61 protein-coding genes and 2 pseudogenes (1 of these 63 running past the window's edge) are annotated in these 54731 nt (G+C 68.6%); 30 read left to right on the plus strand and 33 right to left on the minus strand.

Translation table 11 applies throughout. The features are described from left to right. Positions 1 to 1179, minus strand: the 5' portion of a protein-coding gene (locus tag JYK18_RS26605) for a hypothetical protein (RefSeq protein WP_206806211.1). 228 nt of this gene lie to the left of the window's left edge; 1179 of the gene's 1407 nt are visible here — the first part of the coding sequence; the start codon lies at positions 1177 to 1179; its stop codon lies off the left edge, out of view. A 148-nt stretch (positions 1180 to 1327) separates the two neighbouring features. On the opposite strand from JYK18_RS26605, the gene JYK18_RS26610 reads away from it, so the two are divergent. The 4 genes from JYK18_RS26610 (at position 1328) to JYK18_RS26625 (ending at position 3223) form a co-directional block, all read left to right on the plus strand. Next, complete coding sequence (locus JYK18_RS26610; RefSeq protein ID WP_206806212.1) at positions 1328 to 2221, plus strand: oxidoreductase; 894 nt, start codon at positions 1328 to 1330, stop codon at positions 2219 to 2221. Between the two features lie 112 nt (positions 2222 to 2333). After that, positions 2334 to 2636, plus strand: coding sequence for a hypothetical protein (locus JYK18_RS26615; protein WP_206806213.1), 303 nt, complete (start codon positions 2334 to 2336; stop codon positions 2634 to 2636). 81 nt (positions 2637 to 2717) lie between these two features. Next, positions 2718 to 2918, plus strand: coding sequence for a hypothetical protein (locus JYK18_RS26620; protein WP_206806214.1), 201 nt, complete (start codon positions 2718 to 2720; stop codon positions 2916 to 2918). Continuing rightward, positions 2915 to 3223, plus strand: a complete 309-nt coding sequence (locus JYK18_RS26625) for a hypothetical protein (protein WP_206806215.1) — start codon at positions 2915 to 2917, stop codon at positions 3221 to 3223. Before JYK18_RS26620 ends, JYK18_RS26625 begins: the two co-directional genes overlap by 4 nt. Before the next feature lie 213 nt (positions 3224 to 3436). On the opposite strand, the gene JYK18_RS26630 is transcribed toward JYK18_RS26625, so the two are convergent. Beyond that, positions 3437 to 3631 carry a DUF2795 domain-containing protein gene (locus JYK18_RS26630; protein ID WP_206806216.1) on the minus strand — a complete coding sequence of 65 codons (195 nt, stop codon included), beginning with the start codon at positions 3629 to 3631 and terminating at the stop codon, positions 3437 to 3439. A 182-nt stretch (positions 3632 to 3813) separates the two neighbouring features. On the opposite strand from JYK18_RS26630, the gene JYK18_RS26635 reads away from it, so the two are divergent. Next, positions 3814 to 3996: an RHS repeat protein gene (locus tag JYK18_RS26635; protein ID WP_206806217.1), complete on the plus strand. Its 183-nt coding sequence runs from the start codon at positions 3814 to 3816 to the stop codon at positions 3994 to 3996. 864 nt (positions 3997 to 4860) lie between these two features. On the opposite strand, the gene JYK18_RS26640 is transcribed toward JYK18_RS26635, so the two are convergent. Genes JYK18_RS26640 through JYK18_RS26650 form a run of 3 tightly spaced genes read right to left on the minus strand, consistent with a single transcriptional unit; the run spans position 4861 to position 7113 of the window. After that, positions 4861 to 5685, minus strand: a complete 825-nt coding sequence (locus tag JYK18_RS26640) for a class I SAM-dependent methyltransferase (RefSeq protein ID WP_206806218.1) — start codon at positions 5683 to 5685, stop codon at positions 4861 to 4863. 7 nt (positions 5686 to 5692) lie between these two features. Beyond that, complete coding sequence (locus JYK18_RS26645; RefSeq protein WP_206806219.1) at positions 5693 to 6139, minus strand: GbsR/MarR family transcriptional regulator; 447 nt, start codon at positions 6137 to 6139, stop codon at positions 5693 to 5695. Positions 6140 to 6162: 23 nt separating this feature from the next. After that, entirely contained in the window at positions 6163 to 7113 is a 951-nt protein-coding gene (locus JYK18_RS26650; protein ID WP_307796075.1) for an alpha/beta fold hydrolase, read from the minus strand. A 233-nt stretch (positions 7114 to 7346) separates the two neighbouring features. Between JYK18_RS26650 and JYK18_RS48065 the strand changes: the two genes are divergently transcribed. After that, entirely contained in the window at positions 7347 to 8528 is a 1182-nt protein-coding gene (locus JYK18_RS48065) for an endonuclease/exonuclease/phosphatase family protein (protein WP_307796076.1), read from the plus strand. A gap of 348 nt (positions 8529 to 8876) precedes the next feature. On the opposite strand, the gene JYK18_RS26660 is transcribed toward JYK18_RS48065, so the two are convergent. From JYK18_RS26660 to JYK18_RS26670, 3 genes are all read right to left on the minus strand, one after another. Continuing rightward, positions 8877 to 9029: a hypothetical protein gene (locus tag JYK18_RS26660; protein WP_206806220.1), complete on the minus strand. Its 153-nt coding sequence runs from the start codon at positions 9027 to 9029 to the stop codon at positions 8877 to 8879. Between the two features lie 21 nt (positions 9030 to 9050). Beyond that, the gene (locus tag JYK18_RS26665) at positions 9051 to 11477 is read right to left on the minus strand and encodes an arabinosyltransferase domain-containing protein (RefSeq protein WP_206806221.1); all 2427 of its coding nucleotides are present in this window, start codon (positions 11475 to 11477) and stop codon (positions 9051 to 9053) included. 276 nt (positions 11478 to 11753) lie between these two features. Beyond that, positions 11754 to 11891, minus strand: coding sequence for a hypothetical protein (locus JYK18_RS26670; RefSeq protein ID WP_206806222.1), 138 nt, complete (start codon positions 11889 to 11891; stop codon positions 11754 to 11756). 434 nt (positions 11892 to 12325) lie between these two features. On the opposite strand from JYK18_RS26670, the gene JYK18_RS26675 reads away from it, so the two are divergent. The 6 genes from JYK18_RS26675 to JYK18_RS26700 all read left to right on the plus strand — a co-directional run bounded on the left by JYK18_RS26675 (position 12326) and on the right by JYK18_RS26700 (position 19895). Continuing rightward, on the plus strand, positions 12326 to 12631 hold the full coding sequence (locus tag JYK18_RS26675) for a hypothetical protein (protein ID WP_206806223.1): 306 nt from the start codon (positions 12326 to 12328) through the stop codon (positions 12629 to 12631). A 72-nt stretch (positions 12632 to 12703) separates the two neighbouring features. Further along, positions 12704 to 13159: a hypothetical protein gene (locus JYK18_RS26680; protein ID WP_206806224.1), complete on the plus strand. Its 456-nt coding sequence runs from the start codon at positions 12704 to 12706 to the stop codon at positions 13157 to 13159. A gap of 781 nt (positions 13160 to 13940) precedes the next feature. Then, complete coding sequence (locus JYK18_RS26685) at positions 13941 to 14438, plus strand: hypothetical protein (RefSeq protein WP_206806225.1); 498 nt, start codon at positions 13941 to 13943, stop codon at positions 14436 to 14438. Further along, a complete protein-coding gene (locus tag JYK18_RS26690) occupies positions 14435 to 16768 on the plus strand; it encodes a hypothetical protein (protein WP_206806226.1) in 2334 nt (777 codons plus the stop codon). The genes JYK18_RS26685 and JYK18_RS26690 overlap by 4 nt, the downstream gene beginning before the upstream one ends. 224 nt (positions 16769 to 16992) lie before the next feature. Beyond that, positions 16993 to 17580 carry a hypothetical protein gene (locus JYK18_RS26695; protein WP_206806227.1) on the plus strand — a complete coding sequence of 196 codons (588 nt, stop codon included), beginning with the start codon at positions 16993 to 16995 and terminating at the stop codon, positions 17578 to 17580. A 461-nt stretch (positions 17581 to 18041) separates the two neighbouring features. Beyond that, positions 18042 to 19895, plus strand: a complete 1854-nt coding sequence (locus JYK18_RS26700) for a recombinase family protein (protein WP_242582113.1) — start codon at positions 18042 to 18044, stop codon at positions 19893 to 19895. 177 nt (positions 19896 to 20072) lie between these two features. Here the strand turns inward: JYK18_RS26700 and JYK18_RS26705 are convergent, their stop codons facing one another. The 7 genes from JYK18_RS26705 to JYK18_RS26735 all read right to left on the minus strand — a co-directional run bounded on the left by JYK18_RS26705 (position 20073) and on the right by JYK18_RS26735 (position 24877). After that, complete coding sequence (locus JYK18_RS26705; RefSeq protein ID WP_206806229.1) at positions 20073 to 20405, minus strand: hypothetical protein; 333 nt, start codon at positions 20403 to 20405, stop codon at positions 20073 to 20075. Between the two features lie 40 nt (positions 20406 to 20445). After that, positions 20446 to 21624 (minus strand): alcohol dehydrogenase catalytic domain-containing protein, encoded by a 1179-nt coding sequence (locus JYK18_RS26710; protein ID WP_206806230.1) that lies wholly within the window; start codon positions 21622 to 21624, stop codon positions 20446 to 20448. 38 nt (positions 21625 to 21662) lie between these two features. Beyond that, positions 21663 to 22133, minus strand: a complete 471-nt coding sequence (locus JYK18_RS26715; RefSeq protein WP_206806231.1) for a hypothetical protein — start codon at positions 22131 to 22133, stop codon at positions 21663 to 21665. Between the two features lie 7 nt (positions 22134 to 22140). Continuing rightward, a complete protein-coding gene (locus tag JYK18_RS26720; protein ID WP_242582116.1) occupies positions 22141 to 22266 on the minus strand; it encodes a DUF2795 domain-containing protein in 126 nt (41 codons plus the stop codon). Between the two features lie 425 nt (positions 22267 to 22691). After that, positions 22692 to 23663, minus strand: coding sequence for an SDR family NAD(P)-dependent oxidoreductase (locus tag JYK18_RS26725; protein WP_206806232.1), 972 nt, complete (start codon positions 23661 to 23663; stop codon positions 22692 to 22694). A gap of 206 nt (positions 23664 to 23869) precedes the next feature. Next, on the minus strand, positions 23870 to 24055 hold the full coding sequence (locus JYK18_RS26730) for a hypothetical protein (RefSeq protein ID WP_206806233.1): 186 nt from the start codon (positions 24053 to 24055) through the stop codon (positions 23870 to 23872). A gap of 261 nt (positions 24056 to 24316) precedes the next feature. After that, positions 24317 to 24877: a DUF4232 domain-containing protein gene (locus JYK18_RS26735; protein WP_206806234.1), complete on the minus strand. Its 561-nt coding sequence runs from the start codon at positions 24875 to 24877 to the stop codon at positions 24317 to 24319. 247 nt (positions 24878 to 25124) lie between these two features. Between JYK18_RS26735 and JYK18_RS26740 the strand changes: the two genes are divergently transcribed. Next, the gene (locus JYK18_RS26740; protein WP_206806235.1) at positions 25125 to 25586 is read left to right on the plus strand and encodes an ATP-binding protein; all 462 of its coding nucleotides are present in this window, start codon (positions 25125 to 25127) and stop codon (positions 25584 to 25586) included. Between the two features lie 51 nt (positions 25587 to 25637). Here JYK18_RS26740 and JYK18_RS26745 read toward each other — a convergent pair whose 3' ends face one another. From JYK18_RS26745 to JYK18_RS26765, 5 genes are read right to left on the minus strand one after another with little or no spacing between them, the layout of a single operon-like run. Further along, complete coding sequence (locus JYK18_RS26745; RefSeq protein WP_206806236.1) at positions 25638 to 26051, minus strand: hypothetical protein; 414 nt, start codon at positions 26049 to 26051, stop codon at positions 25638 to 25640. Positions 26052 to 26091: 40 nt separating this feature from the next. Beyond that, positions 26092 to 27399 carry a molybdopterin-dependent oxidoreductase gene (locus tag JYK18_RS26750; protein WP_206806237.1) on the minus strand — a complete coding sequence of 436 codons (1308 nt, stop codon included), beginning with the start codon at positions 27397 to 27399 and terminating at the stop codon, positions 26092 to 26094. A gap of 3 nt (positions 27400 to 27402) precedes the next feature. Beyond that, the gene (locus JYK18_RS26755) at positions 27403 to 28029 is read right to left on the minus strand and encodes a class I SAM-dependent methyltransferase (protein ID WP_206806238.1); all 627 of its coding nucleotides are present in this window, start codon (positions 28027 to 28029) and stop codon (positions 27403 to 27405) included. Next, a complete protein-coding gene (locus JYK18_RS26760; protein WP_206806239.1) occupies positions 28020 to 28691 on the minus strand; it encodes a DUF2064 domain-containing protein in 672 nt (223 codons plus the stop codon). The genes JYK18_RS26755 and JYK18_RS26760 overlap by 10 nt, the downstream gene beginning before the upstream one ends. Further along, a complete protein-coding gene (locus tag JYK18_RS26765; protein WP_206808138.1) occupies positions 28688 to 29344 on the minus strand; it encodes a glycosyltransferase family 2 protein in 657 nt (218 codons plus the stop codon). The genes JYK18_RS26760 and JYK18_RS26765 overlap by 4 nt, the downstream gene beginning before the upstream one ends. A 130-nt stretch (positions 29345 to 29474) precedes the next feature. Here JYK18_RS26765 and JYK18_RS26770 point away from each other — a divergent pair, with 130 nt between their 5' ends. Then, positions 29475 to 30809 carry a hypothetical protein gene (locus JYK18_RS26770; protein ID WP_242582121.1) on the plus strand — a complete coding sequence of 445 codons (1335 nt, stop codon included), beginning with the start codon at positions 29475 to 29477 and terminating at the stop codon, positions 30807 to 30809. Here the strand turns inward: JYK18_RS26770 and JYK18_RS26775 are convergent. The 4 genes and pseudogenes from JYK18_RS26775 to JYK18_RS26790 all read right to left on the minus strand — a co-directional run bounded on the left by JYK18_RS26775 (position 30789) and on the right by JYK18_RS26790 (position 33451). Continuing rightward, complete coding sequence (locus JYK18_RS26775) at positions 30789 to 31856, minus strand: NAD(P)-dependent oxidoreductase (protein ID WP_206806240.1); 1068 nt, start codon at positions 31854 to 31856, stop codon at positions 30789 to 30791. The genes JYK18_RS26770 and JYK18_RS26775 overlap by 21 nt on opposite strands. 114 nt (positions 31857 to 31970) lie before the next feature. Continuing rightward, on the minus strand, positions 31971 to 32327 hold the full coding sequence (locus JYK18_RS26780; RefSeq protein WP_206806241.1) for a hypothetical protein: 357 nt from the start codon (positions 32325 to 32327) through the stop codon (positions 31971 to 31973). A gap of 179 nt (positions 32328 to 32506) precedes the next feature. Then, a pseudogene (locus JYK18_RS26785) lies at positions 32507 to 33136 on the minus strand (zinc-binding dehydrogenase); the annotation flags it as partial. A 24-nt stretch (positions 33137 to 33160) separates the two neighbouring features. Further along, positions 33161 to 33451: a CsbD family protein gene (locus JYK18_RS26790; protein WP_374195065.1), complete on the minus strand. Its 291-nt coding sequence runs from the start codon at positions 33449 to 33451 to the stop codon at positions 33161 to 33163. Positions 33452 to 33572: 121 nt separating this feature from the next. On the opposite strand from JYK18_RS26790, the gene JYK18_RS26795 reads away from it, so the two are divergent. The 7 genes and pseudogenes from JYK18_RS26795 to JYK18_RS26825 form a co-directional block, all read left to right on the plus strand. Continuing rightward, the gene (locus tag JYK18_RS26795; RefSeq protein ID WP_206806243.1) at positions 33573 to 34037 is read left to right on the plus strand and encodes an Asp23/Gls24 family envelope stress response protein; all 465 of its coding nucleotides are present in this window, start codon (positions 33573 to 33575) and stop codon (positions 34035 to 34037) included. Further along, a complete protein-coding gene (locus JYK18_RS26800; RefSeq protein WP_206806244.1) occupies positions 34034 to 34351 on the plus strand; it encodes a hypothetical protein in 318 nt (105 codons plus the stop codon). Before JYK18_RS26795 ends, JYK18_RS26800 begins: the two co-directional genes overlap by 4 nt. Beyond that, positions 34348 to 34524 (plus strand): hypothetical protein, encoded by a 177-nt coding sequence (locus JYK18_RS26805; protein ID WP_206806245.1) that lies wholly within the window; start codon positions 34348 to 34350, stop codon positions 34522 to 34524. Before JYK18_RS26800 ends, JYK18_RS26805 begins: the two co-directional genes overlap by 4 nt. A 6-nt stretch (positions 34525 to 34530) precedes the next feature. Then, positions 34531 to 34911 (plus strand): Asp23/Gls24 family envelope stress response protein, encoded by a 381-nt coding sequence (locus JYK18_RS26810; protein ID WP_206806246.1) that lies wholly within the window; start codon positions 34531 to 34533, stop codon positions 34909 to 34911. Beyond that, complete coding sequence (locus tag JYK18_RS26815; RefSeq protein ID WP_206806247.1) at positions 34908 to 35435, plus strand: DUF6286 domain-containing protein; 528 nt, start codon at positions 34908 to 34910, stop codon at positions 35433 to 35435. The genes JYK18_RS26810 and JYK18_RS26815 overlap by 4 nt, the downstream gene beginning before the upstream one ends. After that, positions 35432 to 36004 (plus strand): alkaline shock response membrane anchor protein AmaP, encoded by a 573-nt coding sequence (locus tag JYK18_RS26820; RefSeq protein ID WP_206806248.1) that lies wholly within the window; start codon positions 35432 to 35434, stop codon positions 36002 to 36004. The genes JYK18_RS26815 and JYK18_RS26820 overlap by 4 nt, the downstream gene beginning before the upstream one ends. A 12-nt stretch (positions 36005 to 36016) precedes the next feature. Next, positions 36017 to 36286 (plus strand): annotated as a pseudogene (locus tag JYK18_RS26825) (response regulator transcription factor); the annotation flags it as partial. 87 nt (positions 36287 to 36373) lie between these two features. On the opposite strand, the gene JYK18_RS26830 reads toward JYK18_RS26825, so the two are convergent. Both JYK18_RS26830 and JYK18_RS26835 read right to left on the minus strand, forming a co-directional pair. Continuing rightward, positions 36374 to 36724 carry a hypothetical protein gene (locus tag JYK18_RS26830; RefSeq protein ID WP_206806249.1) on the minus strand — a complete coding sequence of 117 codons (351 nt, stop codon included), beginning with the start codon at positions 36722 to 36724 and terminating at the stop codon, positions 36374 to 36376. A 484-nt stretch (positions 36725 to 37208) separates the two neighbouring features. Further along, entirely contained in the window at positions 37209 to 37811 is a 603-nt protein-coding gene (locus tag JYK18_RS26835) for a TIGR03086 family metal-binding protein (protein WP_206806250.1), read from the minus strand. Between the two features lie 118 nt (positions 37812 to 37929). On the opposite strand from JYK18_RS26835, the gene JYK18_RS26840 reads away from it, so the two are divergent. After that, complete coding sequence (locus JYK18_RS26840; protein ID WP_206806251.1) at positions 37930 to 38931, plus strand: RNA polymerase subunit sigma-70; 1002 nt, start codon at positions 37930 to 37932, stop codon at positions 38929 to 38931. Between the two features lie 108 nt (positions 38932 to 39039). Here the strand turns inward: JYK18_RS26840 and JYK18_RS26845 are convergent, their stop codons facing one another. The 6 genes from JYK18_RS26845 to JYK18_RS26870 all read right to left on the minus strand — a co-directional run bounded on the left by JYK18_RS26845 (position 39040) and on the right by JYK18_RS26870 (position 44560). Then, positions 39040 to 40671, minus strand: a complete 1632-nt coding sequence (locus tag JYK18_RS26845; RefSeq protein ID WP_206806252.1) for a hypothetical protein — start codon at positions 40669 to 40671, stop codon at positions 39040 to 39042. Between the two features lie 52 nt (positions 40672 to 40723). Further along, entirely contained in the window at positions 40724 to 41500 is a 777-nt protein-coding gene (locus JYK18_RS26850) for a hypothetical protein (protein WP_206806253.1), read from the minus strand. Between the two features lie 247 nt (positions 41501 to 41747). Further along, positions 41748 to 42221, minus strand: coding sequence for a ferritin-like domain-containing protein (locus JYK18_RS26855; protein WP_206806254.1), 474 nt, complete (start codon positions 42219 to 42221; stop codon positions 41748 to 41750). Positions 42222 to 42353: 132 nt separating this feature from the next. Beyond that, on the minus strand, positions 42354 to 43031 hold the full coding sequence (locus JYK18_RS26860) for a ferritin-like domain-containing protein (RefSeq protein WP_206806255.1): 678 nt from the start codon (positions 43029 to 43031) through the stop codon (positions 42354 to 42356). Between the two features lie 333 nt (positions 43032 to 43364). Further along, positions 43365 to 44018, minus strand: a complete 654-nt coding sequence (locus JYK18_RS26865; protein WP_307796078.1) for a zf-HC2 domain-containing protein — start codon at positions 44016 to 44018, stop codon at positions 43365 to 43367. Continuing rightward, the gene (locus JYK18_RS26870) at positions 44015 to 44560 is read right to left on the minus strand and encodes a sigma-70 family RNA polymerase sigma factor (protein ID WP_206806256.1); all 546 of its coding nucleotides are present in this window, start codon (positions 44558 to 44560) and stop codon (positions 44015 to 44017) included. Before JYK18_RS26870 ends, JYK18_RS26865 begins: the two co-directional genes overlap by 4 nt. A 150-nt stretch (positions 44561 to 44710) precedes the next feature. Here JYK18_RS26870 and JYK18_RS26875 point away from each other — a divergent pair, with 150 nt between their 5' ends. From JYK18_RS26875 to JYK18_RS26905, 7 genes are all read left to right on the plus strand, one after another. After that, positions 44711 to 45550 carry a DUF4394 domain-containing protein gene (locus JYK18_RS26875; protein ID WP_206806257.1) on the plus strand — a complete coding sequence of 280 codons (840 nt, stop codon included), beginning with the start codon at positions 44711 to 44713 and terminating at the stop codon, positions 45548 to 45550. A gap of 110 nt (positions 45551 to 45660) precedes the next feature. Then, positions 45661 to 46251, plus strand: a complete 591-nt coding sequence (sigK, locus tag JYK18_RS26880; RefSeq protein WP_374195066.1) for an ECF RNA polymerase sigma factor SigK — start codon at positions 45661 to 45663, stop codon at positions 46249 to 46251. Further along, positions 46248 to 46976 (plus strand): anti-sigma factor domain-containing protein, encoded by a 729-nt coding sequence (locus tag JYK18_RS26885; protein ID WP_206806258.1) that lies wholly within the window; start codon positions 46248 to 46250, stop codon positions 46974 to 46976. Before sigK ends, JYK18_RS26885 begins: the two co-directional genes overlap by 4 nt. A 57-nt stretch (positions 46977 to 47033) precedes the next feature. After that, positions 47034 to 48599: a molybdopterin-dependent oxidoreductase gene (locus JYK18_RS26890; RefSeq protein WP_206806259.1), complete on the plus strand. Its 1566-nt coding sequence runs from the start codon at positions 47034 to 47036 to the stop codon at positions 48597 to 48599. Between the two features lie 102 nt (positions 48600 to 48701). Next, positions 48702 to 49382, plus strand: a complete 681-nt coding sequence (locus JYK18_RS26895) for a fasciclin domain-containing protein (RefSeq protein ID WP_206806260.1) — start codon at positions 48702 to 48704, stop codon at positions 49380 to 49382. Between the two features lie 268 nt (positions 49383 to 49650). Continuing rightward, positions 49651 to 50649 carry a ferritin-like domain-containing protein gene (locus tag JYK18_RS26900; RefSeq protein WP_206806261.1) on the plus strand — a complete coding sequence of 333 codons (999 nt, stop codon included), beginning with the start codon at positions 49651 to 49653 and terminating at the stop codon, positions 50647 to 50649. Positions 50650 to 50669: 20 nt separating this feature from the next. Beyond that, positions 50670 to 51374 carry an ANTAR domain-containing protein gene (locus tag JYK18_RS26905; RefSeq protein WP_206806262.1) on the plus strand — a complete coding sequence of 235 codons (705 nt, stop codon included), beginning with the start codon at positions 50670 to 50672 and terminating at the stop codon, positions 51372 to 51374. On the opposite strand, the gene JYK18_RS26910 is transcribed toward JYK18_RS26905, so the two are convergent. After that, positions 51371 to 52045, minus strand: a complete 675-nt coding sequence (locus JYK18_RS26910; protein WP_206806263.1) for an IniB N-terminal domain-containing protein — start codon at positions 52043 to 52045, stop codon at positions 51371 to 51373. The two genes, JYK18_RS26905 and JYK18_RS26910, sit on opposite strands and share 4 nt — an antisense overlap. 240 nt (positions 52046 to 52285) lie before the next feature. Here JYK18_RS26910 and JYK18_RS26915 point away from each other — a divergent pair, with 240 nt between their 5' ends. Next, entirely contained in the window at positions 52286 to 54673 is a 2388-nt protein-coding gene (locus tag JYK18_RS26915; RefSeq protein WP_206806264.1) for a helix-turn-helix transcriptional regulator, read from the plus strand. Positions 54674 to 54731: the final 58 nt, after the last annotated feature.

The following is a 54731-nucleotide window of genomic DNA, read 5'->3' on the forward strand; positions in this document are numbered from 1 at the left end:
GTCCGCGCTCGCCAGGGTGTCGACGGCCGTCTGGTACACGGTGCAGTTCCCGGTCAGGTCGGCGACCTTCGGGTCCAGCCAGCGGGTCACGCCGTCGTTGAGGTGCTGGGGAACGATCTCCCGGCGGGTGGGCGGCATGTCCTTGATCGACTCGTCGCGCTCGGGCGGGTCCGTCAGGTGGCCGTCGCGGATCGCGGCGATCCTGGTTTCCATGCTTTCGCGAATGCCGTCGATGTCCTGGGCGAAGCGCTGCATCCGCGTCCGCACCGCGTCGTCGGCGGCCATCACGAAATCGGCCCAGCGGCCGGGATCCTGGACCTCCTGCGTGTCCGCGGGGACCGACCGCTTGCCGTACTCGGTCAAGCCCGCCACCGCCGCGGCCAGCGTCAGGGACACCGCCTGCCCCCAGCCGGGGACGAGCTTTCCCGCGACGGCGCCCGCGCTCGCGATGGCCACGACCTTCCAGACGAAGCCGGAAACGGAGGAACCGTCCGGGGCTTCGTGCTTCTTCTGGAAGCTGTCGACCAAGTGCTTGACGGCCTCGTCCAGCCCCCGGCGGAATTCGAGGTAGGACGCCCGGTAGGCGACCAGGCCTTCGGCCAGTGCCAGGAAAACGTTCTCGTTGCCGACCGCGAACCTGGCCCAGGACTTCTCCCAGTCGTGGGCCTTGTCGTTGCCCGGTTCGATCCAGCCCTTGCGCATCTCCATGAAGTCGGTGATCAGCGGGAGCAACATCTCGTACTCGGTGTCGCTGGTCCGGCCCGCCTGGCTGTCGATGGACGTCGCACCACTGCCCGAAACGAGGTAGCCATTGGTGAAACCGTTGTACGCCGGCTCGATAACGCCGGGTGAACTGTCGGCGAGCACGAGGGGCGCGTTGTAGAGCGCCCGCGGGTCGATGCCGTCGAGAACCGAGGTGAGGGTCCAGGTTTCGAACGGGTGTGGTTCCGTCGTCTTGTCGGTGGTGCGCTTGTTCACCTCTTGTTCGCGGGAACCGCTGCGGGTGTCCTCGATCTGCCAGCGGCCGGGGCCCTGGTGTTCGTGCGGGTTGAGCAGGTATTCGTACCAGGCGCAGTATTCCGCCATGGTCAGCTTCAGTTGGTCGTTGCCGCTCTCGTCCTTCGTCCTGGCGGCGGGCGGGGCGTCGTGCTTCGGCGGGTATCCCGGCGGGGGAGCCATGGTCGTCAGCCTTTCGGGGGTCGCGGTGTCCTTGCCCGCCCCACTCTCAGCCGGGCGAGGTGCCGGCTCCAGGTCATCCACCGGACATCGCTGGCCGTAGGTCGTCACCAGCGGAAAGGCCGCGCAGTGGCCGCCTAGACTGACGATCATGACGAAGCGCCGGTGGACCGCCGAGGACCTGCCCGACCTGACCGGCCGCACGGTCGTGGTGACCGGCGCCGCCAGCGGCGTCGGCCGCGGCACGGCAACCGCTTTCGCCGCGGCGGGCGCGCGCACCGTGCTCGCCGTGCGGAATGTCCCCTCCGGCGAACAAGCGGCGGCGGGAATGTCCGGCACCACCGAGGTGCGGGAACTGGACCTGGCGAACCTCGCGTCGGTACGCGCGTTCGCCGAGACCTGGCAGGGCGAGCTCGACATCCTGGTCAACAACGCCGGGGTGGCGATGACCCCGTTCAGCCGCACGGCGGACGGGTTCGAGCTGCAGTTCGGCACCAACCACCTCGGGCACTTCGCGTTGACCAATCTGTTGCTGCCGTGGATCACCGACCGGGTGGTGACCGTGGCTTCGGGCGCGCACAAGGTGGGCGTGCTCGATTTCGATGACCTGGACTTCGCGCGATCGGGCTACTCGCCGACGAAGGCGTACGGCCGGTCGAAGCTGGCGAACCTGTTGTTCACCTTGGAGCTGGAGCGCCGCTGCCGCGAGGCGGGGTCACCGGTGCGCGCGCTGGCCTCGCACCCCGGCTACTCGGCGACCAACTTGGGCACCAAGGGCCGTAACCCGTACCTGGTCAAGGTCGCCCACCTGGCCGGCCGATGCCTGGCCCAGACCGAGGCAGAAGGCGCTCACCCTTCGCTGTACGCGGCGACCCAGGACCTGCCGGGCGCGAGCTACGTCGGCCCGGACGGACGCTTCGAACTGCACGGATCGCCGGCTCTGGTCGGGCGCTCCGCCGCTGCCAGCAACCCAGCCCTCGCACGGCGCCTATGGGACACCTCGGAACGCCTCACCGGTGTGACCTGCCCACTCACCACGCCTTGAGCCCGGCAGGTTGGGCCATCCGTGTGACATATCGAGGTCAATCGTCACAGTGTCCTCGGAGAACGCTACCGTGAATTGCGCTGTTCAAATCTGGCGGGAGCGTGGAGGAATGATGCGTAGATTCATCGCCTGCGTTGTGTCGGCCGCTTTCTTGACGGTCGGATTCGCGGGTACCGCATCCGCGGGACACACCACCGGCCCGGCGCCGGAGGCCGAGTACGGGCAATCCGCCCTCCTCAACGGATGGGCGACCTACTACGAGAACTACTTCTACACCTACGAAACCTGCCGTGCGCGCGGTCTCAGGGTCACTGGGAACTACAGCGGGAACGGCGAGATCCCCGGCACCACCAACTTCATGTGCTACGTGGAACTGGGCGACCAGAAATTCTCGATGGACTTGTACTGGTCCTGAAGACCCGCGTCCTGTCCGCCGAAGGGCACCCCTGGGCGGCGCCTGTTTGGCGGGTCCATGCTCGTCCGGCAAACTGGCCGGGTGGAAGACCGGACCGCGATCGACGAACACATCCTCGCCGCGAGGATCATCCCGGCACTCCAAGGCATCCGGGCCGAGTTGGGCTGCGGCCTCCGGGAGTCCCTCGAAGAGTTCCAGCGACGCTACGACCGGCTACGCACCGAACGGCCTGGCGACTTCACACTTCCATCCGAAGAATACGGGCGGAATTTCTACTCATGAACACCCCATTGGTTCAAGCAGGCTCCCGCCCAAGCAGATTCTGGCGGCGGAAGTTTCCCCGCTCGCCCGAGTTCTACCGCGACCGCGGGCTCGTCATCCGGAACAACGTTGCGCTGCTGCGCGCGGCCGCCGGCAAGACTCCGAACGACGAGGGCCTCCTCGCGCTCATCGGGGAGTTGTCCACGAAGAGCACGGAGTCGCGCGAAATGCGAGACCGCGTCGGACCGAAGCGATACCGGCACCCGCTCGTCGGCGAGCTCGACTTCACCTACGAGAGCTTCGCCATGCCCGCTTACCCGGCCTGACCATGCTGGTCTACACCGTCGAACCGCATTTGCCGACCGCCGGGGCGCTGCAACTGCTCGGAAGCTGGACCGCCCCCGGCCGCCGACCGCGAAGATTCATGCCTCAGATCACTGAACGATGTCGGGCACGGGTGGCCGTCACCGAGACGTCGGCCGGTCGAGCCCTGCCCGAGCGAGTTCTGTGCCGCGTGGGGTTCTGTTGACCGAGCAAAGTCAGCCCTGCGCGGCGATCTCGTGGCTCACGCCACTGGGCCCGTCGTATTCGCGGTCCGGGAGGTTGCCGAGCAGTTCCAGGGTGCTGTCGTCGGCGCCGTTCGACCGCGCTGCGGCCACCAGGTCGTCGCGGCTGGCCGGGTAATCCACCCCGGACAGGTGCTTCTGGATCTCGATGGGGTTCGCCTTGCTCACGGTTCCTCCTGTGGCTTCGACGGAGATGCCTTGCACGCTCGGCGGTACCCGTTGGCAACACCGGCAAACGCACCACCACAAGACTCGAGGTTGACTGCTCCGGAGTTGTCCGGGGGACCGTGGTGGCCCAGCCGCCGGTCGCGTGCTGGATCAGGTCGGTGAGGAGGTCGGCCAGTTCCTCCATGGTCGGTTGGTGCGGTCCCGGCACCAACCTGGAGATCACCAACCAGCTCAAGGCCATCACCGCCCTGTCCGGCCGCCGCGTCGAGTTCGTCTACAGCGATCGCGGACTGCTGCAGGAGATGACCGATGGGGCGGGCACCTCGGCGAAGAAGATCATGCCTACGACCCTGGCTCGGGTGTAGAGCCGCGTGGTGGGTTGCCCGGTGGTGGAGTCGAGCGTGGGCTGGCGCTGCTGATCAATGATCGATTCGTTCGCCCGGTAGAACTCCCCGACCCGTCGTAGCGATCCCTTACTGAAGGTGGAGACGCCGAATCCCTTCGTGAAGTAGGTGTCGAACGCCGGGACGCAGCCGAAGACACCGAGCATCACCTTGGTGACCAAGGTGTCGGATGCTTCGATCGGACGGAGCGCACGACGAACATCCAGCGCAGTTCGGTGAACCAGGTCAATGCCGATCTATCCCGCAGCATTCCCCAACTGGCGAGATAGAACCCGAGCTGGAGGCAACTAGCCTCCATGCCGGTAGGCTCACCCCAGGCCGCGACCTCTGTCCGATGCAGCTGGAAGTGGTTGAAGCAGTAGTCGAACGACGTGTACCGCGCACTCGGGTCGCGATCGCGAAGGTACCTGCCGACAGTTGCTCGATGTCTACTTCGAATGCGCGCCGCGTCATCACTCTCCTGTCGCGCGTGGCGATCTGATTCGGCTGTATGGGCCCGAGACCGCCATCGAAACGGCGGTATAGGCCTTCGATCCGTGTGATCCGCGGCCACAGGTTCACGAAAATGCCCCGCGAATCCGCGGAAGTGTTCGAGGTTGCGACCTTTATGCGGGTGTCCACCCCCGAGCCAGCTCGGTCGGCAACACGAGCAGTTCGGCCGGCAGGAGCGCCTGCCACAACGTGGGCTGCTCGTTTACTGGGCTGAGCACGATGGTCTCGATCCCTTCCAGCCCAAGGGGTCGAGGCCATCCTCTCGTTTACTGCCCCCGGCCAGCGGGATCGCCACGCCGCGACTTTTCAGGTCGAAGTAGCAAGGCGTGCTGTTCAGAACCGGTAGTGGAGTATGCGTGTGCCTTGGCGGGACATGGCGGTGCTGCGGGCCATGAGGCGGGTGAGGGCACGCACGGGTTGCGGGAACGCGGCCACTTCCGGGGTGCGAGTGAGCAGTTTCTCGGCGACGAGGGTGAGGCCGGCGTTCCAGTGTTCCGGCTCGTGAGGGTCATCGAAACCCTGAGCGGCGTCGAGACCGAGGGCCTTGATCGAGGGGTGGTACTTCATTGCCCAGGCGGCGAAGCGGGTGTAGCCGTTGAGCGCGAGTTCGCCGGTCGGGAGCCGGGTGGTCAGTTGGCGGATCATGGTCTGGAACGAGTCGCCGGGTAGGAAGGGCAGTATGCCTTCGGCCACGATCATGGCGGGTCGGTCGTCGGGCAGGGTCTGTGACCAGTCGGGCTCGGTGACATCTGTGGCGACTAGGTGTGACCGGTCCGGGAGGTACTGCCGGCGCAGGTCCGTGACCTCGGGAAAATCGACGTCGTACCAGTCGACGCCGACGGGTGGGCTGCAGCGGGCCAACCGGGTATCGAGGCCGCAGCCCAGGTCGACGACGACCGCGTCGGGGTGCGTGGCGATGAACTGGCGGATGACGTCGTCGAGTTTCCTGGCGCGGAGGGCGGTGCTGGCGACGAGGCTCGGCTTGAGTTTGAGCTTGGCGAAGTCGTAGCCGGTGTCCTCGGCGATCCGGTTCGCGACCGCTGCGGCAAGGGTGTCGCCGAGGATCGGGGTCGGTGCCTTGCTGTCCAGTGCTCGTGCGTACAGGGTGAGCAGCAGCGTCTCCTGGACCGGGGAGAGGTCGAGTTGTTTGGATGGCATGGGTTTCCTAGTGTTTCAGGGGGTTACGGACGGCGATGTCCCGCAACCAGGTCAGGGATTCCTGGGCCGCCTTGATGCGTCCGGCACCTTCGCGGCCCGTAAGGGCGAAGCCCTCCTCGGCGATGTCGCCGAAGGCGCTGAGGCTGTCGAGTTTGCGTTGGACGACCTTGTGCCAGGCGTCGTCCTCGATGCGGTAGTAGGCGGTGCGGTCGCCGGGGCGGCGGACCTTGCGCACCAGCCCGATGGTGGTGAGCAGACGCATGTTGGAGGTCAGCGACGCCCGGCTGGCCTGGATCGTGTCGGCGATCTCGCCGGCGGACTGCTCGGGTGGGTCGCAGATCATCAGCCAGCCGAGGACGCGACCGGTGATCGGTGGGAGCCCCCACTCCTCCACGCAGAAGGTGGCCACCCGTTCCACCCACCGCATGAGCTGGTCCTGCTGCTCGTCGCCCATGGCGCCTCCCTGTTGTCCGCTGGTCACCGTTTCATAGCGGCGACCGACTCGCGGGTGGGCGTCGGGGTGGTGGTGGCCAGCCGGGTCCGGCGCAGGTACCGGTCGAACCACTCAACGGCCAGGCCCATCGCTTCCTCCAGCCCAGGGCCGGTGTAGAGGCCGAGGACGTCGTAGGGCAGGACCTCCAGTCGCTTGGGCTCCCCGGCCCTGGCGAAGGCGGCCTGTGCTTCGTCGAGCATGTGGTACGGGTCGTGGCCACCGTTGGCGATCATCAACAGCGGGGTCGGCGCGAGCCGGTCGATGAGATTCTCCGGGGCGAAAGTGAGCAGATGCTCGGTGGAGTCGAGAGTCTTCTCGTTGCGGTATGTGGGATACAGCTCGGTGGACAGATCCTGGGCGCCCTTGGCGTTGTCGTGGTCCAGGTTCAGGTGCGGCACGCGGGCGCTCTGGCCGGTCTCGTAGCGGCGTTGCCAGTCCTCACCGAGCTGGTCGCGCAGTAAGTGCAGCCCGTTCCGGCCGAGCAGCCGTTCCAGGTAGCGCCATCCGTTCCACACGCTCGGGCTCTGCACGACGACACACTTGGCGCGCCGGTCGAGCACGGCGGCCTGGACAGCGACGGAGCCGCCGATGCTGACGCCCCACAGACCGATGCGCTCTGGTTGGACCTCCGGTCGCGTCTGGAGGTAGGAGATCGCGCTGCGGAAGTCCTCCACCTGCCGCTCCGGGTAGTCCAACCCGCGCGGCTCGCCCTCGCTCGACCCGACGGTGCGGTAGTCGATGGCCAGCACGACGAAACCCGCCGCCACGAAGTAAGGAGCGAAGTAGGCCAGCGCCTCCTTCACCATCACGCCACTGTGTCCGAGTACCAGCGCGGGCGCGGGCGAGTCCTCGGACACTTCGTCCGGCACGTAGAGATCGCCCGCGCAGCGGGTGCCCAGGCTGGTGAATGTTACGGGTTCTGGCTGCACAGTCACGACCATCCTTCGGGACAATAGTTGCTATACGTTTCAGTCATGACTGAAATATATAGCAACTTCTCATCCTTGGCCAGATGCCACCGGCCGGACAGCGAAGACGAGTGGCCCGGACGGCTCCCGACCTCACCCTCCAGGTAGGTGACGGATGCCGACTGGCTCCATCTCGCCCCAGGTCTTCAACCGCACCTCGGGCGTAGCACAGCGAACTGTTCCGGCAGGAAGTCGACGGGGTGCGGCATGCTGACCGCCGATTCGGCTCGGCTGAACGGCTGGAGTGGCTGCGAGGACAGATCTCTGAACTCGACGACCTGATCAGGCACACGCTGCTCCAACGCCACCGGGCGCCCCTCGCCGGCGTGCTCACCGAGGCATCCACGCTGGCCGGGTGGACCTCGCTCGACATCGGCTCGCTCAAGCAGGCGTGGGCGCATTACGAGCAGGCCAAATCCGCGGCGCGGGAAGCCGAGTCGGCCGCGCTGCTGGCGCACGCCACGGCTGAACAGGCGTTCGTGCTCATCGACGCGGGCAACGTCGAGGACGCGGTGGAGCTGTTCGCCGAGGCTCGCGACATCGGCAAGCGAGCACCCCGGCTGCTCCGCGCTTGGCTCGCCGCAGCTCAAGGCGAAGGACACGCCATCTCTGGCGATGGGGACAACGCGCTGCGATCCTTCGACGAGGCCGACGAGCTACGGCCGTCCGAGCTGGTCCACCCGGAGTTGCCGTTCTTGTTCCTCGGTGGCACTCACCTGGACCGCTGGCGGGGGAACGCACTGGTCCACCTCGGCGCGGAGGAGGCGATCAGCCACCTGGAAGCCGTCATCGAGGGCGTGCCCAGCGAGTTCGTCCGCGCCCGCGCGTCGGCCTGCGTCGACCTCGCGCTTGCCTACAGCGCAGCGGGTGACCGGGAGGGCGCCGAGACCTACGCGCGGCAGGGTCTTGGCGGCTGCCGCAATCGTCCGGCGTCGTCGGTAGATTCGTCCCGACATGTTGAGGGCGCGTCGTCATCGGCCCCTGGCGTGCCGTCATGCCGCGAACTCGACGGGTGGCGAACAGGGCGGTCGCGGGCCGATGCGCTGGCCTATTCCGCCGAGGAGATCACAATGCGATCAACTGAGATCGTATTGCGGTTACTCGGCGGCGACTTCAACGTGGAGCCCGAGGATCCGCGGCTCGCGCCCCTGCGGAGGGAACTCCATGACGCGCTCGCGCCCGCACGCCCCTTGCCGACCTGGCCCGCGGAGGCACCGGAACAGCAACTCGACCACGTGTGGATCAGCGCCGGGTTGTCCGCCGAGCGACCCGCCTCGGTGAACTCGACGGTTTCTGACCACCTGCCGGTGGAGGTCACCGTCCGCCGGTCGGGCCTCGACGCTCGCGACGATTTGAGGAGCGCGACTCCGCTGCCTGACTGATCCGCGAGGCGGTGCCGACGCCGTTCGGCCGCGGTCAGTGCGCGGGTGAGCCGTGTGCCCGCTTCGGCGAGCAGGGGTTTGGTGTCCACACAGGACACCCGGAACCCTGCCGGTCCATGGTGATCAGGTGTTCACCGCCGGCACCGACGAACTTGATCCCGTCGACCGGGTACACGTCGGACCCCAGTGGGCGGTCGGCCGGCCACAGCCACGGTTGCTCCGGTCCGCGCGTCCAGGAACACCGGCCGCTTGATCGGTTGCTCGGCAACGGCCAGGTGGGCCCCCGTCGGGCCCGCGACGAGCCGGGAACCCGGACGGCGGAGAGGACGCGGCCGTCGGCGAGCTCGGTCACGCGAATCTCGCCTTCCCGTCACGGGTGAAGTGGACGTTCGCGCACGTCACCACCCGCTGCTGGTCCTGGGTGATCCGCGCGGTCCAGACGCGCGGGCCCAGGTCACAACCGAGCGCGGTCAGCCACCGGCCGCCGACAGCATCGAGCACGTGATCTTGGAACGGTCCCGCTCACGGGGGCGGCTCTTGGCCGGTGTAGTGGGTGTCGGCGTAGCTGGGGTGCCGGGTCCAGCCTGGCCGGTCGGTGTGCTCGACGCGGATGTCGATGGCGCCGACCGGGTAGTGGTAGTCGACGTGCAGCAGCGGACTCGTGTGTTCTGCCTCTGGTGTGGAGTCCGGTCGTGAGGTGATTTCGGTGTAGGTGGCGACCTCGCCGATAGGGGCGAAGGGACCGGCGTACGGGGTGTAGGAGCGGGAGAGGTCGCCGTGGCCGCGGTGTCGTCCGGGGGCTGGGACGATGCTCGTCGGCGGTTCGAGTAGTCCGTTGGCTTGGGCGGGGAATCGGGCGCAGGGGTACCACAGCGAGATGGGCCAGTCCACGAGTGTGGGGCCGGGGCGGTTGGCCAGGTGCTCGGCCAGGGTGTCGCCGGAGTCCAGCCGGACGGTGTCGGCGATACCGCAGCCTGTCGTGGTCGCGATCGGTGCCCAGGAAGTGCGCTGGAGCTGGATGGCTGTCGCTGTGCCCAGCAGCGCGACGACGATCACGGGCATGGCGAGCACAGCCAGCCGGGCGAGGGTGATCGCGGTGTGCCCGGCCAGTCTGGCCGGTAACGCCACCGCGTCACGGGTCGCGCGTACCGCGGGTGCCAGAGCGGCGAGGACACCGATGAGAACGAGGATCGCCGGGGGGACCGTCAGCCTCACGTCGAGCATCGGCATGGCGATCCGGTGGTATCCCCACCACGAATTCGGGCCGTGGAAGGAAACGCTGACCGCGAGAACGATCAGGAACAGCGAGCCGCCGCGGACGATCCAGCCCGCCGAGTTCTGGGTGAACGCGGTGGGCAGCAGCGCCAGGCCGCAGGCGAGAACCAGGGTCACCGGCAGCACGAGCACGTTGAAATGGGAACCGATCTTGGTGGGGGTGAACACGAGCAACGCCAGCCCGCCCAGCAACCAGGCGAACGGCCACGCGAGCACGCCGGTGAAGACCCCGCCATCCCGGTCGCGCAGGCGCAGTGCGACGACGATGGTGAACACCGCGGCAGCGAGCAGAATCGGTAGCCGGCGGAAGGGGTGCTGTTCGAAGAAGAACTCCGGGGCGTTGTGCGAGCCGAGCAGCATCTGGTAGCGCTCGAACTCGTGGAACCAGGAAAGGCTGGCCCCGTACCAGTATCGCGTGGCTGCCGAGTCGAGGAATCCGCCGAGGCCCGTCTCGGCGAAGATCAGTGGCGAGCAGCTGGCGGCAACCGCGACCACCGCCGCGACGAGGAGCCAGCGCCGTCGCGGTGTGCGGCGTAGCGCACCGAGCAGGCCGATGACCAGCGGGACGGCGGCGAGGATGCCGGTCGAGGTGATGGCCAGGGCGATCCCGGTGGCCAGGGCGCTGATCAGGAGCCAGGCGTCGGCCCGGGTGACCGTGGCGCGCACCGCGGCGTAGGCGGACACCGCGAAGCACAGGGCCACGAATGGTTCCGGGCGCAAGGCCGCCCCGCCGGGCATCCACGCGACGGCGAACGCGGCCGCGAGCAGCCAGCGCGGCAGGCGCACCGGGAGCAACCGTACGATGCCCAGCGCCAGCAGCCAGATCCCGATCCCGGCGGTGATGGCCGGGAGCCGGAGCGCGAACGGTGACCAGGACAGCGAGAACAGCGGCGCGAAAACGTGCTGCAGCAGGCTCGCCGGCACTTCGGAGGCGTTGAGGAAGAGGTAGTAGTCACCGACGAAGCCCGATGGGCCGAGATTGCGGTGCATGCCGAGGAACCAGCCGTCGTCCACCGATTGCGCGCCGAGCACACCCCAGCCGGCGACGCCGAGCGTCACCGCCGCGGTCCACAGCAGATCGCGACGGACCGGGGCCCGCGCCGGTCGGCTCCCCGTGGCACCCAGGAGCCGGAATCCCAGTACCAGGCAGCACAACACGCCGATAACGCATCCGGCGAGGAGGGCGTACTTGAGTGGCGTGGGCGAGGTCTGGAACCGGGCATCGGCCCGCGCGGACGCCGAAACCGGCACGTGCGCGGGCAGGTCGGTGACGAACGCGGCGATCTGTGGCACCGGGGCCGCCAGATCGAGCACCACGTTACCGTCCACGCTCACCCATAACCGGCCTTCCCCGGCCTGCAAGAGGTAAGTGCAGTCCGTGCCCGGCGGCTGACCGAGCGCGTGGTCACGGCCCCCCGTGGTCACTACCAACTGCTGATCGCGACCGGTGAGCAGGAGCCCGAATTCACGCAGCCGATCGGAATCGGGCGGGAAGGTCGAGAAAAGCACTCCTTGATGCGCGAGGGCGGCACACGAAAGCGAAACATCGAGTGACAGCGGACGATATGGCTGGAAGATCGCGACCGTGGACGCCGCGCTTTCCCCCGGCCTGGGCCAGGAGACGTGTACGTCGTCACCGCGCACCGGAGCGAACGGAATCGCCAGCGCCAGCAAACAGGTCAGCAGGGCGGCAGCACAAAGCCGCCGCGTAAGAATCGCGGGCATGAAAGTGCATCACCTATCGAAAATCGGCAGGCTCAACCACGGTCCGCATTCAGGCGAACCGTGCTCCAGCGTGCTCTCGGGATGATCCGGCCCCGGCAGGAACGGAGCCAGTCCGGCCAGCTCCCATGACCTCGACGCCGGCGAGGACAGCGGAGCGGTGGCAGTTACTGTGTGGCGCCGCGCCGGCCGACGATCTGGTAGGTGATGGCGGACTCGGTCACCACCTCACCCCGCCTTCGACAGGAGCACGCCGCCGAGCTTCGGATCGATCGGGTTGTCCCTCAGCGCGAGCGTGCCGATCGCCCGCGTGGTCACCGGACCGGCCAGCACGTTGCCGGTGATGTCGTCGGCACCGAGCGCCATCAGCCGCCCTTAGGGCTGACGTCCTCGAAGCCCCTGACGGCCCAGGCAGCCAGGAACGTCTCCGCGACCAAGCCGTCCGCCGTGGCGGCGTCGAGCCTGCGTGCCGGGTGGGCGTGCAGGCGAGGCATGGCTGTCGAACAGAGCCGGCAGCAACCGGTCCGCGTCTGGACCGCACAGATCTGGCCGCTCGAGATCGCCCACGAGCACCACCCCGGTTATCTTCACACCTGGTATTGCCCGCAACCGTCCCAGCCGTTCGCACCCGCCGGGACACTCGGCGCCCCGTACCCCCGGAACCGACAACTACCCCGGATGGCGCAAGTCATGTGGACCATGGTCTCGGACCTGCGCGATGGCGCGCCTACTACCTCTGCCGGCCCGGCACAAACCGAGGCCGACCGGACAAGCTCGTCGGACACGAGAAGGCCCTGTACTTGCGTGAGGACGCCATCCTCGACGCGGTCGAGCGGGAGGCTGAGCGAGAGCGGCTGCAGCGGAAGCTGGCGGAGATCTCGCGCAAATATCCGGGGCGACTCCACAGTCATCTGCTGTGCGTCACCCGGTCCCGAGCGGGGACGGATCCGATCGATGCCGTGCACCGGGTGACGCTTTCGTGCCCCGGGCCGGACTGGTGTCATCGCGGAGGCTGCGTCGAGACGATCGAGCCGGAACTCAACGCCCTGTTGTCGTGGCTGAGCGAAGCCGGCCAGACGTCGGGCGCCATGACCGGCCAGGGGTGAAGTTGCTGAGGCGTACTTGCAGTTGTAGGGGGCGACGGGGTTCGCTGAGTACGCGGCTCGGTCCTCGATGTCGTGGGCTCGACGATGGCCGGCGCGGGCTGGGTCGAGTTGGAGCGATCGACGTGGGACGGCGGTTTGGAGGATCTGCTCCTGCGTCGGGCCGAGCGCTGCGCGCGGGTGGAATACGACCCGGTTACCCGGCGGGTGCGGCTGGGAGACGGGAAGCCCTGGCTGGAATCCAGCCTGGATCTGCTCGCCGAGGACGGGGTGCTCACCGGAACCGAAAGGGTGGAGGAAATCGATACCGGTGACGAGGCGGTAGAGCGTTGGAGTATTGATCTCCTGGCCGCGGCCCAGGATCTTTTGCGCGGCGCGATCGAATCGGTGCCTCAGCAAGGCGAAGCCACAATACTCGGTCTCCATCCGCACGCGGACGGAGACCTGCGTGGTCCTGAGTCAATGAGGCTCGCGACCGAACAGGTCTCTGTCCTGCTGGGGAGGATGGGTTTGCTCGGCTCTGCGAGCTGACTCGACGTTCGGCGCCGGCGCACAGCTGTCGCAGGCCCGGGCGCGGCATCGCACGCAGAGCGGCTGAGTTGGTGAACGAGTACAGCCCTATGGAGGCTGCGGTTGTGGCAACCGTGTCGTCGAGGCGAGGCCGGTGATCGCCGTCCCCAGGGGCAGGACGCTCGGTGGCGGTCAGGCCCGGATGACGCCGTCAGACAGAGGTGAAGTGCCGCGATACTCCGATGCGAGGGTGCGGGTCGCAACGACGGGGATGCGGCCGCAGCCGGATGACTGGTATCCGACAGCGGCTCGTGCTGTCTGGCCGAACTTGCTGGCGCGGTCCCTGCTCGGCCACCGGACCTGCGAGGAAGTCATCGACTTAATCGACTTCTGGGCGGCTGAACCGGCACCGTTTGTCCTCCCTGTCGTCCGCGCCGAGCAGCTCGCCGCACCTGGCGCGGTCGACCGAGCTGCAGTCAGAGGCGAACTTGCCTGAGCTGCTCGTTTGAAGTGGTGCCGGTAGTTCGAACAGGCTGGCAGCCTGTGGCGTTGGCTTTTTTCCTGGATGACCCCGAATCTGGGCGGTCGTGAACCTGCACGTGCATGCCTGCGATTATTCATCTCCATGTCCACTTTTTGTCAAAGATGGCCGGGTTCGGCTCGACGAGCAACTTAAGGAAGAATTAGGGTCAAATGCATCTTGTTGGGTGGTGAACGTCTGCAATGCTTGTCCTTCGCATGATCCGGCGTCAGGCTGTTCGGGCTGACCGTGCTGGTCGACGAGGGGATGGAGAGGGGCGGTATGACGGACGCAGTGTCTTTGGCGACCATGACCGGGCCGATGATGGCGGCCGCGTTCAAGTTTCTTTTCGATCGGGCGAGCACATTTCTGGATCGACGTAACGCGGTCAAGGACAAAGCGGAGGACGAGGCTGAAGAGCTCGGCGGAACTGCGGTTGAGCGCGAGTCGGTGGAGAACCTGAGGCGTGCGATGAATGCGCTAGAGGTCTACGACGAGCATGGCCTGCCGTTGCGGTCCGACGACGCGAAGCTAGTCGGGCATTTGGAGACTGTGCTGGGCGAACTGCAGCGCATCGAGGGGCGGCCCATCGACATCGCCGCTGTGGCCCGGGCTGGTGTGGCGGTGGAGGTGGAAAGCGACGACGTTGAGGGAACGGTGACAGGGCTGGTCGCCGATGAGATCGGCGAAACCGGGCGTGCCGATGTGCGAGTCCGCACGAGGACGGTCAAGGCTGGCGGTGAGGTGACCGGAATGCGGATCGAGCGGAGGCTGGGATGAGCGTATTCCGCGACGATCGCCGGGGCCGGCCGGAGCCACAGCCGGCGCGGCCGGATGGCCATCGCTCGGACGTCGTGGCATGGCGCGGGCTTGCTGGTTCCGAACCAGGCGGCGCGGAACCGGCGGCGACGGTCAGTGAGGCATCCGATGAAGCAGTTGCGGCTGCTCTGTCGGAGGTGGATGCGGTGTCATCGACCGCGGCGGCAGCGACTGCGGACGCACTGGCCACTGCAGGCAGGGCAGTGGCGATCGCGAACTCCAACGCGGGCGAAAACACTGCGATCAAAATTGTCAACCATCTGCAGGAGAGTCTTGAGCGGTTCGACGCGGACGAGGACTACCTGACCGCCGTGCTGGAGCTCTTCGCGCCTCCGGCTGGCTTCGGCAACCGTGTCGTTGAGTGGATGGACTCACATCTGATGGTCGTCGCCCTGGATCAGGATCGCGGCCGGTTCATTACAGCGCACGCGTTGTTGGCCACCATCCATAAGGAGCGCGGGGTCAAGGTCGGTGCCCTGAGCTTCGGTGGCGGGTCGACGTTCCCGGTCAGGCAGCTGCCACCACACCGTGACCGGGCTTACGTGGTCGAGGTTCCCGCCGAGGAGGCTGAGTTCAAGCTGCACTCGACGTTCGGCAGCAGCCTGCGTGCACTGCAGGAGCGGCTGCGCAGCCAATCCTGCTGGATGGTGATGGTAATGAGCGTCGAGCAGTGGAACCGCGCCGAAGCGCAGGTTCCAGACGTTGTCACCGTCCGGGACGGTCAGGTCGACCCGCGGGAGATCGCCCGCCGAGCCTTACGGGTGCGAGACAGCCAGATCCCGGTCGAGCAATGGCTTGCCGACCGGCAGGTAGCGGGCTTGATCACCGGCCAGATCCCGGCAGAAGTACAGGAGATCGTCGAGCTCATCGTCGCCGCGCAGCAGATGCCAGAGTCGGCGTTGGAGGACGATGGCGTACGGAAAGTGGACCGCGGCGCGGAGGGTGGGTTGGTGCGCGGCGACGACTCGCTGTTCAGTAAGCGCGTCGAGGTGGTCGTCGAAGCCCGCCTGAACTGGCACGAGCGGCTGCTTGCGTGGCATCGCGCGCAGGGGCGGACCGGCATCGAACGCAACTTTCTGATCTCAGCGGCTGTCCAGAAGGGCGCACCTGTTGCCTACGTGTACACAGGAGCCACCGATCTGGGCCAAACGCTGGGGGAGAAGCACAGACGAAGGGCGCCGACCGGGCAGGACGTGCCTGGCGTGATCGACTTGGTCGATGCGGTGGAGGCGAGCCTCGCCAAAGATGGAACGGTGGTGTTCGATCGCGTTGGCTGGGACGACGCGGCGTTGCAGTACTTCTGGGTCGATAGGCCATTATCGCGCAAGTTGTTTCTCGACTGGTTGGCCGAGCGAGCTGTGCAGTCACACAAGCACGAGGCCCTCGAATCTCTCACTGAGGTACAGCGACGCGCGCTGGCGGCCCGTATCTCCCAGCTGGCGGTCGACTGGGCGGTCCGGCAGGGACGGGCCCAGCCGCTCACGCGGATCGCGGAAGAGTGGTACGACCAAGGGGTGGTGTGGTCGGAGTTCGTCGATGTCCTTGATCACGCGGCGGTGCAGCCCAGCACGGCTCGCAGTATTCACCCGATGCTGCTGACCTGGGCGAACGCGTCACCGGGCAACAAGCAGCCCAGCAAACTGGCCGTGGCAGAGGTCTGCTCCCGGCAGTTCGGCAGGAAGTACACGGGCAAGGCCCTCATCCGGCTGAAGCATGCGGCGAACTCTGACGATGTGCGCGTTGTCGGCGCCGTGAAGGAGGCCGTGCAGACGCTATGGGACGACGAGACTGTTCGGTTCGCCTTGTTCACGGCTGTCATCGGATGGTGTGGCGACGACAAGACCGCTGCCGCCGGCCGGCAGTCGTTCCGCACGCTCGCACTTATGAGTTCTCCGGCCAACTCGCGGCAGCCGTCGTTGTTGATCGAACCTGCCGAGCGAGAGGAGCCTGCGCCCGCGGTCAACGACCTCGCCCGCGGTTGGCGCAGCTTGCTGGCGCCGGGCAACAGTGACGACCACCTTGAAGAGGTGCTGCCGTTCTGGCTCGAGGCAGCGGTCGCGTTCCCGGAATATCGCGGTCGGATCGCCGACATCTTGTGCCGGGCGGTGCGGGGTCCGGAGATCGCCGGCGAGGAGTCGCCGCGGAACCGCTTGACCGGATTGGTGCGCCAGTGGAGCAAACTTCCTTCGGCTGAGGCGGAGCAGCGCGAGCAGCTCTACACGATCATCACCGGGAAGGTGGACGACGACTTCATGGCTTCTCACGGCGCGACTTCGGGCAGCTCGGCATGACGCGATGGCGGAATCGAGACCGTGAGCCGTATGAGAGGTGGGAGCACCAGGAATATCTCCCGAGTCGGGATCGCGGACTCTATTTCGATGTCCAGATTCGGTTCTTTGGTGTCGCAATAACCAACGCAGCGCAGAACGGTGAGGTTGGCACGGCTGGCGCCGACCATGTCCGAGCGGCGTTCGAGGATGTCACGAACCAGTCTTCGCTGGTGCGGTGGCAAGCGGTGCGGCAACTGCTGGCGAACCGGCTTATGGAGCGGATTCCCTTCTCGGTGCCGGGTGCAGAGTTCCGGGAGGGGACCGTAGTTGTCCGGGTGCGCCCGGAGGACTTGGAAGCGGCGATGCGAGTGCAACATGCCCGCCACGAACTCGAACTCGACGAACTGGCGCACCGGCAGATCAAAGCGCGTATGCGGTTCCTTCGAGAGGAGTGTCTGCGGGATCCAGCTGCGGCCGAGCTGTTCACATTGCTGCCGCCGTCGCCGCGGCTTACCGGATCCTCACCTGCTGGAGACCCGGACCGGCTGGTGGAGCTGGTGCGAAAATGGGAGCCTGACAGTGGTTGGGTGCGGGCGGCGAAGTCGCTCATCGATTTCGGCGACAAGTTGACACCGCCACAGCTGGTCATGTTGGGCAACGTCGTTCGCGACATCATGGCGCGATTCAGCGAGGCTGAACGAGGACAGCAGTTTGCTGATGCGCTGCTGACCGACTCGCATGAGCGGCAGGCGCCCAAGAACGGATGGACCCATCCAGCCGATGAACCATCGGCCGAGTCGAATGGGGTCGCTCGTGGAGCTGATGGCCGCTGAACATCGTTGTGTTGCACCAGATGCCGGCGCGTGCCGTGACGCTTCAATTGGTACCGTGATGATCATACCGGTCGATAACGGCCCGTGGACTCGACACTGTCCGGAGTGTCGCCCTGGCTGGGATGCGGCCACGATTCAAACTGAACTGGGAAGTCAGGAGGGCAGGATCGCTGGAATCGGTAGGCTGGTGGGCTCCGCATCAGCCCAGCGTCCGACGCCAAGGCCTGATGTTCAGCCGGTAGTACCTCGACGAGTTTGTACCGCGATTCTGTTCGCAAGCGCCGCGCCGACTAATTAGTGCGGAGGAGAGGTCTTTGGCCTTCTCCAGTTGAGTCAGTGCCCCATCATGGCTTCGGTGCCAGTCAAGGCCGTTTTCGTCTGTGAAGTAAATGTTTAGATGGCTTGTCATAGAATTTCAGCTGTCCGACTTCGCGGTATCCCCGCTGGGGCTGCCCACGGCGTTGCTGCGCGACGAGGTGCGTGTCGCGTTCATCGGGCGGACATCCACCGAGGAACAGCAAGATCCTCGTCAGTCGCTGATCCGTCAGCTCGGCAATTGCAAGACAGCGATCCCCGAATCATGGGTAGTGGTCGCGCATTTCTATGACGTCGAATCCGGCCGCATGGAATTGGGGTCTCGTGGCAAGAAGGGGAACTACGAGAAGTTCGATATTCCGATCGCACGCGATGGCGGTATCTCGGATTTGCTGACCGAAGCGGCGAGCGTTAACCGCCGTTTCGATGTGGTGATCTGTGAGAGTATCGCGCGAATTGCGCGCCGGGCGTTTGAGGGCATCTCGATCGAGCGGGCGCTGGAGCAAGTCGACGTTTCGTTGTTCGCGGCGAACGAGCCGATCGCTATCACGGGAAGTCGGGCTCAGCGGGTGCTGCAGCGCCGGATCAACCAGGGTGTGGCCGAGTACGAGGTGCTCAACACGCTCGAGCAGTCCTGGGGCGGGCTGTGTACGCACGTGCGGGAGGGCTGGAACATCGGCAAGCCGTGCTACGGCTACCGGGCCAAGACCTATCGGCACCCCAACCCAGCCAAGGCGGCCAAGGGGCTGACCAAGTCCCGGCTCGAGCCCGACGGGGTGCGTGGCGAGACCGTCACCCAGATCGCGATGTGGCGGTTCCACGAGGGCCTGGGCTACGACACGATTGCCGAGCGCCTCAACGTCGACCCGGTCAAGTATCCGCCGCCCGAGCCGCCCAACAAGACGCGGGCGCGCGGAGCGTGGGGCAAGACCAGCGTCTACGAGATCTTGCGTAACCCGAAGTACACCGGCTACCAGGTCTACAACCGCCGGGCGCGGCGCTCGCGCAGCGGCAGCAAGATCAACGATCCGATCAAGTGGGTCTGGTCGAACGAGCCCGTGCACGAGCCGTTGATCGCCAAGCCGATGTACGACGAGTTGAACGCGCGCCGCGCGGCCAAGCGCGGCTCGCGCGACGGGAACGCCCAGAGCGCCCACCCAGCGGCCCGGCGGACCAACGTGCTCCGGGGCATGGTCTTCTGCAGTTGCGGCCGTCGCATGTTCGGCGACGCCGCTCACCGGTACGTGTATTACAAGTGCTGGCCGCGGAACAACAACCGCGGCAGGCCGGACAAGTACGAAGGCCACCCGAAGACCGTCTACCTCCGCGAAGACGCCCTGCTCGCCGCGATCACCCGGTTCTTCGCCGACCGCGTCTTCGGCGAGCAGCGGCGCGCCATCCTCGCCGCGGACCTGGCCGGGGCCGACGACACAGCCCATCGCGAACACGAGGCGAAGCGCGCCCGGCTGGAGCGAGCCCTGGCCGAGGTCGACCGCCAGCAGCAGTCCCTGCTCGTTCAGGCTCGCCAGGGCGACCCGGCTGACCCCTTCACCCAGGCGTTGCGCGGCAGCTACAACGACCTGGCGAAGGACAAGAAGACCAAGCTGGCCGAGCTCGCCGCGCTCGACGCCGAAGCCGGCGACGGAACCGCTCCGCCGAGGCCGGACGAGCAAGCCCTGCTCGACGCCTTGCCCTACCTCGCGCTCAACCTGGCCGCCGCACCCCACGCGCTGCTGCGCGACCTCTTCGAAGCCACCAGCCTGAGCCTCCGCCTCCAAGGCGGGGGAGACACCGTCGCCATCGAGATGCGGCTACCGGCCGATGACCTGCCCCAGATCGCCGACACGGCGGAAAGGATCACCGAAACCATGGCATCCACACACCACGCGCCTGACCAGCGCGGAAGTGTAGATGCTGTACGTGCCCCCGGTCCGACTCGCCTCGGAAGCACACGGATTCCAGATCCGCTCCGGTTGAGCCGTTTTCGCAGGTCAGCCTGACGCCAGTGGCCAGGCCGCTGGTGATCGAGACGCGGGTCCCCTTGAAGATGCCGCGGCGCGGTTCGGCGGCGAAGTCATGACCCGGAGCTCCGGGACACGAGCCGGGTCGGCAGGTCCGTGTCGAGTAGAGCCAGCGCGGATGACAGGCGTCGCCCGGCGACGCCTGCCTCTCGTCGCTTACTGCGGCAGGGCTGTGCGGACGCTGTGTCGCGGGTCCTTCGCGATGATGCCTCGTACCTCGGTCAGTCCGAGTTGACCGGCTTCGGAGGCGCGAGCGACAGCACCGGCAAGCACGCGCCTGACTCGGTGTTCGGGATCGATGGCGAGTTTGAGGATGAGTTCGCCGTTCTGCTCGGAATTGCGCAGGCAGAAGATGGCGCTGACTTGCCGGATGCGGCCGAGCATGGTGCCGTTGTCGGCGAGAAGCGCGGCCACGCGCAGGGTTGGGAAACCGCAGCTCTTGCAAGGCAGGGCTTGGGCATCCGCCTCGAGCCGTATCCGGTTGACCATCGCATGCGTCCTTTCGGTCCAGGAATTTTCGCGGTAGAAGTCATCCGGAAACGTCGAGCACGGTTTTGAGCCAGCCTTCTTCGCGGCGGTCGAAGGTCTTGTACGCCTCGATCGCGGAGTCCGGTTCCTCGTGCTGGGTGATGAAGTCGGTCGGTTCGAAGGAGCCGGTGCTGACCATGCCCAGCAGACCGGGCAGGTAGCGGCGGTGGTTGCAGTTGCCCATGTGCAGGGTGAGGTTCTTGTTCATCGCCTCACCGAAGGGGAACCGGTCGAAGCCGGGTGGGTAGACCCCGATCACACCGATCGTGCCTGCCTTCGCCACCGCTTGAACGGCCCAGCGGATGGCCAGGGAGGGCGCGTCGCCAGGCACCCACTGGTCACCCCGCTGCCCGCTCTCGGGGGCGGCGACGCGGCGCTCCTCCTCGTAGTCGGCGTTGCCGGAAGCGGGTTGCTGCGCGTCGATGCCGACGGCGTCGATGACCCGGTCCACGCCGATCCCGCCGGTCAGCTCACGTACCAGCGCGACGGGGTCCTCCTGGTTGAAGTCGATGACCTCGGCGTTCTGCCGGCGGGCCAGGTCCAGCCTGGAGGGCAGGCCGTCCACGGCGAAGACCCGCCCGGCGCCCTGGCGCTTGGCCGAGGCGATGGCGAACTGGCCCACCACGCCGGCGCCGACCACGAGCACGCTGTCGCCTTCGCCGACCTCGGCCAGTCGGCCGCCGAACCAGGCAGTGGGGAAGATGTCGGAGAGCAGGATCGCCTGGTCGTCGCTGACGTTGTCCGGGATGCGCACCAGGGAGGTCATGGCGAAGGGCACCCTGGCGTACTCGGCCTGCAGCCCGTCGACCGGCCCGGTGCCTTCGGGACCGCCGAAGAAGCAGGTCCCGCCGCCGGGGTTGGCGTTGTCGCACTGGGCGTAGTAGCCGGCGCGGCAGTAGGAACAGGTGCCGCAGCCGATGGTGGACGGGATCACCACGCGCTCGCCGGGGGCGAAACCGCGCACCGCCGGGCCGACCTCCTCGATCACGCCGACGCCTTCGTGCCCGAGGATCGTGCCGGGCACCATGCCGGGCATGGTGCCGCGCACCATGTGCAGGTCGGTGCCGCAAATCGCGCTGCGGGTGAGGCGGACGATCGCGTCGCTGGGTTCGAGGATCTTCGGATCGGGTACCTCGTCGAGGCGGATGTCCCCGATGTCGTGCCACACCACTGCCTTCATCATTGCCTCCTAGCTCGTTGTCTTCCTGGTCGGCGCCGTTACCCGAGGTGGCAGCTCAGCTCCACCGGCCCGGGTTCGGCAGCTTCGAGATCGACGACCCAGCAGACGCATTGGACGATCACGCGCAGCATGTCGTGGCGCGACCCACCGACGGCGAACGACACCTGCAGGTCCCGGTCGAACAGATCGCCGTTGAGGTGGGCCACGATGGCGCGCAGCGCGGCGCGACAGCCGGCGGACACGGCATCGATCTCGACCGGATCACCCGGCTCGGTCCGCACGAACACGCTGAAGATTTCGTCGCCGAGCGGGTCTTCCTGTCCTTGCCGGACCCGGTGGGCGCAGTCCGCCAGCAACTCACCCACCACCAGAGAGCACGCGACCCGCTCAGGATCCAGCGAAACCAGCAACGCCAGGGACTCGGCGAGATCGTCGGTGCGCTTGGTCCGGTACTGCGCGAGGAGCTTGTCTGCCATCGTGCGCGCGGGTACCTCCACCGGGCTGCTCATGGCGAGGTCACCTCCGCACCGAGAGCTCGTGGCTGACACCGCTGGGCCCGTCGTACTGGCGGTCCGGGAGGCTGCCGAGCAGTTCCAGGGCGCGGCCGTCGGCCCCGTTCGTCCGCTGCGGCCACCAGGTCATCCCGGCTCGTCTGGTAGTCCACTCCGGACAGGTGCCGGTGGACATAGAGGGGTTTCGCTTTGCTCATGGGGTCCTCCTGCAACCGGGCCAGTTGCACCCTCGCGTCGGCACCGGTGAAATCCAGGTCGTCGGTGCGCACGTCGACCTCGACGACGTCAAGGTTCCAGTGGCTCCGGTGACAACAACCTCGGACATACATCGGCGATACCCGGCGGCAGCGCGGGCAAACGCGAGGGGACGCCGCGATCTCGGTCGCGCTTGCCCCGAAACGCGGTGGCCGCGGGTCACCGCCGCGACCGGACCTGGCGATCCTCTACACCGCGCTGCTCCTGGCGCTGCACCAGGGCTGAACCGATCTTCGAACGGGACGATATCCAGCCCGCGTAGCCTCCACGTGCGGCCCTTCGCCAAGGGGCTCGCTGATTTCAGCGAGACATTCCGCGCGTCGCCAGCGCGGAGACGTGGCTCCACAGCTGTTGCCGCGCGCCGGTGTCGTCCGCGTCGGCAGCGAGGGCGTAGGTGGTGGGACGCGGCCGCCGGTCGTGCCAGAGCAGGCCGGTGGTCTCGACGGCGTCCGGTGCGGCGCCGAGCCAGACGATGGTGTCCGCACCCTGGCCGGGTGTGCGGATCAGCGGGCGGGTTACCGCCCGGAACAGCGGCAGCCACTGGCGCACGCCCTTGGTGTCGGCCCAGCCCGGGTGCATCGCGTGGACGTGGACGCCGTCCGCGCGCAGCTGTTCCGCCCACTGCTCGGTCAGCACCAGTTGTTCGCGCTTGGTCCTGGCGTAGATCTTCTTCGGCCCGTACTCGGTGTCCTCGGACTGCGGATCGTCCTCCGGGATCGGCTGGTCGTACTGCCCGCCGGAGGTCACGTTGATCACCCTCGACGGCGCAGCCGCGCGCAGCAGGGGCAGCAGGCCGTTGGTGAGCACCCACGGCGCGAGCACGTGCGTGGCGAAGGTCAGCTCGACATCGTCCTCGGTGTGCTCCCGCTCGTCTGGCATCACCCCGGCGTTGTTGACGAGCACATCCAGGCGGGTTTCCCGATCGAGGAAGCCGTCGATGAACTCGCGCAGTTCCGACAGCTTGCTGATGTCGCAGCTCACCGGCTCGACCTCGCCGCCACCGGCGTCGGCCCGGGTGAGACCGGCGGCTTCCCTGGCTCGCGACCCGTCACGGCCGAGAACCCGTACCGACGCGCCAAGCCGGGCAAAACCCGCTGCCGCTGCCCGCCCGATGCCGGAACCGGCTCCGGTCACCAGCACGACCTTGCCGTCCATGCGCGGCGGGTCCGCGGGCCAGTCGCGCAGGTGGCGCCGCACCCAGAGGCCGGGCTTGCCGTAGCCGAGGACGACACTGCGGTCCATCGCGGTGTCGATCAAAGTTTCAGCCTTCATCCCCCCGGGCTACCCACGCGACTCCCGGCAAACCGGCATGCCGCCGGTTGAGTGGGCAGTGCGGGGCCACCAGGTCGGCGTCCCGGGGTTGCCGAAATCGGCGGTGGGTAGCCCCATCGTGCCGGCGGTGGCCGTCGTAGCCACCGCCGGTCCGGCGCGAGTTGGGCGACGGAACCGGGATCGTTCAACGTCGGAAACGCCAGCGGTCACCGGCGGAGTCCGCCGGCCAGGCGCTGGAGCCGGAACCGGGCGAGCCGGTGCAGCATCTCGGCCATCGCTTCGGGAACGATCTGGCCGTGGAGGTCGCGGTGGGCGGCCGTCACCACATCGGTTATGCCGTCCGCGGTGACGGTTCCGCCGAATTCCGCGGCCAGTTCACCCGCCACCTTCATGACGAGTTCCGGTGCGGCCTGACTATTCGTTTTCACGTCGCCTTCGGCATGTCGATGATGAACTGGTTGCCGCCGCCGAACCACGCCCTCGTCCGGCGCTGCAGATCTCCGGCGACCAGCGGTTTGTGACGTAGTTGTCGGCACCCGCTTCGACCACCTCGAAACCTCGTCGGCCGAGCGCTTCGCGAATCAGGTGATGGTTTTTTCGACGAGCAGCCGCGTGGCCGGTGGGGTACCTCCAGGGGAGCGGCCTCCGCTAACTTACTGGCGTTCACCGGCGCCACTCCCGGTGAACGCGCCACCGCCGATCCAGCCATCCCGGCAGACCGGCCCCAGCGACCACGGCACGCCGAAGCTCTCCGCCTGATCCGGCGGGGTCACCTCCAGCCGCACCGCCACCGGCTGGCACAGCCCCTCCTCGGGTTCTCCTTCGCTCGGCGTCGCCGACCAGCGCAGCTCGCGAACGGCAGCCTCGCCGGGATCCAGCACCACCTCCGTGGCGATCGGATGGGGTTGGCGCCAGGCGTCGGTGGGCACCGTCCGCCCGTCCGCGCCGAGCAGGCGCAGATCGCCGTAGCCGTCGATCACGCACGTCGTTTCACCGCGGTTCGTCACCTCCAAGGTGGCGTCGCGCCGGCCCAGGTCGGGGGAGCCTGGGCGGAGCGCACCGGACAGTTGGGCGGCGGGGCAGGCGGAAATGCCGCTCGCCGTCACCGTGGTCGTCTGCGGCGGTGGTCGGGTGCCTGGCTTCGCCCCGTCTGGTGTGCCGCACCCGGCGAGCACGACCAGCCCGCCCAGCGCGAGAACACACAGCCCTCGCATGAAAGAAGTCCTCCTCGGTCAACGTCCTCCGAGTGCGAACGTAACAGCGGCCGGAGCATTGCCGTGACGACGAAGCCTTGCGGTTGCCTGACGTTCCGGCGCCGCGATGGCGGGCCGTCCGCCGTGGCGATTCTTATGTCACGATCAGCGAGAGAGCGTGCGCAAAAAGTGGCGTTTTCCCTGGTGAGGTTTGGTTCTTCGGGAATTGGGTAAAGAATTCTGGCGAACGTCAGCGGGGAGGATGTGGATGTCCGATGCTGCCACGGAAGAGACTGAACGACTGGTCGTTTTGTCCCTGGAGCGGGAGGTCGCGGCATCCGCGGCCCAGGCGAGCTTACTGCGGGTGCTGCTCACAAATTGGCTGACCGGCGCCGGATTGCCGGACCTGCTGGCCGAGGACGTCAGGCTGGCAGCTTACGAGGTGATGGCCAACGCCGTCGATCACGCCTACCCCGGACGGGACGACGGCACGATGACCTTGGCCGCGCGGCTGGGCCACGGTTCGCTCACGGTGGAGGTCACCGACTTCGGTCATTGGCGCGAGGGCCCGCCGCTGTCCTTCGGCGGGCGTGGCCTGCCGCTCATCCGCAGGCTTGCGCCGCAGGCGACGGTGACCACCGCAGCCGCCGGGACCACGGTGCTCATGGTCTGGCCGTTGAGCACTCGAGCCGCCGCTTCATGGCACCGTGACCGGGCAGATCCCGCCTGACGTCCCAGGCGAAGACGCGTCGTGGGCCGCGTGGGTGGGTTACTTCAACACTTAAGTCCTTTGTGGACGCCTTTTGCGGCGGAGCCGCCAGGAGCGTGATCCGTACAGGGCGGCGCTGGTGGTGAAGAAGATGGCGGTGAGCACGAGCCAGCGGCTCAGGTAAGGCTGGTGGCCGTGGCCGGTGGCGGCGAGCAGAGTTTCGCGGCCCTGTTCGAGGATTCCGGGGAAGAACAGCAAGAATAGCAGTCCGGAGGCCAGCGTCGGCACGCGAAGGTAGTTGACGGTGGCAGGCCGGCTGCCGAGCACGGCGCGGGCGGTGCGGTCGACGAAGGTGTAGGCGGGGAAGAGGATCAGGTCGTGGGCGATGACCGCGCCCGCGAACCACCACGCCATCGTCGTCGAAGTGGGGTCGGCTGGGACTTGGAGCACGACGTAGCCGCCCAGGGCGAGGCAGCCGACGGTCACCAGCAGGTGCGCGGGGTGTGCGTCATAGGCTCGCCACATGTCAGGTGCTCCGGAATTCGATGGACCGCACCCATTTCGTGTTGTGCACCCCGGGTAGTGCCGGGACGATCACGCGCGCGGGGAATCCGTGGTCCATGCTGAGTTCGGCGTCGTTCACCCGCAACGCGAGCAGCGCGTCGGGGTGGCGTACCTGGTTGCCCTGCAGCGCTGCCTGGCTGAACGGTCCCGCTTGCTCGAGTGAACGCACGAAAGCGCCGGTGGGTTCCGGGGTTCCGGCGAGCCGGGCGAGGTCGGCGAGGCGGACGCCGGTCCAGCGCTGGGTGGTGGACCAGCCTTCGACGCAGGCGATCGGCAGGACTGCGCTGTGCTGCGGCAGGGCGGCCAGTTGGGCGAGGTCGAGTTCGAGGGACGGGCCTGAGCCGGTCAGCGTCAGGCGCCAGCCGGTTCCGGTGGCGGCCGGGGTGATGCCGGCGGCGGTCGCGGTGCGGTTGACCTGGAAGTCGTTCGGGCCGTCGCCGAGGTCGCGGCCGCGGGGGAGCAGCAGCGCGGTGTTCCGGAGGGGACCGTCGATGGTCTGCCCGGCGGTCAGGGCCAGCACCAGGAGGGAACCGCCCCCGGTCAGTGCCAGCATTCCTCGGCGGCTGATCGTCGGGATGTCGGGCTCGGTGGGTGGGAGGTCGCTGAGGGTGCGCGGTTCCACCGTGGTGGCCGAGCGCGAGGTCTTGAGCTCGGTGCGGAGGGAGCGGCTGCGCAGGGCGCGGATCATCAGCGGGAGTTTGAGCGCGACGTGGCAGATGAAGGCGCCGATGAACACCCAGGCGCCGTAGTAGTGCGCGGTGTAGAAGCTGAACCCGAACAGGTAGTCGTACTGGATGTTGAGCACGCCGGTGGCGATCTCGAACAGCACGCTGCCGACGAGCAGGAGCAGCGAGAGCCGTTCGAGGACCTGCGCGGGTGAGCGGGCCGGTGGCCAGGTGAACAGCTTCGGTGCCACTGACCAGAGCTTGGCCAGCACCACGGGGACGAGCACCAGGCCGAGAACGACGTGAAGTCCCTGAGTGAGCCGGTAGAGCCAGGGCGGATCGGTCGGCCAGTCGAAGTAGGGCAGGCGCAGCAGGCCGACGTCAGCGGGCATCGCCTGCCCCAGGTGCGGCGCGTAGGCCGCGTAGGAGAGCAGGCCGGTGATCGTCACGATCGGCAGCGCGATCAGCAGCACCACCGCGAGCACCGACGTCAGCCAGGGGCCGCGCACCGGGCTGCGCCAGGTCCGCGGCCGGAACGGTCCGGGCGGGCGGTGCCTGGCCAGCCACGCCCAGAACCGGGCCGGGAAGCCGTACCGCGTGGCCATCGCTCAGCCCTGCCTGGTCAGGCGGGCGAAGTGGCGGTGTCCCCGGTGCACTTCGGTGAGCCGCAGCCCGGTGCCGCGGGTCAGGGCGCCGATCGTCTCCAGGTCGAGAACGGCCCAGGGAAACCAGATACCGGTCTCGTGCTCCGAGCTGCTCAGCCGGGCTTGGCCTTGCCAGAGCCCGTCCCAGCCCGGTTTGACCTCGACTAATGCGCTGCCGCCGGGGCGCAGCAGTTCGGCGGCGCGCCGGAGCAAGCCGTGCGGATCGCCGCCGATGCCGATGTTGCCGTCGGCGAACACGACGTGCCGCCAGTGCCCCTCGGCGGGCAGCGCACCGAAAAGATCCGCGCACAGCGCTGGTACTCCCCGTGCTCGGCAGTGGTCGACGGCGACCGGTGAGCAGTCGATGCCCAGCGCGGCCACCCCGGCCTCGAACAGCGCTTCGACCAGCCTGCCCGGCCCGCACCCCAGGTCCAGGGTGGCGCCGGTGCAGCGCCGGACCAGCCAGCGGTCCCCGGCGCAGGCACGCCGGTGCCAGCGCGGGGTGGACAGCCCGACCACGCGTCCGTCGTCGAGGTGCAGGTCGGCCGCTTCGCCCGCCAGCGCTACGTCGAAAGCGGCGGTCACGGGCATGGCAGCCCGGCCACGGCGTTGGCGAAGCGGCTGCCCGGCACCAGGTCGCGCACCCGCACGGCGTCCTCCGCGGTGTCCACATCGGACAATGTCGGTACCTCTCGCACTTGGAGGCCACCGGCGCGCAGCGCGGTGGTGGTGCGGCGGCCGGTGTCGTCGCGGGAGGTGGGCACGTCGGCGATGCTGGCCGCGATCAGCGGATCTCGCAGGCCCAGCACCCACCAGCCGCCATCGGTGGCGGGGCCGAGCACCGCGTCGGCACCGGGAGCGTTGAGTGACCGGGCGCATTCCGCCAACAGCCGTGGGCTGGCCTGGGGTGTGTCCATGCCGATCTGCAGGCTGGGCAGGCCGGGGTAGCGCGAGGCGGCGTCGGCGTGCGCGGCCGCGATCCGCTCGCCGAGGGAATCGCCGCGCTGGGAGTACACGGGCAGGTCGTTGATAAGAGACGCGATCTCGACGCCCTCCTCCGCCTCGGCGAGGTCCCCGGACAGTGCGACCACCGTCCTGGCGTCTGGGACGGCGCGGGCGGCCACCAGCGTGTCCAGCAGGGCCGCGGCCGCGATGCGTGCTGCCTGGACCGGACTCGCGGGCGGGCACAGCCTCGTCTTGACCTTTCCCGCGCACGGCGCCTTCGCCAGCACGAGCAGGATGTGCGGGGTCATGTTCGCAGCACCACCTTCGACATGTCGCGGACGGCTTTGAGCGTGCCCGGCAGCGAACCGGACACTTTGGACTTTCCGCCGGTGCGCGGCCGGTAGGTCACATCGCATTCGCGCACGGCCCATCCGGCTTTCGCCGCGCGCAGGAGCAGTTCGAGTGGATAACCGAAGGCGCGGTCCTCGACGCCGAGTTCGAGCAGCGCGCTGCGCCGCGCCACCCGGACCGCGGGCAAGTCGTGCACGAGTGCGCCGCGGCGGCGCAACAACGCCGCGAGCGCCGCGTTGCCGGCTCGGGTGTGCCACGGCTGGACCGAACGACCCGAGCGCACGCGCCTGCCCACGGCGAGATCGGCCGCCCCGTCCACCACGGCCGCCACCAGTTCGGGAAGCTGCCCAGGATCCAGCGATCCATCGGCATCGAGCATCGCCACCACCTCGCCGCGAGACTCGACCAGCCCGGTGTGCGCGGCGGCCCCGTAGCCCCGCCGCGGTTCCACCACCACACGGGCCCCCAGACGGCGGGCCACTTCGGCGGTGCCATCGGTCGAGTCGTTGTCGACGACCAGCACGGAATACCCGTCGGGCACGCACTCGAGCACCCCGGGTAGCGCTTCTGCCTCGTCGAGACAGGGCAACACCACTTCGACGAAGGTCATATCGCTAATTCGTACCTGTGCCGACCGCAGATTGCCGGATGAGTGAAATTCCGGGTTAATCTCCGCTGCGCTGCGAAATTGGCCGACCGGAATTACAATATGCGGAATGCCCGCGTCCGGATCCATATTGTTGGCGACCTCAACAAAATCCGCGCGCCGGAATCTGTACCTCGATCTGGCCGCGGTGCTCGGTGCGGCCGCCGTGGTGGTCGCCGCGGCGCTGGCCGGACGCCGGCTGCTGGACCAGGGCGTCGACATCTTCCTCTGGTGGCCCCCACTGCTGGCCCGCTGGCTGCCGCACGTCGGCCCGGGCACGCCGGCCGCGATTCTCGTCGCTCTGGTGGTGATCATCGCCGGCCCCGCGGTCGCGAGCCGATCGCGCTGGCCGGTCGCGCTGGCGGCCGCCTGGGTGATGGCATCGGCGTGGACTTTGTCACTCGCGTGGGTGGACGGTTTCGAGGGCGGTATCGCGGGCCGGTTGTCCACGGACGTGGAATATCTGCGCGATGTGCCGAGGGTGGCCGACATCGGTACAATGCTCGCCGAATTCGACGCGCACATCCTCAACGATTCGGTGCGGCCGTGGTCGATGCACGTCGGTGCCCATCCACCCGGTGCACTGCTGTCGTTCACCTGGCTGGACCGGATCGGGCTCGGCGGAGGGGCCGCGACCGGGCTGGTGTGCGTGCTGATCGGGAGTTCGGCCGGAGTGGCGGTGGCCATCACGGCCAAAGCGCTGGGAGCGGCTGACGCCGCCCGTGCGATCCTGCCGTTCGCCGTGTTGTTCCCGGGCGCGGTGTGGATCGGTGTCTCCGCGGACGGGCTGTTCGCCGGAGTGCTCGCCTGGGGCGTCGCGCTGCTCGCGCTCGGCGCCCCCGCGGCGGGGGTTCGGGCCGATCTGCTCGCGCTGGCCGGTGGCCTGCTGCTGGGGTTCGCCTTGTTCCTGTCCTACGGCTTGGTCGTGGGCGGCGTGGTCGCCCTGGCCGTGCTCGGCCTGGCCCGCCGGTGGCGTCCAGTGCTGGCCGGGGCCGCCGGAGTGGTGATCGTCGTCGGCGCTTTCGCGCTGGCGGGGTTCTGGTGGCTGGACGGGTTCGAGCTGGTGAAGGTCGTCTACGCCGAAAGCGTGGCGAAGACCAGGCCGTACTCCTACTTCGTCTGGGCCAATCTCGCCGCGCTGCTCTTCGCCATCGGGCCCGCTGTCGTCGCCGGTCTGCGCCGCCTGCTCGCCGGGCCCCGGCAGGCCCCGCGAGCGGTTCTGTGGCTGAGCGCGGCTGCCCTGCTCGCGGTACTGGCCGCCGATCTGTCCGGAATGAGCAAAGCCGAGGTCGAACGGATCTGGCTACCGTTCTCGATCTGGCTGATCTTGCCGTGCGCGCTGCTACCCCGCACCCAGCACCGCTACTGGCTCATCGCCCAAGCACTGCTCGCGCTCCTGGTCAACCATCTACTGTGGACGGTGTGGTGATGCTGGTTCGCGCAGGGGAGCGTGGGCGAACTCGGCCACGCCTTCGGCGAACGAAGTGCGCGCACGGAACCCGAGTACCTCTGCCGCCCGCGCCGGATCGGCGACCACGTGCCGGACGTCGCCCGGCCTCGCCCCGCCCACCACGGTGGGAGCCGGTCCGTTCATCGCCTCGGCGAGCGTCCCGGCGAGGTCGCCGACGGTGTGCGGTTCGCCGGAACAGACATTGACCGGTACGCACCGGCCAGTGGGTGGGTCGGCGGTCAGCGCCAGCATGTTCGCCCGCGCCACGTCGGACACGTGGACGAAGTCGCGGCGCTGCTCGCCGTCCTCCATCACCCGCGGCGACTCGCCCGATTCCAGTGCGGACCGGAAGATCGACGCGACACCGGCATACGGCGTGTCGCGCGGCATCCGCGGGCCGTACACGTTGTGGTACCGCAACGCCCACACCGCACCACCGGTCTGCCGTGCCCAGGCCCCGGCAAGGTGTTCCTGCGCGAGTTTGGTGGCCGCGTAGGTGCTACGCGGATCCAGCCGGGCGTCCTCCGGAACCAGCCCGGGTTCCAGCGCGGCACCGCAGCGCGGGCACGGTGGATCGAACCGGCCCGCCTCGATCGCCTCGGCCGGGCGCGGACCGGGTTCGACCGTGCCGTGTTCACCGCAGCGGTAACGACCTTCGCCGTAGACCACCATCGAACTCGCCAGCACCAGGGACGACACCCCGTGTTCGTACATCGCCGCCAGCAGCACCGCGGTGCCGTAGTCGTTCAGCGAAGCGAACTCCGGCCCGTCCGACGGGTCTACACCGTGGCCGACCATCGCCGCCTGATGGCACACCACATCCACTCCCGGCAGCACCGTGCCGAGGACTCCGGCATCGCGGACGTCGCCCTCGACCACCTCGTGCCCGATGTCCGGAGCGCGCCGCCCGGCATGGGCCTGCGGCAGCAACACGTCCAGCAGCACCGGTGAATGTCCTTGCTTAGCAAGAAGATCCGCGATGTGGGAGCCGATGAACCCCGCTCCGCCAGTGACTAGTACTCGCATCGAGTTCGACGCTACCCCGCTTTCGCCGCGCGAGCAGGACGGAAGGTCGGCAGAACGGGTGGGACCTCGCCCGCGCAATGCGCGAACCAGGCCCCACCCGCGACGCGGGGTGGATCAGAGGCCGAGGCCGCCGATCACGCCGCTGAGCACGCCTTCGTCGGAGCTGTTGCCCGTATTGGCCTTGGTGTGCTCGTTGCGCACGCCGTCCTCACCTGCGCTGCCGCGCTGGTGCTCGAAGTCGCCGCCGTCGCGGTCGGCGTTGGCCTTGGTGTGCTCGGTGGCCACGCCGTCCCGGTTGGCCGAGGTGGCGGACTCGTGGAAGCTCGAGCCCTGCTCGTCGGCGTTGGCCGAGACGCTGTGGGTGGCGGCGCCGTCGGCGCCCGCGCTAATCTCCTGGTGGGAGTACCCGTCGGCCGAGGCGATACCGGCGGCTCCTACCGTCAGCGGCAGGGCGAGCGCTCCTGCGACCATTGCACGCCGGATTGTCCGCATAGGACGTTCCTCCTCTTCATGGGGGTTGTGAGCCGCTCATTTCCCGTGCGGCCACAACTCCTTTGTACCCATGCTTTTCCGGGTCGCACACCCTGTGAAGCGGTACGACATTTCACAGCGATCCCGGCAATCCACCACGGCCAAGGCTTCCGAACGCGTCACGCGCCGATCGTGGCGGTGTCGATGACGAAGCGGTACCGCACCTCGCTGTTGGTCACCCGCTCGTAGACGGATTCGACGTCCTCGGCGCCGATGACCTCGATCTCCGCGCCGATATGGTGCTTGGCACAGAAGTCCAGCATCTGCTGCGTTTCGGCGATGCCGCCGATCTTCGGACCGGCGATCGACTTGTTGCCCATGATCAAGGAGAACTGCTGGTACGACAGGGGTTCCGCGGGAGCGCCCACGTTGACCAGCGCGCCACCGACCTTCAACAGACCCAGGTAGGCGTCCACCGGGATCTTCGCCGAGACGGTGTTGAGGATGACGTCGAAGGACCCGGCCAGATCCTCGAACGTGGAGTCATCGGAGGTGGCGTGGTAGTGCGTCGCGCCGAGCTGCTTGAGGCCGTCTTCCTGCTTCTTCAGGCTCTGGCTCAGCACGGTGACCTCGGCACCCATCGCCGCGGCGACCTTCTTGCCCGGTCCGGCGCCCCACTGGTGCAGTGGTGAATACGTGGTGATCCCGGCGCACAGCAGCGGCGCGGCCTCGTCGAGGCCGATTCCTTCGGGGATCCGGCAAACGAAACGCTCCTTCACCACGACTTCGCGGCTGTAGCCGCCGTGGGTGACTCCGCGGCACCGAAAGTCCCGTCAGTCCTTGGTGAAGGCGTTCTTCACCTTCTCGGACGCGTCACCGACGGCGTCCTTGACCTTTTCGACGCCCTCCTTGATCCCGGCTTTGGCTTGGTCGGCCTTGCCTTCGTCGCGCAGCTGCTCGTTTCCGGTCAGCGCGCCGGTGGCTTCTTTCGCTTTGCCGCCGAGGTCGTCGGCCTTGGTGCCGATCTTGTCGCCCATCGACATGTTCGTCTCCTTCTCATAGTCGGTTCGCCCGTGAATCCGGGCGAAGCGCTTCTTCGACACCGTGGAGCCGGTGATCGTCACGCGCACTCCTGTGTGAGCGTCACCACTCGATCGGGTCGTGACGTTTCCGAATTCGCCGTGTCTTGGTGGTGAGAACAACGAAGTCCGGTCGGTAGCCGGAGGGACGAGAGGGAGAGACACGATGGCTGACACCGCAACGAAGGCCCCGGCTCGCAGCACTTCGGCAGAGGTCGTGAACGGTGCTGGAGGCGCGCTCGCCAGTGCGCAAGGCGTGACGACCATCGCCGACGTGGTGGTGCAGAAGGTCGCTGGCCTGGCCACCAGGGAGATTTCCGGGGTGTACGCCCTCGGCGGTGGCGCCGCCCGCGCGTTCTCGGCGCTGCGCGAGCGCATCCCGGGCGCGACCGCCTCGGCCGGGCAAGGCGTGTCGGTCGAGGTGGGGGAGAAGCAGACCGCGGTCGATCTGCAGATCGTGGTGGAGTACGGCGTTTCGATCGCCGACGTCACCCGGTCGGTCCGGTACAACGTCATCACCGCGGTCGAGCGCATGACCGGGCTCGAAGTGGTCGAGGTGAACATCAACGTCAGCGACCTCCACCTGCCCTCCGAAGAGGACGCTCCCACTGACAACTCCCGTGTCGAGTGACCACGCCCGAGACCGAGGCTGACCGGATCGCCGCCGCCGTGCTGGCGCTGCCCGACGTGGCGGGCCTGCACGGCGGCCGGTTCGGCGACATCGCCACCCTGGCCGCTCGCCGGCGGGTGACCGGGATCCGCGTGCGCGACGAGGACCTCACGATCGCGGTGAGCGTGCGATACCCGTTCTCCGCAACCGAGGTAGCGGCCTCCGTGCGCGCGGCGGTGGGCAGGCCAGAGCGCGCTGTGCACGTGTTCATCGCCGATCTGGTCGACGGGCCGGACCGGACAGCGGAAGAACCAGAAGAGGAGAAAATACCGTGAACGCCACGCAATGGGGGTTGCTCGCCGGCCTCGCGCTGGGTCTTGCCGCCGCTTTCGGCGGATTCGGAGCCTTCCTGATCGTCCTGGTGCTTGGTGCCCTCGGCTTGCTCGTCGGCCGGTTCCTCGACGGCAAGCTCGATCTGTCCCAGCTCACCGGCCGCGATCGGGGCTGAGCCGCGATGACCGCAACGACGCACACGCCCGCGGAAGAACGCGGCGAGCTGACGATCGCCGAGCAGGCCGTCCGCCGGCTCGCCGCCCACGCCGTGCTCGAAGTGGACGGCGTCGGCGGTGCGGCGGGACGAGTACTCGGCGTCAGCCTCGGCACCGAGCACCTCGATCGTACGGCCAAAGTGGACGCCGAGGTCAGGAACGGCACTGTGGACTTGAATGTCCGGCTCTCGCTGACGTACCCGGCTCCGGTCGCCGCCACCACCGAACGCGCCAGGGAACACCTCATCGACCGCGTCGGCGGACTGACCGGGATGCCGGTGCGACGGGTCGACATCACCGTGACCGCCCTGCACCCCAACGCCACCGCGGCAAGGAGGGTCGAATGAACCGTCGCCCACGCCGATCCCTGCCGGCGACCGTGACCGCGCTGATCTTGCTGGCCGCGTGCGTGCTCGTGGTCATCACGGTAGTGCAGCGGCTCACCGGCGACCAGCCATGGCTGGACTACCGGGCGATCGCCACGGCGGTGCACGCCACCCGATGGACCGACCTGACCACCGCGCTGGTGGCGGGAACAGCCGCGACCTTGGGGCTGGTTCTCTTGCTGGCGGCGATCCTGCCCGGCAAGAGAACCGTGCTGGCGCTGGCGGGCACTCCGGACTCCGGCGCCGCCCGCGCCGGCTACCGGTCCACGCTGCGAGCGGCAGCGGCGAACGTCGACGGCATCTCACGCGCCTCGGTCACTGTCGGTTCACGGCGCGTGAAAGTGCGCGCCAAGACCGCGCGTACGCAGCTGGACGGCCTGGCCGAAGCTGTCGCCGCCACGGTCGAGCAGCGGCTCGACCACGTCACGCCCGCCCGCAGGCCCACGGTCTCGGTCAAGGTCCGCACCACAAGGGAGTCGGCATGACCAGCCTCAACCGCCCAGCTCGGCTCAATCGCGTTCTCCTCGCCCTGACCGGGGTGCTGTTGCTCGCCGCCGGAGGATTCGGCCTCGGGATCCACTTCGGTCTCCTGGGGTTGCTGGACCCGGCGTCGCCGCTCGTACCGGGTACCGCCGAGCCACCGGCCTGGGTCTTCTACGTCGTCGCCGCGGGTGCGGTCGTGCTGGGCTTGCTGACCTTGCGGTGGCTACTGGCCCAGCTCGCCCGGCGGCCCCGAACACAGACCTGGAACTTCGAGTCGAGCCCCGCGCGCGGCCGGACCGAACTGCACGCCGACACCGCGGTCGCGCCCTTCACCGAGGAACTCCGCACTTACTCCGGGGTGCTCCAGGCCAAGTCCACGCTCACCGGATCCCGGCAACAGCCGGTGTTGGCGCTGGTGATCACCAGTGAACAAGAGGCCGACCTCGGGGAGATCCGTGAGCGAATCACCTCCGACGGCCTGCCGCGGCTGCGGCAAGCCCTGGACCTGGCGGACCTGCCGGTCACCATCGAGTTCCGGTTCAGCGCGCGCACTGGCTCGCGTGTCAGCTGAGGATCAGCGGCCGACGCCATCCGGCGGGTAGCAGCAGGCGAGCGGGTGGTGGACCCAGCGCTGGCCGTGGCCACGCTGGCGGCCGGCGAATCGCCGCTCACTGCCCGCGAACGCGACGTGCTCAACGCCGCCCGTTCCGGCGCCACCGTGGCCGAGATCGCGGCTCGCCTGTACCTCGCCGAGGGCACCGTCCGGAACTACCTGTCCGGGGCCACCACCAAAACCGGCGCCCGCAACCGGATGGAGGCTCTGCGAGTGGCCGATGAACGCGACTGGCTGTAAACCCCTCTTCTCCCCCGGCTACCTTTTCTATAGGCCGGGGCTCAGGCCGGATTCGCCACGGCGACACGCCTGCGGCATCCTGAGACCTCAGGAAGAAGCGACTTCCACACCAGCGGCATGGAGCTCCGGAGCGTACTCATCGTCGATCTCCACAGTCAGCTCGCCAATGTCGCACGTCAGCAGCGAACCAACCGCTTCGACGGTGATTCGGCCGCGGTTCCGGGAAACACGCGACCAGACTTGTGCAGGCTTATACTTACTCACCATCCCGACACGAAAGACGATGATCTCCGCAGGGCTGATCGCGAGTATCACATTCATCGCGGCTCGGCCGACGCCCGCCGACATGACCATCGTGCCCGGCAGCACGTGCTCAATGGTGGTGCCCGGCGCTAGCAGTTCCCGACATTGCTCGATCGTCTTGCTCGGCATAGCCATGCTGCGCACCTCCCTCACATGATCTTGCAGTGTAAAGGAGCTCTCCTCATTGTGCCTCCCTTCACGCACAAGACAGGCTCTGCGACTGGGAACAGCGCGAGCTACCCGAGGGCCCGCCAGCAGCGAGCAGTATCGCGCGGCGCGTTCTTCGGAAGTGCCTCGCAACGCGTCGACACCGGCGTCGAGTGCACGGAGAAAGCTGCCCAAGATTCGCCGGTATCCCACAAGTCCCATCGAGAGCCGCCCTCAATGACGGCGGTGACGGCGGCTTCTGGCCGCGGCGGGCGGCAGCTGCATCGGCCGGGCGAACGGGCGGCGGGCATCGTCCTGTTCGTGTGAGAGCTTTCCAGTTCAGCCTCGGCGCACAGCGCTCGATCAACCTCATTGACCGCCACCAGCATCGGATTTCTGTCCACTCCGGCCTCCGCCCGGGCGCGAGCGGTGACTGATCGCCCGCCACGCCCAGCGCCCGACCGCACCTGAGCTAGTGCACAGGCCCGGCCACTCGGCCCAGCAGGGCGGCGAGCCGGTCGAGTGGTGTGGCGTCGTCGGAGATCCTCCTCGCCGGGGCGAACGGGGAGCGATCGGGCGGGACGTCGGCGAGCTTGGCCCGGGTGAACTCCAGTTCCCGCTCGACGATCTCATCGTCGATCTCGAGTTCTTGGCCGGTCGCTCGGGCGAGGTCCCAGCCGTGGACGAGGTCTTCGACGGCGCGCAGGTGTAGCGCGGCGATGCCGGGCACGAGCCCGACGGGCACCTGGAACATCCGGTCGAGCACGCCTGGCTGGCCGAATGCGGCCAGGAGGTCTTTGGCGGCGTCCCGGTAGGCGGCCACCGGATCGGTGCCGAGCGCGTCGCGGGCCTTGGGGTCCAATGCGCCGGGTGCGACGGCCGCTTCGCCGCGCAGGATGCCGGCGAACAGGCGGTTGCCGATGACCATGTGGTTGACCAGTTCGCGGACGCTCCACTCCGGGCAGGGCGTGGTGCTGTCCCACTGGTCGTTCCGCACGGCTGCGACCAGGTCGCCGACCACGTCGAGCACGGTGGTGAGGTCGTCGGTGGGGGTGTGGGTGATGTTGTCGGTCATCTGCGGGTGTTCTCCGTTGGTGTCGGGGACCGCGCGGGTGTCGCGATCATTCTCCGGTTGAGACACCGTCGGCCCCGGAAACGGAACGGTCCCGGCGGCGCCGTGACAGGATGTCGCGGTGAGCCAGGACACGCTGGAGCGCGCCCGAAGCGGCGACGAGCAGGCGTTTCGCGAGCTCGTCGAACCGCACCGGCACGAGCTGCGCCTGCACTGCTACCGCATTCTCGGCTCGCTCTCCGATGCCGAGGACATGGTGCAGGAGACGTTGGTCGCCGCCTGGCGCGGCCTCGATGGCTTCGCGGGCCGGGCCTCGCTGCGGGCGTGGCTGTACCGCATCGCCACCAATCGCTGCCTCAACGCACTGCGCGCCGCCGGGCGCCGACGGCCGCCCGAGCCGAAGCCGGCGTTCGATCCGCCCGAACCCACCCGCCGCAGCGAGGTCACCTGGCTGCAGCCCTACCCGGACACGCTGCTGGACCAGATCGCCGACCGCACGCCGGGGCCCGAGGCCCGGTACCAGTTACGGGAAGCGGTCGAACTGGCCTTCATCGCCGGACTGCAACACCTTCCGCCCCGCCAAGCCGCCACGCTCGTGCTGCGCGACGTCCTCGGATATCCCGCCGGCGAAGTCGCGGCCATGCTCGGGACCAGCACGACCGCGATCAAAGGCACGCTGCAGCGCGCCCGCGCGCAACTGCGGCAACACCGGCCCGACCCCGAGCAGCTCACCCGCCCCGGCTCACCCCAGGAACAGAACCTGACCCAGCGCTTCGCCGAAGCGTTCACCAACGGTGACATCGACGGCATCATCACGCTGCTGACCGACGACGCCTGGCTGAACATGCCACCGGCACCCCACGAATACCAAGGACCAGCGGCGATCGCCGGCCTCCTCACCGTCTTCGGCGCCTGGCGCGGACACCGCCGGCTGCGGCTGGTCGCCACCCGCGCCAACACCCAACCCGCGTTCGGCTGCTACCTCACCGAGGTCGGCCAGACAGCCGAACACCCGGCCGGACTGCTCGTACTCACCCCGCGCGACGATCGGATCCACACCCTCACCTGGTTCCTCGGGGACAATCTGCCAAGCCTCTTCGGGCTGCCCACGACCGCGAACTGATCCGCGGAAAGCATGGGGCCGGCGTCGCCGGCGAACCGGACCAGTAGCGCAGCTGAAAGGTGGGGCACCGGCTGGTTGCCGGTGCCCCACCTTTTTGTTCGCCCTGCCTCAGAGCAGGGATGTCACCAGGTTGTGCCCGTGCCCGGTGGTGTGGGCGTGGCCGCCCGCGCCGCCGTCACCGGAGTTGCCGCCGCGGGTGTGGCTGACGTTGCCCGCTGCACCCGAGTCGCCGGTGGTGCCGGTGTCGCCCGAGTTCCCGGAGTTCACCGTGGTGTCCGCAGTGGAGTGTCCACTGTGGTGGCTCCGCTCGGAGCCCGGCGAGGTGACGGCCAGGTTGCCGCCGGTGTCGCCGGAATCGCCGGAGTTACCGGTGGTGCCGGACTTCGCGGTGTTGCCGCTGTCGGCGTTGCCACCGTTGCCGGAGTTGCCGCCGTTGCCGGCGACGGCTTCGGATTCGGTGTCACCGTCGGCACGGTGGTCGCCTCGGCCGGTCTGGCCCCAGTGGCGCTGGTGGCCGGATTCGGCAGTGTTGGCGCCGGTCGCGGTCGCGGCGGCGTTGCCGCCGTCGCCACCCTGACCGGAGTGACCGCCCTGGGTGTCGCTGACGTTCGTGGCGTCGCCGGTGCTGCCGGTGGAGCCGGTGTCACCGGAGTTGCCCGAACTCACCTCGGTGGTGCTGGTGTTCTGGGTGTGGAAGCGGCCGTCGTGGTGCCAGCCGCGGTTCTCACCCAGGTTGAGCACCAGGGCCGAGTTGTGCCCGGTCGACCCGGAAGCACCCGAGTCGCCGCTGCCACCGGTGGTGGCGGTGTTGTCGCTGGTGGCGTTCCCGGCATCGCCGGAGTCGCCGCCGTTGCCACCTTCGGCGGTCGCGGTGGTGTCACCACCACTCGTGGCGTCACCGCCCCGCCCGTGCCCGGTGGCCTGGTTCATGCCGTCGGCGATGGCCGCGGCATTCCCGCCGTCACCGGCGGCACCGGAGTTGCCGCCACGGGTGTTGCTGGCGTTGGTGGCGTCGCCGGAGTCACCGGTGGAGCCGGTGTTCCCGGAGTCGCCCGAATCCACGGTGGTGTGGCATTCGGCCAGTACGCACAGCCCGTAGGCCGAGTTGCCGCCGGTGGAACCGGAGTCACCGGAGTTACCGGAGTCGCCGCTGACAGCCTTGTTGCTGCTCTCAGCCGCACCCCCGTCACCGGAGTCGCCGCCATTGCCGGCGGTGGCGTCGGCCGAGGTGTCACCCGAGGAACGGGAGTCGCCCTTGCGGTGCGAGCCCTGCTCGGCGGAGTTGGCACCCGCACCGGTCGCCTGGGCATTGCCGCCGTCGCCGCCCTGGCCGGAATTTCCGCCCTGGGTGTCGCTGACGTTGGTGGCGTCGCCGGAGTCACCGGTGGAGCCGGTGTTCCCGGAGTCGCCCGAGCCCACGGTGGTGTGGCATTCGGCCAGTACGCACAGCCCGTAGGCCGAGTTGCCGCCGGTGGAACCGGAGTCACCGGAGTCACCGGAGTTGCCGGACTTGGCCGAGTTGTGGCTGGTGGCCTCGCCACCGTTGCCGGAGTTACCGCCGTCGCCGGCGTTCGCCCCGGAGGTGGTGTCACCGGAGACCGTGGACGTGATCGAGTTGAGCGCTCCGCCGAGGCCGAGTCCCGTGTCCTGGGAGTCGGCGCTGGCCGAGCCCACCCCGAGCAGGATGAACCCGCCCGTGATGGTCGCGGCCATCAGGCCGCGGCGCACATACCTGTGCATGCGCTTGTCCTTTCCGTTGCTTTACGAGTGGTCAGCGAGGAAAAGGACCTGCTCAACTCGGATGGTCGAGGTCGTCGTAGAACAACCACGACGGCGGCCACGAGCCACGTGGTGGCGAGTGCCAACCGGAATGCGTTTCCGGAGAATTCGCGCCCCACGCCGCGGTGGCCGGATCGTGCCGCGGTGACGAACCGCCTCCGGCCTGGGCCGAGGCCGGACTTCCCGGCACCGCCTGATCAGCGGGTACCGGGCCTTGCCGGCTGAAGCCGCCGGCAGCCTGCTGCGCCTTGTCCGCGGAACTCTGCTGCCGCAGCGCCGGGGCCGAGGTGTCGGCGGGCAGGATCACCGGTGGCGACACCGCCTCCGCTGGTTCAGCTACCGGCTCGGTGACCGGCTGTTCGACGGCCTGCTCCGGCGCCGGCAGGTCCTGACGGGCCTGCGCACGCGGACTTTCGCTGGTCACCGGCTGGGTGACCGGGTCAAGGCCCACCGCCGAGGTCACCGGCTCGGCCACGTCCACGACGGGCTTCACCACCGGCTTCACCGCGTCGAGCACCGGGCGCACCGGCTCGATCACCGGTTCCGCGGCGGTGGCGACGGGTTCGACGACCTCCGCCACCGGTTCGGCAACCGATCGCGTGACCGGCTCGACGGCGCTCACCAGCGGTTCCGCAGTCTCGGTCAAGGGCGACAACAAGCTGTCGTCCCGCTCGTCCGCGGATGCCGGGCCGGCCAGCAGCAAGCCCATGATCAACATTCCGAACACGGCGCCGCTTACTACCAGCAACCACCGCAGCACCGGCTCGAATCGAGGTTCCGCACTGGTCATCTGCATATTTCGGATTCACCTCCCTTCTGTCCGATCGGGAGCACCTAACGCGAGGAATTCGGCACCGTCACCCGATCGGTTGGGTGGTGAGGAAGAAAAATATCCGGCGGATTTTGATGTTTGCACCGTTTTTCACGGGGTACCAGACCAAGTTGGCCTTTCGGCCGACCACTCACGGTGACAAAATGCGTCGCCGCCACGCCATGAGTTGCGCGCAGCGGCGACGCTGTGGACTGGTTTCAGCAGGTTAGCCGGGCAGGAAGGGCGAGACGGCGTCCAGCACTTCCTGTTTCGTCTTCGGCTTCTCCAATGGCCCCTGGTAGACCCCGCCTTCGGCGGGCAGCCCGAGCAGGTTGCCCACCACAGCGGCGTGCCTGGCTTCGACGCCGAAAATTCCGGCCGCGGCCTGGAGAATCGTTTTGTCCTTGAGGAAGCCGGCCGCGCCCAGATAGGCCCCGACGCCGACGTTTTCGAAGACGTGGCTGGTCGTGAGGTAGGACTTCCGGTCACGGAAAGCGTCACCGAAGGCCACCGTCGGCTTCTCCACCGGAGTACCGCCGAGCTTGGTGATGGTGTCGGTCAGGAACTTCACGTGATAGGCCTCGTCACGTTCCACCTGCTTGAGGTAGACCTGCTCCAGCCCGTGCAACTGGACGTTGCGGTTGCCCTGCCGGTAGAACTCGGCCTCGAGGTACTCGAGCAGTAGTGCGTAGTTGAGCACTTCGAGGTCGTCGGCGAAGTCCCCCCGGGGAGGCCAGCGCCCAGCGGTTGCCGAGCGCGGTGGCCGCGGTGGTGGCGTTGACGTGCTCGGCCTGGCCTTTGACGAATTCGAGCCTGTTCATGGTCGCTGTCCTCATTTCCCGCTGTCGATGAACTTGCCGGCCTCGGCCAGGACCTCGTCCTTGTCCTTGTTCGCCTCGATCGGCCGCGGGAACGGGTTGCGGTAGTTCAGCCCGGCCAGGATCGCCGCGTGCCGGGACTCCACCCCGGCGATCGCGGCAGCGGCACCAAGAACATCGGCGGAATGGATCAGCGGGACCTGACCGTGATAGGCGGTAACGCCGAGTTCCTCGAACTTCGACGCCTGCCGCAGGAACGTGACCTGGGACAGGAACGTGGCTCGCGGGTACTTGAACTTCGGCTTGGGGACCGGGGTGCCGCCCATCATCGTGATCGCCTCGGTCACTCCCGCGACGTGCGCGACCTCGTGGTCGCGGATCGGGTTGACAAGTTCCAGCGTGCGGCCCCGCAGCAGACCGGCTTCCAGGCCGCGGGTGTAGAAGTCGGCCTCCAGGTACTCCAGCGTGAGTGCGTAGTTGAGGATGCCGATGTCGCTGGCGTCTTTCTGCGTGCCGTTGCCGGCAGCCGGAGCCGGTGCGGCCAGCGCGGTGGCGGCACCGAGTCCGCCGCCGACCGCCAGGGTGGCGCCGACGCCGACCAAACCGGCCCAGCGCAGGAAGTCGCGCCGGTCGGATCCGGCGGCGAACTCGATCACCGGTTCGCCGTCGAACAGTTCTTCTTTCGCGCCCATGGCGCGATCACCTCATCTCGTCGGGTGCGTTACCTCCAGCCCGCCCTCAGGCAATGGCGGGTGGCTGGCGCCCCGAAGGTTCGTCCCCCAGGAGGAAGGCACGCGGCAGGCGACGGCCGTTCGGACCGTCGCCGCGCGATCACTGGCGCGTGGGGCCTGTGCGGGCACTCCCTCGAACACCTCCGGACATCGAGACCGGCTTTCGGGGGATTCGGGACCGCTGGCCACCCGGGTTGGTCGATCACCGGCGAGTTCACGTATGCACTCGTTCGTGCAGGTGAGAGCGTGTGCGGAAGCCTCGCGATCGCGGGCTCGGCGCGCCACAACGGCTGCTCAGAATCGTGAGGTGAGCACCACCTGGTCGTCGGCGTCGATTACCTGGAAACCGGTGGCGTTGGTGCGCAGGATGGAGCTGTTGAGGTTGCAGCGCATTTCCGCGGGCCCGGTGCCGATGAATTCGCCGGCGGGGACGCGCTGGTCGCCGGGTCCTGTGATCATTACGCGGTAGGTGCGGCCGGGTTCGAATCCGCTGCCGGTGAGTTTGATCTCGACTCCCCAGGTGTGCGGGACGAGTTGCGCGGCGGCCTGGATCGGTTGCCCGGTGGCCTGCACGGTGACGTTCTCCAGCGGCACGGCGGGCGGGTCGGGGTGCAGTTGCCAGCCGAGGGCGATGCCGAGTACCGCGGCCGCGGCTGCCGAGGTGACGGGCAGGGCCCACACCGGTGCGCGGCGTCGTCGTTCGGCGCGAACGCGGGCGAGTACGGCGTCGGCGAGTTCCGGCGGGGGAGCGGGTGCGGGTGCGCCGAACTGGTCGGGGTCCGCTGTGGACAGTCGCTGGGCGACGGTGCTCAGTGCGGTCAGTTCGTCGCGGCAGGGTGCGCAGCCGGCGAGGTGGGCGTCGATCTGCTCGCGTTCGGGGTCGGTGAGCTGGCCCGATAGGTAGGCGCCCAGTGCTTCGCGCAGTGCGCGGTGGGTGTCCTCGATCACGGCTCAACTCCCATCTCTTCCATCACGACCCGCAGCGACTTGAGGCCGTAGAACAGTCTGCTGCGCAGGGTGCCGGGCGGGATCCCTTGCTCGGCGGCCACTTCCGGATACGGTCGCCCGCGCAGGTAGGTTTCCACCAGCGCGACGCGGTGTTCCGGGCTGATGCGCCGCAGCGCTTCCTCGACCACCCAGGCGTTCATCCTGTCCTCGTCGAAGCCCGGTTCCAACTCGGTGCGCGCGGTCGCGGCGTCGCGGGTCGTGCGGGCGGTGCGGCGGCGGATCTCGTCGATCACCACGTGCCGGGCGATCGCGAACAGCCATCCTCGCAGGCTGCCCGCCGCCGCGTCGAAGCGTTCGGAGGATCGCCAGGCCCGCAGGAACACCTCCTGCACCACGTCCTGCGCGGCGCCGTCGTCGTGCAGCTGTCGCAGCGCGAACCGGTACAGCTCGGCGCCGTGGGCCTGGTAGGCGTCGCGCAGCGACTGCTCGTCGGCGAGCCCGGGTTCCGGGCGGGCCCGGCGCCCGCCCGCGAATCTGCCCATCGAAGACCCCTTCCGCTGCCGTCGCGGTGTATTCGGAGCCGATGGCCGCCGCGTTCAGTCCGGGTGAATTCCGTTCGCGGTTGAACGCGAACGGGCCGGCGGCCGAACCCCGGAGGCACCGACCACCAGCAGTCGAGAGGGAGACTCGTGATGCGCAAGACAACCGCCGCTGTCGCGGCCGTGGCCGCGATCCTGGCCACCGGGTTCGGTACCGCCACCGCGTCGGCCACCGGATCGGGCACGACCGGGCCGGGGCTGCTCGTGCTCGGCGAAAGCGGGCTGCTGACCCGGCACGATGCCAAGAACCCGCTGTTGATCAAGCACAAGGTCCAGGTCAAGGGGCTGGCCAAGCACGACCGCCTGATCGGCATCGACGTGCGCCCGGCCAACGGCGTGGTCTACGCGCTGGGCGCCTCGGGCCAGCTCTACACCGTGGACGCGCGATCCGGGAAGGCGACCGGGATCGGCACCCCGGTGCCGCTCGCGGGCAAGGCGGCCGGGTTCGACTTCAACCCCACCGTCGACCGGATCCGGCTGGTCACCGACACCGGGCAGAACCTGCGACTGCACCCGGACACCGGCGCGGTCGCCGCCACCGACGGCGCGCTCGCCTACGCCCCGGGCGACCGGCACGCCGGCGCGCGGCCGCAGGTCGCCGCCTCCGGCTACACCAACAGCGTGGCCGGGGCCACCACCACCGCGCTGTACGGCGTGGACTCGGCCAAGGACACCCTGGTCCTGCAAGGAACCGCGCCCGGTGTCACACCGCCGGTCTCCCCGAACACCGGCCAGCTGTTCACCGTCGGGCGGCTCGGGGTGAACGTCACCTCGGTCAACGGCTTCGACATCGGCGCCGGGAACCAGGCCGTCGCCGCGGTCCGCCTCGGTGGCCTGGTGCCCGCGCTGGTGAGGATCGATCTCGGCTCCGGGCACGCGAAGGTCGTCTCGCCGCTGCTGACCAAACCGGTTGGCGTCGCCTTCCTCGGCTGAGCCCGCTGGGCCGGGCGTGCGGTGTGGACCAATCCGGTTCCCTTTCGGTGGCGAATGACCAGCGAAGACACCGACCGCCCGGCCTCGGTGGTGACGAGCGGAGGCAGTGCGTGGACAAGCGGGTGCCGGTGACGACAGCTGAGCCAGGGGAGGCAGCGCCTGGGCCGGAGGAGTTGCTGCGGCGGGTGGCCGGTGGTGACGAGGCGGCTTTCGAGGCGCTCTACGACGTGATCGCCGGGCCGGTGATGGGCGTGGTGGTCCGGGTGCTGCGGGATCGTGCGCAGGCCGAGGAGGTCACCCAGGAGGTGCTGCTGGAGGTGTGGCGCCAAGCCGCGCGGTACGAGGAGGACCGGGCGGCGGCACTGTCGTGGGTTCTGATGATCGCCCACCGGCGCGCGGTGGACCGGGTGCGGTCGCACCAGGCCGCACTCGACCGGGACGACCGGGCCGGGCGGATGGACGTGCGGCGGCCGTTCGACCAGGTCAGCGAAGCGACCTTCGCCAACGTCGACCAGCGGCGGGTGCGCCGGTGCCTGGGCGCGCTGACCGACCTGCAACGCGAATCCATCGTGCTCGCCTACTACAACGGCTACACCTACCGCGAGGTCGGTGTGGTGCTGAAGACCCCACCGGGAACGGTGAAAACCCGCATCAGGGATGGACTGATCCGGCTGCGAGACTGCTTGGGAGTGACGTCATGACCGCCGATCTGCACACGATGACCGGCGCCTACGCGCTCAACGCGTTGTCGGCGTTCGAAAGCGCCGCGTTCGAACGCCACCTCCTCGACTGCGCGGCCTGCTCGATGGAGGTCCGCGAACTGCGGGCCACCGCCGCCCGGCTGGGCGCCGCGACGGCCGTGGAGCCCACCGCCGAGTTGAAGGCAGCGGTGCTCGCGCACATCCGCGGCGTCCGCCAGTCGCCCCCGCGGGTTCCCGCCGCGGAAGTGGCCGGGACGCGGAAGAAGCGCGGCACCGTGCTGGCACTGCTGGGCGCCGCCGCGGCGGCGGTGGCCGCACTGTCACTGGGGATCGACATCGGCCGCGAGGAAGTGCCGCAGGTGGGTATCGCCCAGCCGCAGTTCGACCCGGCGGGAATGGTGCTGAGCGCGCCGGACGCGGCGACCCTGCGCGATCCGGAGGACGAAGGCGGCACGACCGTGGTGCTTTCCCGCAGCCAGGGCAAGGCCGTTGTGCTGCCCGCGAACCTGCCGCCGCTGGACGGTTCGCGGGTGTACCAGGTGTGGTTGATCGGATCGGCGGGCCCGCACTCGGCCGGCTTGCTCCAGCCTGACGTACGGCAGCACATGCCGCCGGTCGTGACGGATCTGCCGACGGGCACGGACCGGGTCGGTATCACCGCCGAACCGGCGGGTGGTTCGCCGGAGCCGACAACACCCGCGGTCACGATGATTTCCTTGTCCTGACAGGGTCATCACATCGAGTGACCCATCCGCCGGAGGCCCCGGTGCCGAAGTACCGGTATGAACGCCTCGAAGCACTCGTCCGCCGACGCCGCCACACCTCGGCTAGGCGTGGTACGGGCGGCTCTGCTCGGGGTGCTGGCACTGGCCGCCGCATTGGCGGCCGGGCACCTGGTGGCGGCGTTTATCAGCATCAACGCCTCGCCGTACCTGGCGGTGGGCAACGGCGCGATCGACCTGACCCCGGTGGAGCTGAAGGACTACGCCGTCCGCACCTTCGGCACCTACGACAAGCTGGTGCTGTTGCTGGGCATGGCCGTGGTGATGGTGGTCCTGGCGGCGCTGGCCGGGATCCTCTCGCGCCGCACCCCAGTGCCCGGCGCGGTCGCGATCATCCTTTTCGGACTTGTCGGAACGGTCGCGGTCTACCAGCGGCCCGACCTGAGCGGCGTCGCGCTGCTCGCGCCGGTGGCCAGCCTGCTGGCCGGAACCGGGATCTTCCTGTGGCTCCACCGAATGGCCCTGGCTTCCGGGGAGGAGCACGCCGAAAGCGGGGCCACTTCGCGCCGGAGCTTCCTGGTCGCCGGAGCGGGTGTGGTGGTCGGTGCGGGAGTGGCGGGTGCGGGCGGGCAACTACTGGCCGGGGCCCGTGACGCCGCCTCTTCCCGAGCCGCGGTCGGACAGCTGGTTCCCGCCCGCACAGCACCCGCGATCCCGGCTGACGCCGACTTCGCGAAGCTGGGGACCCCGACCTTCTTGACTCCCAACAAGGATTTCTACCGGGTGGACACGGCGCTGTCGGTGCCGCAGGTGCGCACCGAGGACTGGAGTCTGCGCATCCACGGCATGGTGGACAACGAGCGGACCTACAGCTTCGCCGACATCCGCGACCGTCCGCTGGTCGAACGCACGATCACCATGACGTGTGTGTCCAATGAGGTCGGTGGCACCTATGTGTCCACGGCCAACTTCGTCGGCGTGGACCTGGCGGACCTGCTGACCGAGGCCGGGGTGCGGCCGGGTGCCGAGCAGTTGTTCTCGACCAGTGTGGACGGCTGGACTGCCGGTACCCCCGTGGCCGCGGCGCTAGACCGGGGGCGCGGTGCGATGCTGGCGATCGGGATGAACGGTGAGCCGCTGCCGGTGGAGCACGGTTTTCCGGCCCGGATGGTGGTGCCCGGTCTTTACGGTTATGTTTCGGCCACCAAATGGGTGGTCGATCTGGAGATCACCACCTGGGCGGCTCGCCGTGCCTATTGGCTCGAGCGCAGCTGGGCGGAGCAGGCGCCGATCAAAACGCAGTCCAGGATCGATTTCCCGAAGGGGTTCGAAACGCTGCCCGCGGGCAAGGTCCGCGTCGGCGGCGTCGCCTGGGCGCAGCACACCGGGATCGCCAAGGTCGAGGTGCGCATCAGCCGCGGTGCCTGGCAGGAAGCGACCCTGACCAGGGAAGTCAACCCGGACACCTGGCGGATGTGGTGGCACGAGTTCGACGTGCCGCCCGGCAGTCACCAGGTCATCTGCCGGGCCACCGACAAATCCGGCTACACCCAGACCGACCAGCGCATGGGCACCGTTCCCGACGGCGCAACGGGCTGGCACGTCATCAACTTCACCGCCCGCTGAGAAATATTTCCGCACCACACCAAACCGGAGTCCTGGCGACTCCGAATCACCACCAGAAAACAGGCCGGAGCAGGGCCTGTGTAATCCAATGGAGTGATTTTCGTGAACAAGCTTCGCATTGCCGGAATCGGCATCACCGCCGTGGCCGCCCTCTCGCTGGCCGCCTGCGACAGCGGCGACACCGCGTCCTCCGGGAGCACCGGAACCCCGGCTCCGGCGCCGTCGAGCGAGATGGCGCCGCCGATGTCCAGCCCCACCGCTGGTGCGGGTGAAGGTGTGACGACCAACGCCGATGTGTTCGGCCCGGCGTGTTCGCAGCTGCCGCAGGGCAGTGAGCCCGGTTCGCTGGACTCGATGGGTCCGCAGCCGGTGGCCAGCGCCGCTTCGACCAACCCGTTGCTGACCAAGCTGGTGGCCGCGGTCAAGGCCACCAACCTGGTGGACACGCTGAACAGCCAGGAGGCGATCACCGTGTTCGCTCCGGCCGACCCGGCCTTCGCCGAGCTGGGTGACGCGAAGTTCAACGAGCTGGCCGGTAAGCCGGACGAGCTGGCGCCGATCCTGCAGTACCACGTCGTGCCGAAGCGCTATGACGCCAAGGGCTTGGAGGCCGCGGGTGGTTCGCTGGAGAGCCTGAACACCGCGGGTGGTCCGCTGAAGATCGAGGGCAGCGGCGAGAACATGACGGTGAACGGCGCGAAGGTGCTGTGCGGCAACATCCCCACCAAGAACGCCACCGTCTTCGTCATCGACAAGGTGATGATGCCGGGCACCAACAAGTAACCCGCCCGAACCAGCTGCGGCGGCAACCTCCACCCCCGTGTTGCCGCCGCAGCGTCCTGACCGGGTGCCCCGAGCAGGCGGGGTGGGCACCCGGAAGCCGCCGCTGTGGCCGCCCATCACTCCGCGACCACAGCGGCGGCGCCACCAATCCGCTCCCGCCGCGGTATCGAACTTCCAGTACCGGCGTGGCTCCACCCCGCCTGCATGATCGGCCGTCGCCGGCCCGCCCAGGGATCACCCCGGTCCCGGGCCGAAAGGAGATCGTCAGGTGTTTGGCAAGCGATATGCGGCGTCGATGATCAACCGGAGCGCGGAGAACGAGCAGGACCGGCGGCGGTTCCTGCACGCCGCGGGCATGACCGGGCTGGGGGTGGTCGGCGCGGGGGCCCTGAACGGGCTCGTGACGCCCGCGGCCGCCGCCGCACCGGCCCAGCAGGCGGGTCGGCAGGCACCGGGAGCCGAGGTGAGTGACGCCGCGGTGCTGAACTTCGCGCTCAACCTGGAATACCTGGAAGCCGAGTTCTACCTCTACGCCACCACCGGCAAGGGCCTGCCGGACTCACTCGTCGGCGGCACCGGCACCCCCGGTGGGGTCACCGGCGGGAAAGCCGTGCGGTTCAAGACAAAAGCGGCCCGCCAGTACGCGCAGGAGATCGCCGGGGACGAGAAGGCACACGTGGCTTTCCTGCGCACCGCACTGGGTTCGGCCGCGGTGAGTCGTCCGGCGATCGATCTGCAGAGCAGCTTCACCGCGGCCGCGCAGGCCGCGGGCCTGGTGAAGCCGGGCAAGCCGTTCGACCCGTTCGGCTGCGAGGAGAACTTCCTGCTCGCCGCCTTCCTGTTCGAAGACGTCGGCGTCACCGCCTACAAGGGCGCCGCGCCGCTGATCACGAACAAGACCTACCTGGAGGCCGCGGCGGGGATTCTGGCCGTCGAGGCTTACCACGCCGCGAACATCCGCACCGCGCTCTACGAACACCGCGGCGGACTGCTCGACCTCGGTCTGCTCGGCCGCGATCTGAAGGAGGCCGCGGGCAAGCTGTCCAACGCCCGGGACAGCCTCGACGGGGCCACCGATCTCGACCAGGGTGTGGTCGATGGCAAGGGACAGGCCAACATCGTGCCCGCCGACGCGAACGGAGTCGCGTTCTCCCGCTCGCCAGGCCAGGTGCTCAACATCGTCTACCTGACCAACAAGGCCGCCACTTCGGGCGGCTTCTTCCCGAAGGGCGTCAACGGCGAGGTCAACACCAGCGCCGCCAACTGACCCTGCCGCCCGGCTCCACAGTGGACAGCAATCGGCGTGAGCAGCTCCGGCGGGCCATCATCGGCCTGCCGGAGTCCGGTCTGCTGTGGAGCCGGGCGAATTCGGTGTGCGCGGTGCTGGTCGGCGAACTCGGCCTCGACGCCGCGGCGCTGTCGCTCTTCCTCGACTCCCGGATCCGGGAACCCATCGTGGCGACCAGTGACTGGGCCTGGGGCCTGACCGAGCTGGAATACGGGATGGGCGACGGGCCTGCCATGGCGGCCTTCACCGATGAACGTGCCATCTACGTTCCCGATCTGGCCGCCGTGCGCTGGCACTGGCCTGGTTACGTCACTTTCGCCTGCGCCGAGCACCTCGCCGCGCAGTTCTGCTGGCCGATCGTCTGCGGTGACGAACCGGTCGCCGTGCTCAGCGGTTACCGGCGAACCACCGGCCCGCTGAGCATCCGGCGGCAGCTGGATTCGACCATCCTCGTCGAGTTGCTGGCCGACGCACTCGAAGACCCGGGCACCGGCCTGCCTGCCGCCGTCACCGCCGTCGAACGCGGCGAACTCAAACACTACTCGACCGTGGCACTCGCGATCAGCCAGATCGCCGGACAGCACGACCTCAGCGCCGAAGACGCGTTCGCGCTCCTGCGCGCACATGCCTTCGGCCAGGGCCGCGGCGTGCGGGACCTGGCCGAAGGCATCGTGCACGATCGACTGGAGATCGACCTCGCCTAGAAGTCGACGTCGTTGCCGCTGAGCACGCCGCCGACGTCGATGGTGCCCAGGTCACCGGCGACCTGGCCGATGTTGCCGAGTTCGCTGACCTGGCCGACGTTGAGGTCGCCGACGGTGTCGGTGACCGCGGCCGGGCCGGTCTCCACGACGTCGGAGATGCCGAGGTCGCCGGTCTGCAGCGAGTTGGTCAGGTCACCGGCGGAGGCGGTCAGGTCGCCGACCGAGGTCAGGCCCGCGGTGACGTCGTCGAGGCCGTCCAGCCCGTTGAGGCCACCGGTGATGCCGTCGACGCCGGTCAGGTCGCCGGTGATGCCGTCGAGGTCGCTGATGCCACCGATGCCGAGGTCGCCGTTGCCGATGTTCTCGGTCACGCCGCTCACCGCGCCGGTCACGTCGCCGCCGCTGATCGCCGAGTCGAGGCTCTGCGCCAGGTCGTTGACCGGGGAGAAGCCGCCGCCGTCGCCGAGGGACAGGCCCTGGCTGAGGGAGTCGATCCCCTGGGCCTGCGTGGAGTCGAGCACCAGCGGGAGGATCTCCTGGATGTCGCCCGGGGTGATGTCGCCGAGGCCCGCGTCGTTGAGCACGTCCTGGGGCGCCGCGTCGAAGGCCGACTGGGCGTCGGGGTTGTTGAGCAGGTTGAGGGCGAAGTCGTACAGGTTCTGGTCGGGCAAGGAACTTCTCCTGTTCGGGGGATCGGGGTTCGAAGATCAAGCTAGGCGTGGGCTCGCCCCGGCCACATCGGTGCTCACTCCCAGTTGTCCCGATGCCGCCATCCGGGGAGGAGTCCTCGACCCCCCTAGGGCGATGGGGGTTGCGTTCCGTGAGGTTTTCACCGAATCGGGCGAACCGGGCCGCCCGTGGCTCCGAATTCCGGGGGCAAGGAAGCGGACGGACAGGTGGAGGCGCACAGCATGCGATGTGAGGTCGGGCAGGCGGTCACCGGCCGCGCGGTGGACCGCCTGGTGGAGCAGGTGCGCACGACCCCGAAGGCGGTCGTGCGGGCCGTGGTCTCCGCTCCGGGTGGCTACGGCAAGTCGACGCTCATCGCGGAGGTCTCCGCCGCCTACACCGCCGCCGGATTCGAGGTGCTCGACGCGGTCGCTCTGACCACACGCGATCTGGGGGACCGGCACGGCAGCGCGGTGGTGATCGACGACGCGCACCTGCTCGGCGACCACCAGCTGAACCGGCTACGGGAAGTCGTGCGGTCGGGCTATCCGCGGGTGGTGCTCACCCAGCGCCCGGCCCCGCGCCCGGCGGCCCTGCGCGCGCTGGCCACCGAGATCGGTGAGGTGGTGCCACTGGGCCCGCTCACCACGGCGCAGACCGGCGTACTGGCCGCCGCGCACGGCACGGAACTCGGTGACGACCGGATCGAGCGGCTGCACCGCCACACCGGCGGGGTGCCGCGGTTCGTCGCGCGTATCGCCGGTCTCGACGGGCTCGACGGCTTCCGCTCGGACCTCGCCCTGCTACCCGATGACGTCCTGCGCTACCTGATCGCCGCGGAAGCGGGCGCCACTGCGGACACCGATCTGCTCGACGCGCTGTTCGGGCCCGGGCGGGCGGCGGTGGTCGAGCTGGCCAGGGCGTCCGGGCTGCTCGGGCACGACGGCAGGCTGGTCCCGGTCGCCGCGGACGCGATCCGGCGGCTCTGCCCGGCACCGCGCCGGGTCGAGGTGCTGCACCGGATGGCCGAGATCCAACTGCGTTCGGGACAGCCCGTCGAAGACCTCGCGGGCAGGTTTCTCGCGGTCGAGATCACCGGTCCCACCGCCGCCGAGGTATTCGTCCGAGCTGCCGAGGAAACCGCCGTGCCCCGGTTGTCCGCCGAGTTCTTCGCCGCGGCGGCCGCCGCCGGGCCGCGGTCGGCGGACCTGGTCGCGAACTGGGCGCGTGCCGCCGCGCTGGCCGGCGACCTCGACACCGCACTGCGCCTGAGCGACGAACTGCTCTCCAGCGCCCACCGGGAAAGCCAGGCCGAAGGCGCGTTGATCGCGGGCTTGGTTCTCGGCCGGCGAGGAGAGCTGGTGCGCAGCGCCGAGCTGTTCCGGTTCGCGGGTGTGCCCGCGGCGGCGAACTTCGCGGTCGTCGCGGAAACTGCGGTGGGCAGACGCGCGACGGGGCCACCAGCACCGGCGCTCGTCCCCACCCTGTCCACGGCCATCGCCGAGCGCCTGGGCACCGGACTGGCCGAGTCCATTTCGGACACTCCGGCGCGAGCCCTGCCCACGCTGTTCGGCGCCGCCGATCTGGTGCGCCCGAAGAACCCGGCGGCACTGCTGCCGGACTCGCCCGCCGCGCTCGCGGGTATCGCGGCCATGCACTGGGGCGAACTCGGTCCCGCCGAAGCCATTCTCGAAACCGCCGCGGCGGGCGAATCTTTCGCCGCGCGGCATCACCTGTTGCTGGCCTGGGTTTCCCTGCTTCGCGGTGATCTCCCGGCTGCGGCCCAGCGGGCCCGGCAGGCTGGTGCCGGGCTGGACAACCGCGAGGAACTGTTCGCTGCCGCACTCGAACTGGGCATCGCCCGCCGTTCCAGCAACCTGCCCGCGTTACGACGGGCGTGGAGCCGGGCTTACCCGGCGTTGCTGCGCAATCCGGTGAACCTGTTCCTGTTGCTGCCGCTGAACGAGATCGCCATCGCCGCGGCCCGGCTCGGCGAGCGGTCCTCGTTCGCGCTGACCACCGAGCAGATCACCACCACCCTGGCGGCGCTGGGAAACCCGCCGCTGTGGGCCACGGCGACGGCGTGGAGCAGGTTCTACGCCGCGATCGTCACCGACGACGCCGACGCTGCCCGCGCCGAGCTGTCCACTTTGGAGTCGGTGGCTGGCGCCGGCCGCTATCCGGCCGCGCTCGCCGAGGCTGGCGGCGCCTGGCTGTCCGTGCTCGCCGGGCAACCCGACGCCGACCGGGTCACCGCGGCTGCGTCCGGCTTGCGGGACCTGGGTTTCGTCTGGGACGCCGCGCGGCTGGCCGGCCAGGCGGCGATCCGCACCAGCGACCGCCAGGCGATGACCCGGCTGCTGGAAACGGCCCGCCAGTTCCAGGGCCGCAGCCGCGAGGACGCGGCGGGCACCACTTCGGTGACCACCCCGGAGGTGGAACTCAGCCGCCGCGAACGGCAGGTCGCCGAACTCGTCGTGGAAGGCCTGACCTACAAGCAGGTCGGGGCACAGCTCTACATCTCCGGCAAAACCGTCGAACACCACATGGCCCGGATCCGGAGTAAAACCGGCATCACCGACCGCGGGGAACTACTCGGTACCCTGCGCTCCCTGATCACCGGAAATTGATTCCGCCTCGCTCTCTCGCAGGCCGGGTTCGCCGATGGCCGCTGACGCGGCCTAGTGC

It is taken from the genome of Amycolatopsis sp. 195334CR (assembly GCF_017309385.1).
Lineage (GTDB): Bacteria > Actinomycetota > Actinomycetes > Mycobacteriales > Pseudonocardiaceae > Amycolatopsis.

Excerpts from the sequence above, each read along its gene's own strand:
- JYK18_RS26610 (WP_206806212.1), top strand. The coding sequence starts at position 1,328 with ATGACGAAGCGCCGGTGGACCGCCGAGGACCTGCCCGACCTGACCGGC.
- JYK18_RS26615 (WP_206806213.1), top strand. The coding sequence starts at position 2,334 with ATGCGTAGATTCATCGCCTGCGTTGTGTCGGCCGCTTTCTTGACGGTC.
- JYK18_RS26625 (WP_206806215.1), top strand. The coding sequence starts at position 2,915 with ATGAACACCCCATTGGTTCAAGCAGGCTCCCGCCCAAGCAGATTCTGG.
- JYK18_RS26635 (WP_206806217.1), top strand. The coding sequence starts at position 3,814 with ATGGTCGGTTGGTGCGGTCCCGGCACCAACCTGGAGATCACCAACCAG.
- JYK18_RS26640 (WP_206806218.1), bottom strand. The coding sequence starts at position 5,685 with ATGCCATCCAAACAACTCGACCTCTCCCCGGTCCAGGAGACGCTGCTG.
- JYK18_RS26645 (WP_206806219.1), bottom strand. The coding sequence starts at position 6,139 with ATGGGCGACGAGCAGCAGGACCAGCTCATGCGGTGGGTGGAACGGGTG.
- JYK18_RS26670 (WP_206806222.1), bottom strand. The coding sequence starts at position 11,891 with ATGGCGCTCGGTGCCGACGACATCACCGGCAACGTGCTGGCCGGTCCG.
- JYK18_RS26685 (WP_206806225.1), top strand. The coding sequence starts at position 13,941 with ATGACGGACGCAGTGTCTTTGGCGACCATGACCGGGCCGATGATGGCG.
- JYK18_RS26690 (WP_206806226.1), top strand. The coding sequence starts at position 14,435 with ATGAGCGTATTCCGCGACGATCGCCGGGGCCGGCCGGAGCCACAGCCG.
- JYK18_RS26705 (WP_206806229.1), bottom strand. The coding sequence starts at position 20,405 with ATGGTCAACCGGATACGGCTCGAGGCGGATGCCCAAGCCCTGCCTTGC.
- JYK18_RS26710 (WP_206806230.1), bottom strand. The coding sequence starts at position 21,624 with ATGAAGGCAGTGGTGTGGCACGACATCGGGGACATCCGCCTCGACGAG.
- JYK18_RS26715 (WP_206806231.1), bottom strand. The coding sequence starts at position 22,133 with ATGAGCAGCCCGGTGGAGGTACCCGCGCGCACGATGGCAGACAAGCTC.
- JYK18_RS26720 (WP_242582116.1), bottom strand. The coding sequence starts at position 22,266 with ATGACCTGGTGGCCGCAGCGGACGAACGGGGCCGACGGCCGCGCCCTG.
- JYK18_RS26725 (WP_206806232.1), bottom strand. The coding sequence starts at position 23,663 with ATGAAGGCTGAAACTTTGATCGACACCGCGATGGACCGCAGTGTCGTC.
- JYK18_RS26730 (WP_206806233.1), bottom strand. The coding sequence starts at position 24,055 with ATGAAGGTGGCGGGTGAACTGGCCGCGGAATTCGGCGGAACCGTCACC.
- JYK18_RS26735 (WP_206806234.1), bottom strand. The coding sequence starts at position 24,877 with ATGCGAGGGCTGTGTGTTCTCGCGCTGGGCGGGCTGGTCGTGCTCGCC.
- JYK18_RS26740 (WP_206806235.1), top strand. The coding sequence starts at position 25,125 with ATGTCCGATGCTGCCACGGAAGAGACTGAACGACTGGTCGTTTTGTCC.
- JYK18_RS26750 (WP_206806237.1), bottom strand. The coding sequence starts at position 27,399 with ATGGCCACGCGGTACGGCTTCCCGGCCCGGTTCTGGGCGTGGCTGGCC.
- JYK18_RS26755 (WP_206806238.1), bottom strand. The coding sequence starts at position 28,029 with ATGCCCGTGACCGCCGCTTTCGACGTAGCGCTGGCGGGCGAAGCGGCC.
- JYK18_RS26760 (WP_206806239.1), bottom strand. The coding sequence starts at position 28,691 with ATGACCCCGCACATCCTGCTCGTGCTGGCGAAGGCGCCGTGCGCGGGA.
- JYK18_RS26765 (WP_206808138.1), bottom strand. The coding sequence starts at position 29,344 with ATGACCTTCGTCGAAGTGGTGTTGCCCTGTCTCGACGAGGCAGAAGCG.
- JYK18_RS26775 (WP_206806240.1), bottom strand. The coding sequence starts at position 31,856 with ATGCGAGTACTAGTCACTGGCGGAGCGGGGTTCATCGGCTCCCACATC.
- JYK18_RS26780 (WP_206806241.1), bottom strand. The coding sequence starts at position 32,327 with ATGGTCGCAGGAGCGCTCGCCCTGCCGCTGACGGTAGGAGCCGCCGGT.
- JYK18_RS26795 (WP_206806243.1), top strand. The coding sequence starts at position 33,573 with ATGGCTGACACCGCAACGAAGGCCCCGGCTCGCAGCACTTCGGCAGAG.
- JYK18_RS26810 (WP_206806246.1), top strand. The coding sequence starts at position 34,531 with ATGACCGCAACGACGCACACGCCCGCGGAAGAACGCGGCGAGCTGACG.
- JYK18_RS26815 (WP_206806247.1), top strand. The coding sequence starts at position 34,908 with ATGAACCGTCGCCCACGCCGATCCCTGCCGGCGACCGTGACCGCGCTG.
- JYK18_RS26820 (WP_206806248.1), top strand. The coding sequence starts at position 35,432 with ATGACCAGCCTCAACCGCCCAGCTCGGCTCAATCGCGTTCTCCTCGCC.
- JYK18_RS26830 (WP_206806249.1), bottom strand. The coding sequence starts at position 36,724 with ATGGCTATGCCGAGCAAGACGATCGAGCAATGTCGGGAACTGCTAGCG.
- JYK18_RS26835 (WP_206806250.1), bottom strand. The coding sequence starts at position 37,811 with ATGACCGACAACATCACCCACACCCCCACCGACGACCTCACCACCGTG.
- JYK18_RS26845 (WP_206806252.1), bottom strand. The coding sequence starts at position 40,671 with ATGCACAGGTATGTGCGCCGCGGCCTGATGGCCGCGACCATCACGGGC.
- JYK18_RS26850 (WP_206806253.1), bottom strand. The coding sequence starts at position 41,500 with ATGACCAGTGCGGAACCTCGATTCGAGCCGGTGCTGCGGTGGTTGCTG.
- JYK18_RS26860 (WP_206806255.1), bottom strand. The coding sequence starts at position 43,031 with ATGGGCGCGAAAGAAGAACTGTTCGACGGCGAACCGGTGATCGAGTTC.
- JYK18_RS26870 (WP_206806256.1), bottom strand. The coding sequence starts at position 44,560 with ATGGGCAGATTCGCGGGCGGGCGCCGGGCCCGCCCGGAACCCGGGCTC.
- JYK18_RS26875 (WP_206806257.1), top strand. The coding sequence starts at position 44,711 with ATGCGCAAGACAACCGCCGCTGTCGCGGCCGTGGCCGCGATCCTGGCC.
- JYK18_RS26885 (WP_206806258.1), top strand. The coding sequence starts at position 46,248 with ATGACCGCCGATCTGCACACGATGACCGGCGCCTACGCGCTCAACGCG.
- JYK18_RS26890 (WP_206806259.1), top strand. The coding sequence starts at position 47,034 with ATGAACGCCTCGAAGCACTCGTCCGCCGACGCCGCCACACCTCGGCTA.
- JYK18_RS26915 (WP_206806264.1), top strand. The coding sequence starts at position 52,286 with ATGCGATGTGAGGTCGGGCAGGCGGTCACCGGCCGCGCGGTGGACCGC.